The organism is Bacillus cereus group sp. MYBK101-2, from assembly GCF_051918845.1.
Taxonomy (GTDB): domain Bacteria; phylum Bacillota; class Bacilli; order Bacillales; family Bacillaceae_G; genus Bacillus_A; species Bacillus_A paranthracis.
On the sequence record NZ_JBQAIE010000002.1, the window covers coordinates 230,687 to 288,357 of the forward strand.

A 57,671-nucleotide genomic window follows, 5' to 3' on the forward strand; every position below is an offset into this window, starting at 1 on the left:
AAGTTTATAATTTTAACAGAACCGACTGGAAAGATGGACTTGCCAGCATGTGATGCTGAAGCGAATTGGGTAGCTTTCCAAATATCTTGCGCAAATGTATCATCGTTAGATAACCAAGCACGAGCGCTATATATTGTTGCATTAATGGAAAATTCTTGGTCAAGTGAGACGGCGGGTTTCGGTTCTTTTGGTTCTTGCGGTTCATCTGGAAGCTGGGCGAGAAGGCCGGCGCACATATATTTCACCTACTTTCAATAGTTACTGTTATAGCATATTAAACATGTTGTTTAGAAGGCACGACAGTTACCTATTTAGGCATAGGTTTGTGCACTAAATTTGAAGATGAAATTCTCTTTCTTTACAATAGAAGTAGGTGTTATTTCGATAAAATATGGAAAACGTAAAGAGTATGTAAAAAAGAAGGAGTGGTAAAGTGAACTATGTCATTATTGGCGGAGATGCAGCTGGTATGAGTGCAGCGATGCAAATTGTTAGAAACGATGAAAACGCAAATGTTGTGACGTTAGAAAAAGGTGAAATTTATTCGTACGCGCAGTGTGGGTTACCATATGTCATTAGTGGTGCTATCGCTTCAACGGAAAAGTTAATCGCGCGTAATGTAAAGACGTTTCGTGATAAATACGGAATTGATGCGAAAGTACGACATGAAGTAATGAAAGTAGATACGGAAAAGAAAATGGTATACGCAGAGCATACGAAGACGAAAGATGTCTTTGAATTTTCGTATGACCGTTTATTAATTGCGACCGGAGTACGTCCTGTTATGCCAGAATGGGAAGGGCGAGATTTACAAGGCGTTCATCTTTTAAAAACAATCCCAGATGCTGAGCGCATATTAAAAACGCTAGAAACGAATAAAGTTGAAGATGTAACCATTATTGGCGGCGGTGCAATTGGGCTTGAGATGGCAGAAACATTCGTTGAACTTGGTAAAAAAGTAAGAATGATTGAGCGAAATGATCATATCGGTACAATTTATGATGCGGATATGGCGGAGTATATACATAAAGAAGCAGATAAACATCATATTGAAATTTTAACGAATGAAAATGTAAAAGCGTTTAAAGGGAATGAACGAGTAGAAGCAGTTGAAACGGATAAAGGTACGTATAAAGCGGATCTTGTTCTAGTATCTGTCGGAGTGAAGCCGAATACTGATTTTCTTGAAGGAACGAATATACGTACAAATCATAAAGGGGCAATCGAGGTAAATGCATATATGCAAACGAATGTGCAAGACGTATATGCAGCTGGTGATTGTGCGACACATTATCACGTTATAAAAGAAATTCATGATCATATTCCAATTGGAACAACTGCAAATAAACAAGGGCGACTTGCTGGACTGAACATGCTGGATAAACGAAGAGCCTTTAAAGGTACGTTAGGTACAGGTATCATTAAATTTATGGATTTAACGCTTGCAAGAACAGGTTTAAATGAAAAAGAAGCGAAAGGATTAAACATCCCGTATAAAACAGTTAAAGTAGATTCTACAAATATGGCGGGCTATTATCCAAATGCGAAACCACTTTACTTGAAATTACTATACCGTTCTGACACGAAACAATTATTAGGCGGACAAGTAATTGGAGAAGAAGGTGTAGATAAACGGATTGATGTAATCGCAATGGCACTCTTCAATAAAATGAGCATTCACGATTTAGAAGATGTGGACTTAAGTTACGCACCACCATATAACAGCGTTTGGGATCCAATTCAGCAAGCGGCAAGGAGAGCAGAATAGCACTTTTTAAGTGCTATTTTTTTCGTTACAGGGGAAACATCATTTTTGTCGAATGAAGAGGATAGTTACGTACAAGGAAGGGGATCATTAAAAATGTTTATAACACTTCAAGAATCAGGAAAAGAGATATTGCGTAATTTGTACGCACTATATCTACATGACCTCTCTAAGTTCACTCCTAATATAAAGATTGGAGCAAATGGATTTTTTGAATACGAAGATTTACATATGTTCTGGGAAAATGATGGAATCACTCCGTATTTTATTAAAAGTGATAATGAGATTGTAGGATTTTTATTACTACTGGAACGTCCGTTTTTGAAGAAGGAAAACGATTTTGGTATAAATGACATTTTCATATTGAATCAGTACAAAGGAAAAGGAATCGGTAAACAAGTTATTGAGAGTTTGCTAAAAGAGAAACGAGGACAATATTTCGTTATCGAACTTGTGAAAAATGTACCAGCCGTTTCTTTTTGGAAGAAAGTATATAGGGAACTAAACATCGAATTTAATGAGAAAATACAGTTAATCGATGAGGAAGAATGTCTCGTTCAAACGTTTAAAATATAATGAAATGGATTCTACTTGTATATTACTTTGAAATTTAACTTTATTTTGAATATACCGTTCACCCTTGAAAACATAGTACGTATCGCTTATATTGTCATATAGTATTTATTTTTTAACAAAGCAATGAACGAACCAGGGGGCACAGTATGGCAATTAACATGAAAACAATCGAAGAATGGATTGCTGAATCAAACGCAAGACAGGAAGAAGACTTTGGAAACGTTGTTGAAGAGATGAAAGAAGTATGCATTGGACTTGATAATGCGACATTAATTTATACGAAAAACGTATTTTGTTTCGGTAAGAAAGTAGAAGTATTGTTCTTCTTCCAAGACCATGTCGTGATCGGACAAGAAAAAGACGAATATGTTGAGATTGAAAAATTAAAGTATGATGCCATTACACATAGTAACTTAAAAACAAACGATAAAAATACAACGCTAGAATTAAAGTTTGCTAACGGACAAACTATCAATTTAGATAGTTTAAATGATAACTACGGTACGAAAAACTGGTTATTTGCAAGACAAATTAAAAGTATCTTTAAATTAATCTAGTAAAAAAGCAGACCTCAAAGGGTCTGCTTTTATTTCATTCCTATTACACAAAGGCATCCTCTTTCTTCATAATATTTCACATTTGTAAATCCTGTCTTATAAAATAGGTTTATTAATTCTTCATTCGTTTTCCATTTCTCCATATGATAATGAATTTTAAAAGTTTCAGCCACTAATAAAAAAGATCCTTTCGGTTGTAAGACACGAAATACTTCTTTTATATCTTGTTCCACATCAGGCCAAAAGTAGTGTGTTTGAAAAGCGGTAATGAGATCGAAGAAGTTCGTATGATAGGGAATAGAAGAAACGCTTGCTTGTTGAACAATGACTTTTTGTTTTTGAACATCCTTTATATTCGTCTGTATCGAATTTTTTACAGCTTGATAGGAGTAATCAATCCCGTATATTTTTCCAAGTGGAGTTCGTTTTGAAAGAGTGTGTATCGTTTTACCGCCGCCACAACCGATATCTAATATAATTGCCTCTTTCTTTATATATACTTTTTGTAATGCCCAATTGGTTAGTCTCGTATGTGCACTGTTCATAATACAAAGTATGGAAGAACCAATTGTCCCCCGAGGATTTTTTGCTTGCTGGATTAATCGTTGTAAAATGCTCAAGTTAAACTCTCCTTTTATGTAAGAATATATACTCACTTCTCTTTTTATTAAGTAAGTCCTTTAAAAAAAGCACGCCGATGAGCGGCGTGCTTCTAATTACGCAAATCCCCTTTTAACCAATTCCGCGCCCGATAGGTCCCAACAGGAATTTGAATAAGTGACGTTTTATTTCCAGCATCTATCCCGTATAGCTGATCACATGAATTTGTATCAAAACTAAGTAAAGGATGCCCGCCCATCCCCATTGCGGTTGCTGCAAAAACGAGTTTGTGAACGAGTATACCTGCTTCCATTTGATGAATACGGTACCCTCTATAGCCTAATGCATTTGTATAGTAATCTTTCTTTCCGACTACATGTAAGCAAAGTGGTACTTGAAAAAGGTTTACGTTATCCATCGTCATACTAGATTGAAGGGGGTAACGAAGGTCACCATATCGAAGTGGTTGTATGGAATGCGTTTTACTATTATAAGCGTAAGCCCCGTTTTCTATATCTTTTACGTTATAGAAACATCCATATAATGAGACGCGCGCATTTTCATTTACATACTTACCATCAAGGTCGTTGTAATAAGGGAAGGAGAGGCTCGCTTCTTGTAGTAAAGCAGCGAGCTCGGCTACATCCCATTTTGTTAAAATAAAGTCAGCATCAGGGGAATACCGTTTTCGGCAAAGTTGTAAGAAATCATAAGATAAACGCTCTACTTTCGGCAGTTGTACAGCGTGCTCATGATGTTGATAGTGCTCTTCATGAGCTAGTGTTTGGAACTGTGCTGTCGATTCGATCATAGAAGCTTCATTTATTTTTGTTATCATCGGATACTCATTTACATGCTTTGAGCGAACGAAATGTTCATGTGCTAAAAGCGGAATTTGTTGTAACAACTTCTGAGAAGTAACTGTTTTAATTTCACGGTGATCATTGTGAAACCAATTCGTTTGCGGTTCTGTACTGAAAGGAACGACAGCATACACACTTTCTTCGCCTTCTGACAGTCCGAGTAAATGATTGATTGCACGGTCTAGAAACTGAAAATATACACCATTTGTGTAACCAAATTGTTTGGCACATTCAAGTAATTGGCCGATGAGAACACCACTATCTAATCCTTGAAGACGATATGAAAAATTATTGTATTTAAAGAAGTTTTTCCAAAACATGGTGGATACGAATGCAGCACCAAAACAAGATTGTATGTTACAACGATTGCCGAGTGCTTCTGTAAGGTAAGAATCGAAATTTCCTTCGCGAAGTAAGATAAGTCGGTGATGCGCGGCGTCGTAATGGTAAATGCCGTCTGGATAATCGTCAATCTTTAAATATATATACAATTCATTTGGATATAAAGCGCCGCCGGAAGGGATAGATCTTCGGAATAAAATTCTCTCGCTATTTAGCTGACATAACTGGGTTAAACCAAATGAGCACCAAAGGTAATGACCAATCTCTTTCAAAGTAGGTGTAGTAGAAGAGTTAGGTAAAGATAATGGGATTTCTAAAGAGAGAGGAATGATAGGTACATTTCGATATAGTTTATAAGGAAGCGGTGCATCTGCCCAGTCCACTTCATGATTTGGCATAATTTCGTCTATAGAAAAATGGAGATGATGTAAAAAAGAATCCAGCTGCATAGAATCCCTCCTTTACTATGGAAACGGATGCGGATGTGGATTTAATTGTTCATTCGTTAAAGGCTCAGCGGTATATCCAAGCGTCATCGGTACGGTATACACTCGATCTAGCCCTGTAAGTCGAGTGAGATGGTGACCGAACGTCATCGGTAGCATACCTGGAATAATGACTTTTACACAATGCAATCCGTTTTTTTCTATAAGAGGCACTGTTTGATCTACAACGATTACTTCAAGTCCGGTTTGGCCTAGACGGTTTAAAAGTTGATGAAGATCGGATGTTAAATCGAGATCAAATGATTGTAACCTGTTCATTTCTTGGAACGTTTGCATCGGGGCATCGTCACGTAAAAGAAAATGAAGACGTTCTTCTGCTTCTTTCAATCCATACAGCATACTATGGTCTTCCATTTTATTTACGAGATAAGCGTCTTGTAAGCAGTTTTCGTAGTACTCTCTTTTTTCCTCAAGTTCATCGTCTGTTATAAGTAACATGCCTGCTATTTCGTGAATGGCACTCTTTAAAGCGCGGACGGGGTCCAAATGAGAGCCTCCAGCGCAAACAACGTTCATTCCATTTTCACGCGTATTTTTCGCAATTACCCATAAGCTCGGGATACCGTGTTCCATCGTAGCATTAAAAGCATGCAATTCATAACCGGTAATCGTGTACAGCCGCTGGATCATTAATTGTAATTCCGTATCATTTGCTGAACTAAGATCAAGGCGGGGAAGAGGTAATGCAGCATACCAAGTGAGCAAAAAGGCGTCACGCTCTACAACTTCTAAAATACCGTGAAAAATTGCTTCTTCTAGACTACCACCAATGGCACAGCCATTTGATGTTTCATATACGTAAGCATCTCGATGACCGAGGCTATAATAAGCGATTGATTCAGGAACTAAAATTGGACGGTTTTGTGACAATGAATATCCCCATACCCAGTTTTGTTCATAGTCAGGGTCAAACGGTTTAAATGGAAAACCATCACGATTATAGTGTTCATTTGTATGTACACCGAGCGTAAGGGGATTTAGTGCATGATCCTCTAAATCATGAAAACTACCATGCACATTTGTCTTTTTCCCTCGAGGTGACATACCACAATATCGCTCTAAACCTTCTAAAATAGCAGTTGCTTCACTTACTGCAAATGAAAGAGTTCGGCCTGCAACCCCTTCATTTCCAAACATTAATGGCATGTTTATAATAACGTCAGCAAATGGTAATAAAGAATGCTGCATTTTTCCGTTCAACATACCGACTCGGTAATCTAAATAGTCCTTCGTTAAAAATGTGTTTAGTTCATGAATGGAACGACAGCGATATGTTGCATCACTTGTTTTTAAGCTCGGTTGTAATGAAATCGTTGCTGCATCTGCCGTGTCATCAGGCAAATTACTACATACAGGACAGAGCGGATCTGGAAGAAAAGAATGCCGCGTACATTGCAGTGTTTGTAAGTTTAGTAAAATGAGTTCATTTTCTAAAGAAGGATGATTATGAGTTAATATTTTCTCTGTTTCTGCGCAAATCAGATGGCACATTTGCAGAATGCCGTTTTGGGTGGCACGTACATCACGCCTCGTTACGTTTCCTTCTTTTACCGCATATTTTCGCTGTAACTCCCACATTTCTTTTTGATCAAATCCAGCGATAAAGCGTCGTCCATCGGCACAATGAGTACATCCCGCTGCAAGAGGATGAATATAAGGACCGATAACCCCTTCACCAAATGAAGTAAAACCACGTAGCCACGGAATATGATTTGACCGGAAAGTTAGCTCAGCGTCATGATGAATCGTAGAAGGAGAGCCGTCGTGTAATACGAGAGCGAGGTCGATATTTTCAGGGATTTCGTCTGCAATTGTGTGTTGGCGAATGATGGAATATTGTTTGCATAATTGATCATGTACATAGTCTGCAAGAAGGCCATCTCCTATAAGTAATATATTTTGAGTCATAGACTATCCTCCTTTGCAATTAATACCCCGTACACACCATCTAAGTTTTCTTTCAAAAATGATTCAATCGCTAAATCAAACACGAATGGATAAAAGTGATGTTCTTCTAAATGTTGCAAGGCAAGCTGTACAGATTGCGTACTTGGAATTTCTTCTGCTTGTATTTCTAACCTAAAAGAATCCGTGTCATATAAAATAATAGATGATTCAGGCAAAATATTAGTTCTGTAAGGAGTTTCTTCATTTTGAATATGAAGAAGCGATAGTTGTAGGGCGTTTCGTAACGCTAACGTCATATTAATATTAGATGCACCATACCATCGATCATGTATACCAACCCAAACGACTGGAAAGCTGAGAATCTCTTCACCCATTGCGATTTTAGGTGTTTCATGAATGGTAGCGAGGGCATCGTAATAAAATCTACAATGTTTATCATGAATGTCCGTTAAGTCGACCGTCGTAATTTCTTCTAGCATATGTGATTGTCGTTCATACAATTTATTATTTAAATGTTGTTGTAGTGCCCGGTATACACCCTCTGTCATCGTTTCTCCAGCGCCAATACCGATATCGTTATGTTCAGGGATAAGGCGGTGCATAATTTCTGCTACGTATGTTTCGATTCCTACTAAACCAGCTTCTCGGCGCGCTTCGTTATGAGTTAAACCACTGCAAGTTATAAGAGGCAGGAGAGAAGCTGGGCCATCTGATAGAGGTGTAGCTACTTGAATATGGCATTGTGATAACGGTAATTGATGTAAATCTTGTTCATCCCATACATGGAATATACCAGTTTCTTTAGAAGTTAATGAATCGAAAAAACGGAATAAATCAGTTGAGGTATGTTGGTTAGACCGATGCTCAAGTTTTTCAGAAAGGTTTTCTATCGTATCAATTGTAAAACTTTCATCAGTGGCGATAGGATGTTTTATAAAAGGATGCCATGTTCCTTCAAGTGTTTCATAATTTAATAAAAAGAATTGTGGATTCTTTTCTCGATGTGAATCATCAGCAACATGTTTAAATAATTCAAAAACGATTATATTTGCTAGCATTGCGGATGTAATAGGAGAGAAGGTGGCTGATGAATTTTCATTTTGTAAAGTCGTTTCATGTAGCCGATGCCATGCGGATTCCCAGCATTCTTCACGATTAGCCATTACGACAGGACCAGCTATACCAAGTGTTGATAAACAAACGGCTGGTATGAAGTTCTTTCCTATTTCCTTGCAAATCGCATGAACTGCTCTTAGTCCTTCGATATCTCCATTTTGCGAAACGTATAAAATCCAGTCGAAAGGCTCGAACACTTCATGCAGGGGACGATCAATTGTTGTATCTATTTCTTGAACAAGTACAGCATCATCTACTTCATGCGCAAGTTCTACTAGCTCGTGAATACGGTCGTAATTCGTTTCTTCATAATCTGTCACAAGGTAATGAAAGGTAGGTAATCCGGATTCTAATAAAGAAGAAACTAAGGAAGTAAGCATATCTCCAGAGCCGATTATAAGTACATTTGCATTGCGGTACGTTTCGAATTTTAAAGCGCCTGAATGAGAATCTGCTTCTAGAAATTCAATTTGCGAAGCATATCTATCAAGTAATGCACTGTTTAATTCATGAGGTGCATCTTGACTTACATCACGGACAAACCCATTTGTATATAAAATCTCCCCAATTTCAAATACACGATTTTGATAGGGGAGAGGGAGACCATCCGTTATTTCTGCTAAAGAATGATTACCGTTAAACATTGGCATTAATTTTTCAATCCAGTTATAAATTCCGTCACCGTCCATACGAAATGAACTGGCGTTATTTCGAAAATAGACACCCCCGTTTGAGTCGGGGAGGAAGAAAGTATCTTTATTTGCTTTTAGTTTTGCATGTGCTGGAAGGTTACTCATTTTAATCCTCCTTACTTTTTAGGCATACATTATTACCTTATGTCATGCGATTTGTCCCGTATGAATGCAATAAAAAAAGCTGTAGAATGATATATTCTACAGCCTGTAATAGATTATGAATCCATCAACCTTCTAATAATAATGATTTTGGATCTTCAAGCATATCTTTAACAGCAACAAGGAAGCTAACTGCTTCTTTACCATCAACAATACGGTGGTCGTAAGATAAAGCGATGTACATCATTGGGCGGTTTTCCATACGTTCGTTATCGATTGCAACTGGACGTACTTGGATTTTGTGCATTCCTAAAATACCAACTTGTGGGCTGTTTAGGATCGGTGTTGACATTAGAGAACCAAACACACCACCGTTTGTAATTGTAAATGTACCACCTTGTAGTTCTTTTAATGAAAGTTTGTTATCACGTGCTTTTTTACCTAATTCACGAATTTCGCTTTCGATTTCAGCGAAGTTTAATTGGTTCGCATCGCGTACAACTGGAACAACTAATCCATCTGGAGCTGCTACTGCAATACCGATATCATAGAATTTTTTAATGATAAGCTCGTCGCCTTGAATTTCAGCATTTAATAATGGGAATTGTTTTAATGCTGCAACAACTGCTTTTGTGAAGAATGACATGAAACCAAGACGTACATCATGTTTTTTCTCGAAAGCATCTTTACGCTCTTTACGTAATTCCATGATTGCAGTCATATCAACTTCGTTAAATGTTGTTAACATTGCAGATGTTTGTTGAACTTCTACAAGACGTTTTGCAATTGTTTGACGGCGGCGGGACATTTTCACGCGCTCAACTGGTTTTTCGAATTCAGTTTTTGCAACTGGAGCAGGAGCTGGACTTTTTGGAGCAGCTGGTGCTTCTTTTGGTGCTGCAGCATGAGCTTGTACATCGTGTGGTCTCACACGGCCAAGTGGATCTGTGCTACGTACGTCGTTTAAGTCGATTCCTAATTCACGAGCCATTTTTCTAGCAGCTGGTGATGCGATAGGACGGTTTGTATTTGGTAAACCTTGTAGAGTTGCAGTTTGTTCAGCACTTGGTGCCGCAGCTTTTGGTGCTTCAGCTGTTTCTTGTTTCGGTTGCTCAGCCAACGGTGCAGGTGTACTTACTGCAACTGGTGCTCCGTTTGCGTCTAAAATTGCGATAGTTGCGCCAACTTCAACTGTATCCCCAGGTTCGCCTAGTAACTTCGATACAATACCTGAATCTTCTGCAATGATTTCTACATTGACTTTATCAGTTTCAAGCTCAACAACGCTGCCACCTTTCTCAACTTTGTCGCCTACGTTGATAAGCCATTGTGAGATAGTTCCTTCAGTAATAGATTCTGCAAGCTCAGGTACTTTAATTTCGATCATTTTAAATGTCCTCCCCTTATTTGCCTAACGGTGTGTTTTTTCTTCTTTTGTCTTCGGTAATCTCCATTTGTTAGCCTGACCTTGGGCAGAATATCTGCCCAAGGAACAAGCTAGAAATCTTCATTGTTACTTTTTAGTTGCTGAAAACTTCAATTTCTAGTTTATCTTGACGGAAGTTATACTTTACATCTAAGGCGTGTGAAACAATTAGTTCTTGCTCAGCTTTGTGAGCGAATGGATCGCCGCCAGATGGGCTAGAGCGATCTGGACGTCCGATGTAACCTGTTTTCACTTTATCTCCAGCTAGTTCGAACAGAATTGGAGCCATGTAATGCCATGCGCCCATATTACGAGGCTCTTCTTGAACCCAAATAATTTCTTCTAAGTTTTTAAAGCGTTTAATAATAGATTGAACTTTCTCAGCAGGGAATGGGTACAACTGTTCAATACGAACGATATGAATTTCATCTAAGTTGTACTCGTGCTTACCAGACTCGATTTCTGCTGCTAAGTCAATCGCCATTTTACCTGTACTTAAAACAAGACGTTTTACTTTGTTTGGTTTCATGCCAAGGTTTTCTTGTTCTAAAGCAGGTTGGAAACGTCCTTCGCTTAACTGACTAGCAGTTGAAAGCGTAAGTGGGTGACGTAATAAACTTTTCGGCGTCATCAATACTAATGGTCGAACAGCTTCTGTTCCTAAGATAGATGCTTGACGACGCAGGATATGGAAGTATTGTGCCGCGCTCGTTAAGTTTGCAACTGTCCAGTTGTTCTCAGCAGCTAACTGTAAGAATCGCTCTGGACGTGCACTAGAGTGCTCTGGCCCTTGACCTTCATAACCGTGTGGTAATAGAAGAACTAAACCAGATTTTTGACCCCATTTTGCTCTTCCAGCTGAAACATATTGATCAAATAATGCTTGCGCAGTATTTGAGAAGTCACCATATTGCGCTTCCCACATAACAAGCGTTTCTGGAGCGAATACGTTATAACCATACTCGTAACCAACAACAGCAGCTTCTGATAACGGACTGTTATGAACAGAGAATGAAGCGTTAATGTTTGGTAAGCGATGTAATGGTGAATATGTTTCATTTGTATCCGTATCGTGTAATACGATGTGACGATGCGCGAATGTACCACGCTGTGAATCTTGACCAGTTAAACGAATTGGTGTACCTTCTTGTAAAATAGAAGCGAATGCTAATGATTCAGCAAGTGCCCATTCAATTTTACCGTTCTCTTCAAGAGCGTCTTTACGGCGCTCAAGAATTTTCTTCACTTTCGGATATACGTTAAAGCCTTCTGGCCAAGATAGCAGACCTTCATTAATTGCACGAAGTGAATCAAGCTCAACACCAGTATCAATTGACTGAATGCCCTTTGCAACAACATCTGGCACTTTAACGTGAATTGTTGCATCGCTCGTATCAGCTGGCGGTACTTGTGCATAGTCAGATTTTAATTGCTCTTGCGTAAACTGTGTAATTGTTTCAATTTCATCTGCATTTAGAACACCAGCAGCTTGTAATTGATCTGCATAAATTGCTCTTACAGTTGGGTGATTTTTAATCTTTTTGTACACTTGTGGTTGTGTAACTGCTGGATCATCCATTTCGTTATGACCGTAGCGACGGTAACCAATTAAATCGATTAAGAAATCTTTTTTGAACAACATGCGATATTGAATCGCAAGATTAGCAGCAGCAAGACAAGCTTCCGGATCATCAGCGTTCACGTGAACAATCGGAATATCGAAACCTTTTGCAAGGTCACTTGAATATTTCGTAGAACGAGAATCATAGCTATCAGTCGTAAAACCGACTGCATTGTTTGCGATAACATGAATTGTTCCGCCTGTTTGATATGCATTCAATCTGCTTAAGTTGAGTGTCTCAGATACAATACCTTGACCAGGGAATGCAGCATCACCGTGAACTAAAATTACGAATGATTTTGAAGTATCTTGTTCTGGAAGACCAGATTTTTTACGGTTTTCTTGAGCCGCACGTGCGAAACCTTCTACAACCGGATTCACGAACTCAAGGTGACTTGGGTTATTTGCTAATGTAACGCGAGTACTAACTTCTTCGTTACTAACGACTTGTTCTCTACCTAAATGGTATTTTACGTCGCCAGTCCAACCAGAGTTTGCTACTGCGCCTTCTATTTTTGCATGTTTGAACTCAGCAAACATGTGACTATATGGTTTTTCTAATACGTGTGCAAGTACGCTTAGGCGACCGCGGTGAGCCATACCAATCATGACATCTTCTACGCCGTTTTTAGCACCTTCTAGCACAATTTCATCTAGAACGGGTACAAGCATATCAACGCCCTCGATAGAGAAACGCTTTTGCCCAACGAATGTTTTATGCAAGAATTGCTCGAAACCTTCAACAGCTGTTAAACGTTTTAAAAGAGCAGTTCGTTTTTGATTTGATAGTGGTTGACGCAATGAATTTGATTCCACCATTTGATGCAACCACGCGCGTTCTTCACTATCTTGTATATGAGAAAATTCATAAGCTAAAGTTTGTGTATACACTTCTTTTAATCTATGAATTACATCAAGTGCAGTGTGAATACCTTCTGGTGCATCTTGCCATACTGTTTTTGCTGGAATCGCTTTCAAATCAGCATCGCTCAGTTCGTTCATTGCTTTCTCAAGAAGAGATTGTCCATTTGCAGCATCTTCCATCGGATTGATGTGAGCCAACGTATGCCCGAAAGAACGAATCTGTTCAACAAGTTGAACGACTTTAAGAATTTTTTCAATGTTACCTGTGTTTTGAGGAGAAAAATGTGTTGCTGTGTTGTCCCCTGTTACGACATCATCTTGAAACGAAGGAGCTCCAAAAATTTCAAAAAGCTCTTGTAATTCCGGATCAACAGAACCTGCTCCAGTTACGTAAAGATCATACTGTTCAATAACATAACCAAGGTTCGGACCGTGGAACTTGGCCCAAGGGTTTGTCGTTGTATTCTTCCTCGTCATTTGTTTAAACCTCCCAATGCATATAATCCTTTTTCCATACAAAAAGGTGCATTTTGCTCTTTTCAATAATTGATGAACCAATAATCAATGTAAATGTTTTTCTTTACTCTTATGTTATTACAATAATTTACATAATACCAAACACTATTACTTATCTGTTTTGTAAAAAAACATTCACAATAACTTATCACCCAAGTTAATCTTTCATGTTATAAAGTAATTTTACAGAAAAATAGGGTGGATATATTTGGTATACCTATACAAATAACTAAAATTGTTGCATGTAAATATAAGTATAATAGTTAGAATGTTTTGATAAAAATGAGTTCGAATTATGTATATTGAAATAATAAGCGCTTTCATTGATATTATACAACAATATAATGGAATATAGTATAAAAAATAAAAAATTATGAATTTATCGTAAACTTTATTTAGATAGTGTTAAATATCGAAAGGAAAGTGAAGGATTTCTACAAAAAAAGTTGCTAAACATAAAAAATGCTTCATAAACAGTTAGTTTCTATAAATATGCCGAAAAACACCGTAAAACCAATAACACATTTTGCGGAATAAAGGGATAAATGAAATATTTTAAAAGGATAAAACAAATATGGAGATATTAAATTTTAAAAAAAGAGAGGTGGAGATATAGTAACGGTTAGTTCCATTGTTCCATGTTTCGCTTTAAAATAGACGTGCCGAAATTGAAAAAGTTTCTTCTATATAAATAGAGTGAAACAAACTAAAATACATGTAAAGGAAACTTGACGTAAAGGTTGCTTTACATATATACTCAGTGTAAGGAAGGAGGGAGAAATTTCCTTGGAAAATAAAATGGTCGAATACCGAAAAAAATTTGGACTATCTCAAGAAAAATTGGCTGAGAAACTAGGCGTTTCCAGACAAACCATCATTTCAATTGAAAAGGGAAAATACGATCCGTCACTTCCGTTAGCATTTGAAATAGCAAAAACATTTCAGACAACGATAGAACATGTATTTATTTATGAAGGAAAAGAAGGGGAGGAGTAAAGATGAACTATTCACAAAAGTACTTCATTATCATGGGAATTATCTTTTTATTTATGAGTGGATTTATGATACTAACAGGTATAATGACGCATTCTGCACCGCCAGAAGCAACTTATCCATTGCTTGGGATGATGATTATGAGTTTCTGCCTAAGTTACTTACACCCGCAATTTAAAGAAAAAGACGAGCGAATGAAGCTCATTCGTTATAAAGGAATGTTCGTGACCTTTTTTGCATTAACAGCATATTATCTTCTTTTCTCTATCGGCTTAAACTTAAAAATACTTACACTATCTGCTACTGAACTATTGAACATACTAATGGCACTTACGATGAGTACAGTTTTCATCTCATTTGTTGTTTTATCGAAAAGATATTAAGATGGAAGAGAGAAAGGAAGATTAACATATGCAAATGATGTATGCTTTTGGCATTGGGCTTGTATTATTTTTAGCCGTATTCTTATTTATTCGGAAAGACGTGCAAGGTGGGACGTTAACGAAACGAGGCTTTTATAAAATGATCGGCTGTTTAGTTGTTATGTTTATAGCGATTATCGTCATGATCGTTTTAATAAATCGGTCACTATAGAATGTAAAAATGTAACCTTACTTGAGTAAGGTTTTTCTTTTAAGTTGAAAATCCGAAAATTCCCACTAAATCCTTTTACCACATATGATGGATATTATATAATTTAATAAAATGATGGATAGGGAGAATAGTATATGAATAAAAAAACTATCTTCTTTTTATTAACATGTCTACTACTTATAGCTAGTATTACTTATATAATATGTAACAAACGAGAACCAGTGCCACCTATGTTAGTATGGGAGGGGCAAGAATACTATGTAACGAATGAACCTGCTGAAGCTGAAAAAGTTGGACAAAGGCTCGGAGAAGTAACAAAGAAAATTGAAGCAAGTAAAAAAACTATTAAAAATAGTGAATCCAACATATTAAACGAAAAAACAGAAGTATTTACAATGATAGAAGAAGAAAAAAATCCTCACTCACCTTTAATCATAAAGGAGCCTCATAGTGACGAATATAGGGTAGTAAGACCGATGTTAAAGGTACTATAAAGTGAAAAGGAGATTCGTATGCAGACAGTAACTTCATATCCATGGTCGTTAAGAAAAATGTTTGTTTTTTTCCTTTGCTTCATCCTTCCGCCAATCGGTGCAATTTATATTTTGATGAATCGAGAAGCGCTACAAAAGAGAGACTTTATTTTATACGTATTATTTGCTGCTATTAATCTATCGCTTTGGGTGTCACTTATGATTTTTGATCGGAGTATATGGATGGTAGCGGGGCATTATGTGCTTGGAGCAATTGTGATTGTGTTTTCGAATATGAATAAGGGATAAGCCAGCCACCTTAAAGTTGCTGGTTTTTATTTTGCTATTTATCCCACTTTAATGGGCAGTAAGACCCCCACCTCAAAATGCAGCGAAAGCAAAGGAGTTAGGTGGGGGTCGGGCTGCCCATAAAAGTCCGATTGGTGAAGGCTAATAATCAGTGGGGGATAAAGAAAACCCCCACTGATTAAAGTTTCACTTTATAATGAAGAAACAAATTTTTAATAGAGAGTAGTGGGCGTTATGAGATGGAAAAAGGGAACGTTTGAAAAAATAGAAACGAATGAATCATCTATTGAGAAACTCATACATACATTCAAGGAACAAAATGTAAATGGCGGAGCGGTTATAAGCTGTTTTAAAGTACATAACGAAAATTTTTTCAAAGAAATACCATATTGGAAAGATGGACACGAGCACTTCTTTAGAAGAATCTGTAACTCTGTAGATATAATCAATAGCTTAGAAGAGTTAAAAATACATACGTCAGAAAAATATAAGTTTCATTTTAAAGAGCAATGGGCAGTCATGCTTGATGGTAGCATTGCCGCTCAAATTTTGTCGGGTGGAGCATATGAAACATTTAAGGAACGACCAGTTATCGCAAAACAATTAGCAGTCAATGTATGCCAATATATGTTCCAAGATCGATACGAAGATATTAAAGTGTTCGAAAGCTATCGTCCTTGGACGGATTGGTTTTATGATGTTGCATGGGATATTACTTGGATGGTGTTAGATAGTAAGGAGCAGAAAATGTGGTTCATCTGTGCTACGGATACGGATTGATGGAAGGGAGAAGTTTTTTGCCAATGCGGAGTCCTTGGGGAAGAGGTTTGGTGGGAAGTGATCTAGTTCTTGTAAAAGAATGATGTTCACAACATGTTAGAGTGCGAATTTGAACGTAGTAAAAAAGATGTCAGCATGTGCTGGCATCTTTTTTTATGCAATCTATAAAAATATGGTTTTAACGAGTGATTAAGTTTCACTTTATTTGCTTGTATATACTATGTTCCAAGAAGATTCAAGCTTTTCGATGTTTGTTTCAGCTTTTTTATAATCTTCTGTAGCTGATTTTAAGAGATATTCATAATCTAGTTCACTGTTCTCAGTATTTCCGTCAAATTGCTTCATCATCTTAAGTTGCTTCTCAAGAGACGATTTTAAATTATTGATAGATTCACCGATTAATTTAAATTCTTTATCAGAAAAGGAACTTGGATATTTACTAAAGTTTGTTTCTATTCTTTGTATAGTTGGATACGTGTATGTCTCAATGCTTTTAATGCCCTCTCGAGCTTTCTTAATAATCTCGGTTTCAGATGCTGATTTATTCGTAGAAATGAGTGCCGCCAAATCATTATTGGTATGGTTTAAGTTTGTTTTATGTAGAATGTTGTGAAAATCATCCATTAATACAGCTTGATAAATAACGTTTCCGTTTGTTAGATTTTTATTCGCTACGGTTGCTTCTTCATTCGAAAAGGAAGAAACCTTCTTTTTTACATCCATAATTTTATTTCGTAAAGTTTCATTATCATTTACCAGTTTTTCATGTTCCGTTGCTCCTTATGTGTAGTTCTATGCTGTGATTATAATGGAAAGTTTTGAAATTTTATCCATTAAAATATAATAACATTACTTATTTATATTAACTATAGAATGTTAGTGGCCGGAACACAAAAAATTTGTATATAGGGAGGTGTGCTTGCAATATAGATAGTAGTAAGAGTGGTCATAAAATCCATTCGAGACGGGAGAGCAATTAGGGGAATATCATATTGAAAATCTTACATTTTTTAAGTTATAAACGTTTTGGAAATATGATATATTAATATAATAAATTTAATTGGAGGAATAAATTATGAAAATTGTAAAGTCAAAAAAGTTATGGATTACTTTAGCAGTAATCGTTGGATTAGTAATTTCATATTCAATTGGTGCTAGTGGAGCCAAGGTTGCTATTGAGAAAGAAAAGGTTACATATGAAGAGGCGAAAGCAAAAGCAGAAGAAAAAGAGAATGAATTAAGTTATACGAAGAGCAAAGTCAAAGAAGGTATTGATGCAGAGCAAAAGAAGCTTGCTGACAAAAAAGTTGAAGTAGAAGAGACTTTGGCTCTAGTAGCTAATAAGAATCAACTAACATCAGAAGTTGATAAACTAGGTAAAGATGTAGAGGCTAAAAAGGGAGAAGTAGGAAAGTTGGACGGGGACATCCAAACTAAGACAAGCGAACTACAGAAGCTTACAGATGGCGTTAAGGCTAAGCAAGAAGAACCTAGAATGCTAGGTGCAGGTGAATATATCGTAGGTAAAGATGTCCCAGCTGGTCGTTATAAGGCTACGGCAGTAGGTCGTGGTAGTAACTTTGTTGTATACGATAGCAAGAGTGGTTCAGCAGCAGTAAATACCATTCTGGGCAATAGTTCGGTAGGTCGTGGCGATTATACGTTCTTTACCGGCACTGGTGATATTATCAAGACAGCAGAGCAAGTTAAACTTATTCCAGTTGAATAAATATGGGATGAGTTCAATCATGGAATAAATAATAAAATAGGATAGTAGGAGTAAATACAATCATGAAAAAATGGATATTTTGGGCGGTAATTTTTTACGTACATTCAGCCGTACTGCTATATAAGGGAATTGATAAAATTGAAGGGTACTATATGGCTAGTGAATATAGTGAGTTAAATAAACACGTTTATGTAGGCGGAGATGCGTACAATTACATTATTAACTCGAATCTACTTACAGCGTTCTTTGTACTTAGCGCAGCATTCTTTATCGCGGGAACTCTTTTAATTGCTACCGGATCGATTATTAAGGCTATTAAGGAAAAACAAGTAACTACTAATAATATATAAAATTGATAGTACCCCTTTTAAGTGGGAAGTGTAAAAGAATTACACGATTACTTGGAGGGGATTTTTCATGTCTAATAAAAGTCTGAGATTTAATACATAATTAGAAGAATTAAAGTTATTTAACTGAAGAAAACCGTAGCAATACTGAGGTTATTATAACTAACTGCCAATTCTGTCAGTTAAATCATTGTACAAAAATAGCGTTCTATCAGTTGATAGAACGCTATTTTTCCGATATGACCCCGGAGAGGCTCGAACTCACGACCTCCACCCTGTCAAGGCAATTTTCTTAACAGATGAAAGAAAGGGAGTCAATAAAACTTATATGTATTAAGGCTCTCAAGTTATTATCCTCATTGAGAACTACTTCAATTAGAGTTTCTTACGGAAAATACTAAAGGAGTTATATTCATTGGTCAAGTCCTTTTTGCAACAACCTCCACAGAAATACTTTTGAGGTGGCGTTCTCATGCTATCTTTAAGAATAACAATTCAAGGGAAATATTGTTTGATATTGTAAATGAGCTAGTTTAAGCTAATTATTGAGATATTTAAATGAGAGGTGAAAAGGTTGAGAAGTTATATAACATGGAAAGAGCTATTAGTATCTCTAGGTGCTTTTTTAATGGTTCCTATTGTAATACATTTCTTGAGTATCCCTTTTGGGAAGTTTCTAACAAGTGGTGAAGTTAAAGATTGGCTGGGCTTCTTTGGGAATTACTCTGGAGGTTTCCTGGGTGCTGTCATAGCTTTTGTGATTGCTAAACAGCAAGGAAAAGAACAAGATGAAAGCCTTAGGAAGCAATTAGAGAATCAGAGAAAGCTTGAACTAGAAAAGGAGTATAGACAAAGGAAGCTTGCTCAGTTACCAGCTTTAATTGCAATACAATATGAATTGCAAGCAATCCTAGATACGCTTAAGTTACTTCAAGGAATTAGAGAAAAAGAATATAGGGAAATACTTAATGGAGGAAACTTTCAGACTTTAGATATGGTGGTACATGATTGTAAGCCATATAAAATTAGAGAGTTAAACAAAGATATTTTCTCATACTTACAATTAATTGATGATGTTCAGTTACACGGTAAGTTATATCTCCAGTTTTCTCAATACAACGACATGGCTCAAGCTTTAGAACAAGAGGTTGATATGGAAATAATTGAATCTTTAGCAATGACTGTGCGAGAACTTGGTTGGGATATAAGACATTTAATGATGAAAGATAGAGCTGGCTCTGTGGAATATTTAAAAGCGAAATTTTGGTTATGGAATGAGAATAATAGATGTGTTGATGAGTTTGAAAGCTTGCTTGTTAAGATTTCTGATGAGATTGAAGCTACTAAAGATTTAAGAAAATAAAAGTAGTATCTTTTAAGTAGGGAAGTGAGAGGGGTGTGCATGTGAGGGCGCTACAATGTTACTTATTGTTTAACACTCCCCTCCATAGACTCATTTTTGAGTAAGGTACAAACAGAGCTATGTCTATGTAGCCTCCTGCCTCAACAAACAAAAAAAAGAGGAGTAGCTGATTATTTAGCTTGCTCCTCACGTTCTTTAATTGCTCGGTACAATGTAGCTCTGCTTATTTGTGTAACCTCAGCAATCTTATTCATAGTCATTTTGTTAGTATCTCTATTGTCGTACAGTTCAAGAGCGTGTACTAAGCTAGCATTCTTTGAAGTATACTTCTTAGCTCTACCTTTATAAGCTCCACGTTTCTTAGCTTCCTCGATTCCTGCTCGTTGTCTTTCTAGTAGCATTTCCCTTTCCCAGTCAGCTACACTCAGTAGAATGTTTGTAATTAGCTTACTTGTAGGTGAGCCATCAAATACACCCATATTGAGAACATGCAGTTTGATTCCTTTCTCATTGAGTTGACTAATAAGGTCTATGCCTTCTCGTACATTCCTAGCTATTCTATCCATCTTAGTAACAATGAGTGTATCTCCCTCGGTGAGCTGGCTCATTAGGTCATTTAAACCGTCCCTGTTTAGACTCTTACCGCTAGCCTTATCTTTGTATATCTCCTCAGCTCCTGCCTTTTTGAGTTCAGTGAGCTGGCTCTCTAAGTTCTGCCCTTGAGTTGATACCCTTGCATATCCGTATATCATAGTAATTCCTCCTTAGTACTTATGAGACGTTTATATGAGACGTTGTTAAGCCAATAGTATCAACAACTCATTTTTGTGTCAATAGACTTTAGTCAAATGAGACGATATTGAGTGAGCTGTTAGTCTGTCTCGTGATTTTAGAACTGAAAAATTACAAGGATAGGGGTATCTCAAAATACCGATAGTAGCCATTTGTAGAAACTATGAGAATGGAAAAAATTTTTTTACCAAAAAGTTTGACTAAAAAGCTCCTTCCCTAGTAGTCCACCAATGAGTCGATACCTCAACGCTTTTGACGGTTAGTAGGGCTTTATAGTCCCAGCTCAAAGGGAATTGTAGTTATTGACTTTTAAGTTCTTTGCTTCCTCAGTGAATGAATTAGGTTTACTGTTAGTTAATCTATTTAGCTAATTAATTAGTCCTATCTCATAGGGATTTTAAGGTTTTAAGTATTTAAAAACAAAAGAACTAATTGAGTTAGTACTAAGAGTTAATACTTCTTTGTCCATCTCAAGAGTTATTTGTATTAATTATTTCTTGAGGGATAACTAATAGGTAAAGCTCTTTAGTTGTTCTTTATAGGTTTTAAGGTATTGAAATATTTTAAAGACCTATATGAGTAGGACTAATTAGTTAAGCTATTAGTTATAGCTCTTTAGTCTTTAAGATTTTAATTATTTAAAGACCTATATTGAGATAGCCAAATTAGTTAAACAAAGTAGTTATAACTCTTTAGTCTTTTAAGTCGTTTACGAGATAGCATAACTCTTTGGTTCGTCTTTTAGTTAAACTCTTAGCTTTTAGCTCTTTAGTCAATACTCTGAGTGATGAGTTGGTTTGATGCCCTCACTACTAGCTTAAAGCTAGGTATACCAAGGGTTGAAGCTAAAAATCGACACTTTCCAAAATCCCAGAGTGTCAAAATATGAGGTTTTTGAATGTAAGTAAAAACTAACAATATGGTAACTATAAGTTAATAATGTTCGTATTTATAAATGTGTGGTTAAGCGAGCCAGCCAAACTAAAAAACTTTAAATGTTTTTTTCTTGCAGTTTCTTACAAAGTAGCTCAAGCCCTTGGTATGACTGTATATTCAACTTTCTGAATAATAAACACTAACTTGTTATATATAGTATAGGAACAAAAAAGATAAACACTTGGTTCATATGTATAGTGTAAGGACTTTTAGAATGTTGCTAGCTCGGTCAACTAAGTTGAAAGAAGCAATGGAGCTTTTCTCAAAAGTTCAAGTTCTCTCTGAGTCTCACGCTTAGGGAGAGCACCTCGTAATTGTCTTAATGAGACAGCCATCTCGTAAGATAATAACCAAACTATTAGCCAATTGGCATTGGTTTTTAGTCTCCAACTAGTTTTAACTTTTAGCCCTTTCCTCTTCGGGCTTTTTCTTTTTGGTTGAATGTTAACACTAATGTTAAGTGAAGGAGGTATAAAGATGACAAAGTTTTATGTTGATGTTGGAGCTATTTGTGATAACTACAAAATAAGTCAAAGAGAGTTAGCTGAGCGAGCTGGAATAAAACAGCCTTCGCTATCTCGTATTAAAAGGACTAAGACAATTAGCTTGGTTGTATTAAACAAGTTAGCGGTAGCGCTAAACGAGAAAGATGTTTCAAAGCTTATATCAGTTAGCCCTGAGCAAGCTGGCTCATAGAATCAAACAAATCAATTGAGGAGGTAAAGCTATGAATGATAAAACTTGGAGTGACTATCTGGCTTGGAGAAACGAGCAAGGCTTAACAGGGCTTTCAACTGAGGAAGAATACGATGAGTTCATGAACAGCCACACTGAGGAAGAAACTGAAAAGTTAACTAAGCAAGAAGCAAACGAGCTAGAAATTATCTTCAAAGACGTTCTAGCGACTCCAAAAGAACAAGCTACATTTGATGTTATGAAAGATAAGTTAACAGGTGGCTTTGAGGTTACTTATACAGAACTAGCCGAGCTTGCTGGTGTTTCTGAGAGAACAGCTAAGAGACATATTGAGGCGCTGGCTCAAAAAGGTTACTTGACAGTTACACGCACTCAGAAGGCTAACCGTTATAACTGGGGAGTAGATATGAAGACGAAAGAACAAGTTGTTATCTACCCAGTAGCTTTTACTGCTTGGGATGATTTCTTTGAGGAAGTAAAAGAGCGCTTAGGTCTTATTGAGATAGATACACGCTCAATAGCTATTCACACAAAGTACGACTATGTAGAAGCTGATGAACAGCTAAGACTACAAGTAAACAAGTCTATTAAAAACTTTTGGTTCACTGGCAATGAGTTAAGTGAGACAGCCTACAAAGAGTTTGACCCTTACAATTATGAATTAATGTTAACGATTTACAGTAACTTTGAGGAAATGACTCACAAGGCTATAGAGATAGAAAGTTTTAAATGACAATTGGAGGCGAGGCTAATGAGAAAGCACAAAGTAAAAGAAAATAGAGGCGGTACTTTAAGTTTAATTGATGCGTTAACAAATGTAGAATTACAACGTGAGTGTTCAGCTTGTAGGAGCTTGAAGCTTGCAGAGGATTTTCAAAAGTTCACTAGTGGTCACCTTAGAGCGCAATGTAGAGGATGCTACACAAAGATACAACGAGAGGTTAACCAAAAATACCGACTCAATAGAAAGATTAAAAACTTCAATGACAGAGCAATTGAGAAAGAGCTTGAAGGGAATTTTACTATTGAGGACTACAATGAGTTAATAAGTTTTGCTAATGGAAAATGTATGTTAAGCGGTGATGTGCTAACTCCAGAGACAATGCAGTTAGACCATGTAGTTGCTTTGAGTAAGCTTGTTGTTGGTTCTACAGCTAGTAACGTCTCGTTAGTGCACAAGAGAGTTAATGAAAAGAAATGGATTCACAGTTTAATAGATTATTTAACAAGTGAGCATGGAGCTAGTGTAGTTGATAAAAAGAGGTTAACTCAAAGTATTAATTATCTCGCTGGCAAAGCAGGAGTTACATTTGAGGAGTATATTGACCTGTTAGTAGAATCTGAAAAGATAGCACTAGTTGGTAAGACTTTTTTTAATAAATGATATGTCAACTCACAGAGTTATCCAAAATAACATTAACATGTTAAGTCTGTAAAGTAAATATCTCTTTTGAGCTAGCTCTCAAGGCTCTCAAAAGCTTTTGGCTACAAGGTAGTACTTAGAGTGCTGAAACTCGCAAGGGTGGAGCTGAGAGTAATCTGAGGGCTTTCAGAGCTAACTCAAGAGGGGAAGCTAAAAAACTAAAACTAAAATGGAGAGTGAATTGATTATGAAAAACTTATTCGGTGGATTCTTTAAGAAGGCTAATGAGACTAAATTGGAAAAATTACAAAGCGAGCAAGCAAAAATAAACGAGACAGTTTCTAAGTTGAACGCAAAGCAAGTGAGAGTGCAAAACGCTTTACAACTTGCAGAAGTTGACCATGAGCTTGAGAACTCTACAGCTACAAAGAAACGAGTAGATAAATACGTTAAAGCTATTGAGGAAATGGCTAGCGAGATAACGCAACTAAATGAGCAATTTAACGAGCTGGCTAGTCAAATAGCAAGTGTTAACGCTGAAGAAGAACAACTCAGAATTGAGAGTTTGGCTCAACAGGACGCTGAGGGTTATGAGTTTAACCAGAGAGGAGCTAGAGCTAAGGAGTTAATGAGACGTGTTGACGCTGAGATTAACAGACTAACTAATAACATTGGAGCTGGCAACCCAGACAGATTAATTAGAGATGTTCACTATGAGAATAGAGACGGATTGAAGTACGCTCCAAGTAACTTTCAACCTTCTCACTACCAAGAAAACCCTGCTCACGTGGAAGCTTGGGAGAAGGTAACCAAAGAAGTGGACGCAAAGCTTGACGCTGATTATGCTGAGTTACTACAAGCGGTTGAGAAGTATTTTGGTAAGAAATTAATCTAATAAGTAACAAAAGGGCTAGCTGACTCCTTTGAGTTGGCTGGCTCGAACAAGTTCACAGTTTACAACTAAATAATAAAAACGAGGTGCTCACTATGAGTAGAAAGGAGACGAGAGAGCAATTATTCAAAGAGAAGCTTGCAAGAATGAAGCTTGAGGGAGAAATAAGAGCTCTACAATTCAGTATTAAGTACAAAGAGTTGACTCAGAAGATGGAACAAGTTGAGTGTTCAATTAATTTAGCTCGAACAAAAATAGATAACTAAGGAGGTGCTTGCTGGTGAGCTACACTGAAAAGACGTACTTCACAATGCTGGCGGTTTATCGCAAAGTCTCTCAAAGTGGAACTCCAAAGCAACTGTCTAAAGTGTTACTTGCTTTAGAGGACTTTGAGAGACGATACTACAATACGCATGGCTTTAGCGCTCTTATGAGCTTAATGTTTGAAGCTGAGGAGCGAGGCTTTCTAGTTCACTAATTAGGATTAAACAAAAAGGAGGGAGGGAATGGAATATGTCTCTATTCAGATTGTGCTAATGGAAGATGAAGGCTACACAGTCGAGGTTTATAAGGTATTTGACTATGGAAGGGAACTAAAGGAAACCAGTGAGCACACCACTGAGGAAGAAGCTATAAAGGCTTACCAACTCAAGCACGCTTATTACTGGGGTGAGGATAGTCCTTATTGGATAAAGCCTCTCAATATTCCAATCAATTTAAATTTATAAAACTAAAGGAGGTCGATACTTATGGCAAGACCATTCAAGCAAAGTAATGAATTTAAGAGATTAGCTGATGAGGTGGCAACTGCTAAGGCTAACAACGATGAGGATGCACTCAAGGAGTTAAAGAAGGTACTCAGAAAAGAGCCCTCCATCTGTGGAGCTGTACAGGGTAACGGAAAGATTTGCATGAGGAAGCCATACGCACGAGAAGATGGAACTACTTTAGGTCGCTGTCATATACACGGAGGCAAGTCTATTGGTCAAAAAACTGAGGAAGGGAGGAGAAGGAGCTTGGCAAATTTAAACCCAAAAGCTAACACGATTCATGGTATTTATTCTAAGGAGTTCAAAGATATGCTGACCCAAGAGGAGACGGAACTTTATAACTTGCTAATGGATTACTACTTAGACAACTACGAGAGCGACCCTTTTAATATGGCACTCGTGGACAGATACGCTTTGAATTTGATTAAGGTTGCACGTTTAGACTCTAAGCAGTTCTTGAAGGACTCACAAAGTTATAACGACCCAGAAACTAAGTTGATTCGATATATTGAGACATTAGGGCTCAATAATAAATTTAAAATGAGCAAAGAGAACAAGAATAACAAAGGTGAAGACGTTAACCTTAACGTCCTTTTTGACATGGGAGACGGAAACCAAGAGGTTAACTAGTAAGCCTTCTCATTGCTTTAAAACTAATAAGGGAGTGGTCTTATATGAGGAAGACAAAGCACAAAGTAGTAGAGACTTTTGAGGTAACGAATATGTTCTTGCTTAATGGAAGAGACGGAGTTATCTTTTTAGAAATACCTGTAGGTGAACACACTGGCTCGCAAGCTACTTTTGAGTACGTCAACACTCTGGAGCTTGAAGACCTACTTTATAGCAAGACACTAACAATTGTGAACTCTCATAATAAGAAAGACAAAGACTACATTTTTAAATACAAGCATAACGAGAAGGCATACAATGAGTTACACGGAAAGCCAGAGCCTCAAATGAATGTTAGCTAAAGAGTTACTGACTTTATAGTTGGTGACTCTTTTTTTATGCATAAAAACAAGGAGGTTCTCAGAGCCCCTCTAAGCGTTTGTAGCTTGCTAGAATGTAAATGTACTTAGAAGGAAGTTAAGAGTTCACACAAGTTATTTTGAGAAGTCGAAATTTAAGTTGGCAACTAAAAGAGCATACCTTATAGTAAACTTTTCGGAATACCAGATACAAGCTATATAGTCAATTGGATTGAGTGAGCCAGATTAACCGCCAGATTACTTACCACCCTAGTAGCACGAGTGAGCACATAACAAATAGCACTACCTCAAAGGTTCAAAAGCTAATAAGTCAATGCTAGATGTATACAACTATAACTTTCAGTTATATAACAATGTGTGGTGCTACAAAGTTAAACTTCTAGCCAATTCCACAAGTTCCCCTTGTTGTATCTTCTCTGTTCAACTGAAAACATATTGCTGAGAACACCAAACAAATAGCCTTTGAAGTCTTTTCTAATACGTCTCATCTTCTTAGCGAACACAGATTGTTTAAATGCTTGTATAGATATCTCAGTGTATTCTAATAAGTCTGGAGCGTACTTTCTGTGAGCTAGTACCACTTTACCCCACAGAGAATAAACTTCTTTAGCAGAACTAATAAAAGGTTTAACTGCATTGATAAAATCAGTCGGAATATGTGAGTTTGCCAAATAAGATACATCGAGCGTATTACGTTTATCTAATTCTTGGAGATTAGCTTTAGGAATAATTGTTTCGTTCTCCTTAGTTTGCTTCTCAGCGCTGTCCTCACATGGGCTCTCAGCTTTCCTGCAAGATGACAAATTGAGGTGACACTCAAAGGGATTAATTACACAAATGAACGCTCCATAGCCTCCAGATTTAGTCCTCTTTTGTTCAATACGAGTAATGATACCAAACTCGCTTAAACGCTTTAGAGCACGCTGTACAGTACGTTTAGAGTAGCCTGCTGAGTCCGCTAACGTTTGGTTTTTCATGTAGCTTACACCTACAAATTTACAGCTATATTGAGACAGCTTAATAAGGATAGCTCGCTCGCTATCTTTGAGTTTGTACTCCTTGAGTGTTTTATCAATTGTGTTGTCCATCTCAGCGACAGACTTAAAGCTTTCGTATTTTCTGAGTTCCTTCATTATATAGTCCTCCATCTTTATAGAAGGAACACCCCTTGAGCTAGTACCAATGAGCGTGATACAATAGCAAACAAGGAAGCTCCTTCGACTCTTTGAGTCCTTTGAGTTTTTCTTCGAGAGAGAGCCCTGTCTGGTCGCCAAACTAAGAGCAGGGCTCTCTTTTTATTTGTTTTAAATTTCAAGTGAATTAAGTGGATTAAACTTATCGTTTTGCTCTCTCAAGGCAGTTCCCCAAAGAGCAAGATACCTTTCAGTCATTCTCAAATTGCTATGTCTCAGCATTCTTTGGAGAGTGAAAACGTCCATTCCAGCCATTAAGCAACGATGAGCAAAAGTGTGACGGAAAGTATGAGCTGATAAGCGAACATCTTTAAAGTTCATTACTGCCTTGAGTCGCTTAAACATGAGTTTGATGCTATTAGGACTCATCTGTTTCCCTTCTCGTGTGGTAAATACGTACTCTGGGAGTTTTCCAATCTCACGTTCAATGAACACTTTGTACTCACAAAGCTCTTTTACAAGCTTGTCTGTGAGAGGGACAGTCTGCTGTTTTCGAGCTTTACCGAATAGGGTTGCTGTTTGGTTTACTAAGTCCAATTCACTCCAGCGTATATTGATAAGCTCTCCTAACCTTGAGCCAGTTCCTAAAAGGAAAACAATAATAGTGTGGTCTCTGTAGGCGTATAAGCTTTTATCTCTTGTTTTAAGCCTTCTGTAGTAACTCAGCATTTGCTTGATATGGTAATCTTGAAAGACCTCAATTTTTATATCCTCTTTAGCCAGCTTCATTTTACGAATAGGGTTTTCTTTCTCAGTGATAATGTCCTCATGTTGCAAATAGTTAAAGAAAATCTTTAGGTGATGGAGCTTGGTGTTTCTTGTTACTACGTTATTTTTTCTTGTCTTTTGGCAATACATGAGATAGCTCTTAACAGTTGCTTCTCTAATGTCTCGTGTATCTACGAGTTCACGCTCGGAGCAGAATACTTGGAACTCATGCAGAGTAGCCATATAAGCTTGGATAGTACGAGGGGAGAGATTACAAAACTCCTTTTCCTCCTTGAAATCCTTCATAGCAAACTTAAGTAGCATTTTCTTCTCAGTCCTTTCTCGGTTTTATAGAAACAAAAAAGAGGACTACCCCTGAGCCAGCTGATTTGCTGACTAGAAGTAGTCCTCTGTTAACTTGTGGTGTCTGATGGAGACCTCCACAGTTTTAGCTTGTGAGAATGTCCTCTCAAGCCTTGATACTATTGAGTTTTATGACCCCGGAGAGGCTCGAACTCACGACCTCCACCCTGTCAAGGTGGCGCTCTCCCTGCTGAGCTACGGGATCTTCAAAATGCGCATGTAACAGCATCTTTAAGTTAAAGTAATTATATATAAATGATTGGAAATTTTCAATATTTTTATATTAAATTTTTGATAGAAAAGTAGTTGTAATCGCGTTAATAGTGTATTAAGGAATTTATAAATAGAGAATTTAATGGAAAGTGTCGAATAAAGCGGTTGTATTATTTTTTTCAATACATGCACAAAATTTCGTCTTAGGGGTGTTATAAAATTCTTAAGTTGATGGATATGTGGTGAGCCCCCTATTACTATATAAAAAACTCTAAAATTAACTATCTATAAATGTAACAAAATACACAGAAGATAACATTTTCAAGATTAGTAGCTAATAAGCTGTTTTTTATTGGGAAAAATGCTAGTGTTCATTCTAAAAATACAATTCTATTATTTCGTCTTAAGTAACTCCTTCTATCTTTAAATGTTCCTACCAAAAAAGTGAAATATATTTTAATAGTCTAAGCATTCTTTCATTTTTTTCATATTCTATTATTGAAAAAACAAAGAAAGGGTGGTCAAATGCCTCCAAAACCAAATGATAAAGGGGTTCAAGTGAATAACCCCGCTAGCGATGTAGATAATTTCCCTAGAATAACACAAAGTGAAACAAGTTTAGCTCGTTTTAAAGATTTTATTCTTTATGGATTTAATGATTCGAACAATCTAACTGGTTTTTCAGGGTTTGCTTTTTCCTCTGATTTAGGTAAACACTGGACAGATGGTGGTAGTATTCCTACAATTCCAGGACAAAGCAATGGGGGGGATCCTACTATTACTGTAGATAAAAAAGGTATATTTTATTATGGTCAAATTCATGACGGTCAAACAGGTATCACAGTTTCAACTGGAATAATTAATCCGAATAAAACTATTACAATGAATCAACCCCAATTCGTCGGTACTGTCGATGCCGATGGACTTCTTACAGATAAACCATGGATTACAGTAGGGTCTGATAAGAATAATCCAGGTAAGGAAGCTTTGTATGTCGTGTGGATTGATTTAATTGGAGATCCTGCTCGTCTTGGACAAAGGATTAAATTTTCAAAGTGGAACACGGGTGTGACAGTGACTCCTATTATTCAAAATGAGACTATACCTGCTGGTACCAATGAATTTTTTGGAGCTTTTCCAGTTGTAGATCCTCATGGGAATATATATGTCTTTTATGAGGATTTTTTACCAAACAGCTTTACAGTACCAAGAACTCCGAATCGTTCAATCCGGATGGTGAAGTCCACAGATGGTGGAGTATCGTTTCAAGCTCCTGTACAGGTTTCTAATGGTCTTTTTGCTGCAGCAGGTAACGCAAATTCCACAGCGTGTGGTAGCCGTAATGTAATTTCTGTAACACCAGAAAGAGTCATCAGAATGTTTGAAATTCCGCAAGCGACAATTGGACCAGATGGAACGATTTATGTTGTTTGGAATGCAGGTATAGTTATAAATAATAAGGTTTTCATCAATGTCTTTCTGGCACACAGCAAAGATGAAGGGAAAACTTGGACACAAGTGAATGTTACGCAGGACCATTCATCTTTTGCATTTTTTCCATCGGTAGCGGCAAACTCTAAAGGAGCACATATTCAATATAACCGTTTTAATGATCCCAAGGGAGATGGAGAAATTGGTGACGGAACATTCGGCGTATTTATGAAATCATTTTCTGTTTCTAAAGGTTTAAGTCAAGAATCAGTGGTTAGTAATCCCTCTTCCCCGGTTCCAATTACTGCACCAAGTCCAGATGCTGTTAGAAATTGCTATATGGGGGACTATAACCAAGTAATCACTGGTCCTGGAGATTCCCTGCTTCATGCCTGGAGTGATAACCGGAATACGTTGAACGGGCGAAATAATCCGGATGTATTCTTTAGAAAAACCGATTCAAAGAAGAAGCCGTAATCTAGTAATTCCTCTAATAAATCTCTTTTCGTTCGCTTCTATTATTTAGCATCATGGATCTAGACCAGTCCAACATTAGCCCCTTAATATTATCAAATCCAAATTATTAATTAAAACTAATAATTCTACATTTTGTTTTACTTTTGGATTACGAATCTCTTAATAAGAAAGTATCAAAATCAGTTCTTATATAAGGGATTACCGTACAAGCCCATCAACTTAAGAAATTAGTAGTCCCTCAAACCGAACAAAATTTTCGTTTTGAGGATACTTCAAAATATTAGCTTGATGGGTATGAGGTCTATTTAGTAATTTATGATCATTTACATATCGTTTGCTATTTTTTGCATGATAATAGATTTTCAGTTTCAATATGCAAACTGGCCAATATATCCTTTTTACAATTTACTTAAAATCATGTATAACAGAGATACAAGATTATTTTATAAATATTCAAAAGCAAAGGGAGAATTATCGTAATGGTAAGGAAGACGTTCAAGATGCGCGTATCTAAAAATAGAACGATTTCAATTAATGGCTCAATTCTTGATGTGGATGTTACACATGATGAGTTTTTGCAAGAGTTTGTTGAGTGGGTTGATTCTAAAGGTTGGTCGTTTATGGGGATGACAGATGAGATTACACCTGAGGAAGCTAGTCAAAAATTAATAGATTCATTAATTGATGAGAAGGATAAGAAAGAATAATTCTTTCTTATTTTTTATTGTATATTTATGTTCTTTATCGTAAAAGTATGATATAGTAAAAAATAGTGAATATTCTTCCAATTTAATACAAATTACATATAGATTGGTAGATTCAATTTTTAAACTGTGAGAGTATAGTGAAAAGGGAGAGTCATATGGTAAATTTAAAGAAAATTTTGGCTTTTATTACCGTTATTTGTTTATTTTTTTTGACACCTATGACGTTACGTGCTGAGACGAATATTGGAGTGAATCCAGAACAAGTGGCACCACCACCTAAGGAAGGGCCAAATGTTTTTAGTCAGTTTGCAACTACGATTGATGCGAAAACTGGAGATGTTTTGTACGATAAAAACGCACATCATCGTGCGTTTCCAGCTAGTATGACGAAAGTGTTAACGGCGATTTTACTTATGGAGCATACGAAGCCAGAGGATCAATTTACGTTTTCACAATTAGCATTAGATCAAGAGAAGAGTAATTATCAAATTGAGTTTCAACCTGGTGAGACGATTAATAGAAATACTGCACTTATGATTTTAATGGTGCTAAGTGCGAATGATGTGTCGTATGCGATTGCGGAGCGTATTGGCGGAAGTGTTGAGAATTTCGCTAATATGATGAATGAGAGAGCGAAGCAATTAGGCGCTACCGACAGTCATTTTGTAACACCAAATGGATTGCATGATCCGAACCATTATACTACGCCATATGATATGGCTATGATTACGAGAGGTGTGCAAAAGTACCCTGAGATTTTGCAAGCGATGAATACGAAAAGGACGACAGTTACGACATCTAGGCAGACGGTGTCTATTTTTAATAAATCTACTTATTTTGAAAATCCATTTAGTATTGGCGGTAAGACAGGTTTTACAAATGAAGCGCGCAATACGCTCGTTCTATTAAATGAGAAGGATGGAAATCGTATTATAAATGTAGTAATGGCTTCTCAAAGACCTGAAATTTATGAAGATTTAAAGCAGATGGCGGACTATTCTTTTGGTCAATTTGTGAAGCAAACGGTACTAGATAAACATAGTTGGCATCAAAAGACAACGTATTTAAATAAAGACATTGATAGCGAACTTGAGCAAAGTGCAGAACTTATGCTTAAGAAAGATGAAGGAAAAAACGTAAGGACAATTTTCCGTGCGGCTTCATTAGATAAAGATTCTTTATATCATAAAGGAATTCATCGTGGTGAGGTAGTTGGGGCAGTTGATATCACAAAGAATAATCAAACAATTGCGACGGTTAATGTTCTTTCTAAAGAAGATGTTACTTTTGCGATGCCTAAAAAAGATACGATTGAGCCTGAAGTAAAGGAATCAAATGTGAAAATAATAAGCATTGGGATAGGTGCCGCTGTATTATTTGGAGCCATTTTATTTGCAGTGCTACGCCGAAATACAAAAGAAATGAAAGCAGAAGAAAAATAAATTACTAGTTAAAAGGCTGTGAAGAGACTTTGTCACAGTCTTTTTTATATATCGAAAATAACTAATAATTGTAAATTTTCTTATTGCATTTCCGGTTTGTTCGTTATATTATTTAGTTGTGTTCTTGTTAAAGAACGGAAGTGAATATTGCATACTTCAAATAATATAAAACAACGGAGAGGGAGAGATACGATGAAATTAATTTGGAAGGTGATTAGCAACGTTATCTCATTTGTTTTATTTGCATTGATGATTTGCTTAGCTTTTGTAGTTATTTCTTCAAAAGCGAGCGGCGGAGATCCAACAGTGATGGGATATCAATTTAAATCAGTGTTATCAGGATCGATGGAACCGACATTTTTAACAGGATCAATCATTGCGATAGAGCCGACGAAAGATGGTTCTAAATATAAAAAAGGTGATGTTATTACCTTTAAAGAGAAAGATGAAAAAATTATCACTCACCGTATTATCGGTGTAAAAGATACAAATGGAAAAGTAATGTATGAAACAAAAGGGGATAACAACAACGGTGCTGATTTAGAACCAGTACTTGCGGAGAATGTTATTGGGAAATATGCAGATATTACAGTTCCTTATGCAGGGTATGCATTAAATTATGCGAATTCAAAAGCGGGAGCAGCTTTGCTTCTTATTATTCCAGGAGTCTTTTTACTAGGTTATTCCGCTATTACTATTTTTAGTGCGATTCGTAGCATTGATGGAGAAAAGAAAGAGAAAAAAGTAGAACAATCCGTCTAGTTTGTTTGGTTATACTTTCCGATTAGGAAGTTGACAAATATATAGATTAAGGGGATATGGACATGACTTTAAAGAAAAAATTAGGAATGGGTATCGCATCAGCAGTATTAGGGGCTGCATTAGTTGGCGGAGGAACGTTTGCATTTTTCAGTGATAAAGAAGTGTCAAACAATACATTTGCGACTGGTACGCTTGATTTAGCATTAAATCCATCAACAGTTGTTAATGTATCGAATTTAAAGCCTGGTGATACAGTTGAAAAAGAATTTAAATTAGAAAATAAAGGGACATTAGATATTAAAAAAGTACTACTAAAAACAGATTACAATGTAGAAGATGTGAAGAAAGATAATAAAGATGATTTTGGTAAACATATTAAAGTAACATTCTTAAAAAATGTAGACAAGCATGAAACAATCGTAAAAGAAACAACGCTAGATAAATTGAAGGGTGACACACTTACTGCGGTAAATAATGATTTAGCTGCTTGGTTCTGGGATGAAAAAGGTATTTCAGCAGGTAAATCTGATAAATTCAAAGTGAAATTTGAATTCGTTGATAATAAAAAAGATCAAAATGAATTCCAAGGCGATAAGTTACAATTAACTTGGACGTTTGATGCACAGCAAGGCGATGGTGAAACAAAATAATAAGGACAACAAAAAGAGACTATCGAAAGTGATAGTCTCTTTTTCTGCTAAAAGTGAGATGTAAAAAGAAACATAATTTTTATATCATTTTGTAATTCATTTTATTATAATAAAGATATAGTTCTTGATAAAGAACACGTTGTTCGATAGGAGAGATTAAAATGCTGAAGTCACCGCGTAAATTCAAAAAGATGCTTATATTGCCATGTTTGTGTTCTATTACTTTTTATTTAGGCTCTCAAATGATGACTTATACAGAAGCAGCTTTCGTTCATGAAACGAAAGTAGCGGCTACTATTTCTACAGCAAGTATTTTTCCAAAAACAGTTGATCAATTAATAGAACAAGCTAAGCAGCATAAGGAAGTTATTTTGCATGAGTATAAAGAGATGAAATCAAAATTAAATGTTAGATCCACTCAGGAGATAGAACAGGCGCTTGTTATATGGAAGCAAGGTCGCGAGAAGATAGCTGCTGAGAGAGAATCGTTACAAAAAGTATATAAATCAATAGAAGAACCGTATAATCAAGTACAAGAAGAGTTAAAAGGACATACAACTGAATCGAATAAGCAAGTATTCTCGTATGTGAATGCTGGCTTCCATATAGTAAAAGAAAACTGTGAGTATATTGATAAAGAAGTTAATTTACAAGTGATTGATAAACAAATTCAAGATTTTGAGAAGTTACTAGTAGATGAAACAGCAAAACTAGAAGAGAGTAAGAAACAAGAAGAAGCGAAAAAACTAGAAGAGAGTAAGAAACAAGAGGAAGCGAAAAGACTAGAAGAGAAGAAACAAGAAGAAGCGAAAAAACTAGAAGAGAGTAAGAAACAAGAGGAAGCGAAAAAACTAGAAGAGAAGAAACAAGAGGAAGCGAGAAAGCTAGAAGAGAAGAAACAAGAGGAAGCGAGAAAGCTAGAAGAGAAGAAACAAGAGGAGGCGAAAAAGCTAGAAGAGAAGAAGAAACAAGAAGAACAGAAATAAAGATAGCAAGTAAAATACAGCGACATTTCAGAGCGAATAGAGGTTCTGAAGCCGAGTAGGTGAGAGCGTATTGCGACTCACCTATTCGGCGTGTCATCTTTATTTTAACAATGCATGTTAAAATAAAGATACGAGAAAATTAATTGGCGGTATGATGGTGAAGGATAATAATTAGTATATATAAGGAAATTAATTAACGTTCTTTATTCCGCTTTATTTTTTTAGAAATTTCGGAATAATATTGAGAAATAAAAACAACTGAAAATATTAATAAATATTTGTTGTATTTATATAGGCATGTTCGTTATAATGAACATAAGGTTTTTAAAAAAGAACAAATATTAGCTAAGCTAATATAGCTTTAGTTATATCTCTTATTGTAAATAAGAGATAGCAATAAAAAATATAAAAAACAGCTAGGGGGAATTGATTGTGAGTCTGAAAAAGAAATTAGGTATGGGAGTTGCATCAGCAGCATTGGGGTTATCTTTAATTGGTGGAGGAACATTCGCATACTTTAGCGATAAAGAAGTATCGAACAATACATTTGCAGCTGGGACGTTAGATCTTACATTAGACCCTAAAACGCTTGTAGATATTAAAGATTTAAAACCAGGGGATTCTGTTAAGAAAGAATTCTTATTAAAGAACAGTGGTACGATAGCAATTAAAGATGTTCAATTAGCAACAAAGTATACTGTGACAGATGCAAAAGGTGACAATGCTGGTGTAGACTTTGGTGAGCATATTAAGGTGAAATTCATTTGGAATTGGGATAAACAAAGTGAGCCTGTATATGAAACAACATTAGCTAAGTTACAAAACGAAAAGCCAGATGTTTTAGCTAAAGCAATCTTTGCTCCTGAGTGGGGAGAAAACGGTGGCTTAGATGCTGGTACAGAGGACTATTTATGGGTACAATTTGAATTCACAGATAATCAAGAAGATCAAAATAAATTCCAAGGTGATTCATTAAACTTAGAATGGACATTCAACGCTCATCAAGCAGATGGCGAAGAAAGATAATAAATAAAAAAAGCGGGTATCCCCCGCTTTTTTTTTATAAAGAAAAAAGAAGTGCCGATTGTAAGCACTTCTTTCTATTTATTATTTTTGATCTTGCTTCCATTTTGTAAATTCAAGAAATTCACGAAATTGTTCTTTGGAGACACCTGAGCTCATTGCATCTTTAACGAGTTGTGTCCATTCGGAGTCTAAGTGATTTTCCTTTGTTGTTTCATCATGAAGTAAAGTATCAACTGGAATTTGTAGAACTGCTGCGATCTTTTCAAGAAATTGAATGGAAGGGTTTTTTTGTAAATTTCGTTCTATAGAACTAATGTAAGATTTAGCAACGCCAGCTTTTTCGGCAAGTTCAGTTAATGAAATACCTTTTTGTAAACGCAGGCGTTTTATACGTTCTCCAATCATATTTGCGCACCTTTCTATCAATATGTCGTCGTCTTATGATGTCATTATTATAACATAAACTTCGCTAAAAAGAACAAACCTATTGAGCCTGAGTGGCCGGCTTCATACGTTGGAAAAAATGTTCGATATCTTGTAGTGCAATACCAGCGTCTAGAGCTTCAAGTATTAAATCAATCCATTCTTGATCCAATGCGTCAGTCTTATCTTTGTACAAATGTAATTCCTCCCTAATTATCGGTCATAACTGCTGCTACAGAATACGTGATAATACAATCAGATTTTGTATTTTTATGTAGTGAATTATCAAATATTTTGTAGATAAAACAAAGATAAAATCCCCATTAAATTCCCTCTATGGCGATTATAAAGTTTCTGACAAATATTTTCAATATTTTCAGAAAACATTGTTGAATTGTGATATATTCGTATGCTAACTATGGAATTTTTACAAATATATTAAAAACATTACATAATATGACTAAATATTGAAAAAATATTGAATTTTTAATAAAATTCAATTTGTAATACATATTATTTATTAGGGGAGGAAATAAGGGATGAACAAGAAACCGTTCAAAGTTTTATCATCAATCGCTTTGACAGCTGTATTAGGTCTTTCATTCGGAGCGGGTGGCCAGTCTGCATATGCTGAAACGCCTGTTAATAAGACAGCTACGAGCCCAGTTGATGATCATTTAATTCCGGAAGAACGTTTAGCAGATGCGCTAAAAAAACGTGGGGTAATTGATTCGAAGGCTTCAGAGACAGAAACAAAGAAAGCTGTCGAAAAATACGTAGAGAACAAAAAGGGTGAAAACCCTGGGAAAGAAGTATCAAATGGGGACCCACTTACGAAAGAAGCATCTGACTTTTTAAAGAAAGTGAAAGATGCAAAAGCAGATACGAAAGAAAAGTTAGATAAACCTGCGACAGGAACACCTGCAGCGACAGGGCCAGTTAAAGGTGGTCTAAATGGTAAAGTACCAACATCTCCAGCAAAGCAAAAAGTGTACAACGGTGATGTTCGTAAAGATAAAGTACTCGTTCTACTTGTAGAGTACGCTGACTTTAAACATAACAATATCGATAAAGAACCTGGTTATATGTATTCGGAAGACTTTAACAAAGAACATTATGAAAAAATGTTATTCGGTAATGAGCCATTCACATTAGATGATGGAAGTAAAATTGAAACATTTAAACAATATTATGAAGAGCAATCTGGCGGTAGTTATACAGTAGACGGAACGGTTACAAAATGGTTAACAGTTCCTGGTAAAGCTGCTGATTACGGTGCGGATGCTGCAAGCGGCGGTCATGATAATAAAGGACCAAAAGGACCACGTGATTTAGTAAAAGATGCATTAAAAGCAGCTGTAGATAGCGGTATTGATTTATCAGAGTTCGACCAATTCGATCAATACGATGTAAATGGCGATGGAAATCAAAATCAACCGGACGGTTTAATCGATCACTTAATGATTATTCATGCAGGTGTTGGACAAGAAGCAGGCGGTGGTAAATTAGGTGACGATGCAATTTGGTCACATCGCTGGACTGTTGGACCGAAACCATTCCCAATCGAAGGCACACAAGCGAAAGTTCCGTATTGGGGAGGAAAGATGGCAGCATTTGACTACACAATTGAGCCAGAAGATGGCGCAGTTGGTGTATTCGCACATGAATATGGTCATGATTTAGGTCTTCCAGATGAGTATGATACACAATATAGCGGTCAAGGTGAGCCGATTGAATCTTGGTCTATTATGAGTGGCGGTAGCTGGGCTGGTAAAATTGCAGGAACAACGCCAACAAGTTTCTCACCGCAAAATAAAGAGTTTTTCCAAAAAACAATCGGTGGTAACTGGGCAAATATCGTAGAAGTAGATTACGAGAAATTAAATAAAGGTATCGGTTTAGCAACATATTTAGACCAAAGTGTTACGAAATCTAACCGTCCAGGTATGATTCGTGTAAACTTACCTGATAAAGATGTAAAAACAATTGCCCCAGCATTTGGTAAACAGTATTACTACAGCACAAAAGGTGACGATCTTCATACGAAGATGGAAACACCACTGTTCGATTTAACGAATGCAACGAATGCAAAATTTGATTTCAAATCATTATATGAAATTGAAGCAGAGTATGACTTCCTTGAAGTACATGCTGTAACAGAAGATGGTAAACAAACGTTAATTGAAAGACTTGGTGAGAAAGCTAATAGTGGAAATGCAGATTCGACAAATGGAAAATGGATTGACAAATCATATGACTTAAGCCAATTCAAAGGTAAGAAAGTAAAATTAACATTTGATTACATTACTGATGGTGGTTTAGCATTAAATGGATTTGCTCTTGATAATGCTTCATTAACAGTAGATGGTAAAGTAGTATTCTCTGATGATGCAGAAGGGACACCACAATTAAAATTAGACGGCTTCGTTGTATCTAACGGAACTGAGAAGAAAAAACATAACTATTATGTAGAGTGGAGAAACTATGCTGGTGCAGATAACGCATTGAAATTTGCACGCGGTCCAGTATTTAACACTGGTATGGTTGTATGGTATGCGGATTCAGCTTACACAGATAACTGGGTTGGCGTACACCCAGGACACGGTTTCCTTGGCGTAGTGGATTCTCATCCAGAAGCAATTGTAGGAACTTTAAATGGTAAACCGACAGTTAAGAGTAGTACACGATTCCAAATTGCTGATGCGGCGTTCTCATTCGACAAAACACCAGCTTGGAAAGTTGTATCTCCAACGCGTGGAACATTTACGTATGATGGCTTAGCGGGTGTACCGAAGTTTGATGATTCAAAAACGTATATTAATCAACAGATTCCAGATGCAGGGCGTATTTTACCGAATCTTGGCCTGAAGTTTGAAGTAGTAGGACAAGCTGATGATAATTCTGCAGGTGCTGTTCGTTTATATCGTTAATACAGTAAAACTACCGAGAGATTTGCTTTCGGTAGTTTTTTTTGTGAGCAATGAATTTTATATAAAAGAAGAAATTATATATAATGTAACTTTATGAATAGAAATTTATTATATATGAAGTCTATATAAATAATGAAAGAATTGGATAAAAATAGTGGGAGAAGGTGAATGAATGAATGTTTCTTCTATTGTAAATAAACAAAAAGCATATTTTTATAATGGCCATACGAGAAGTATAGAAGTGAGAAAGAATAATTTGAAGAAGCTTTATGAAGGCATTCAGCGTTTTGAAGAAGAAATATTTCAGGCGTTGAAATTAGATTTAAATAAGTCAGTTCATGAGTCGTTTACAACGGAAGTGGGATATGTATTAAAAGAAATTTCCTTTCAATTGAAGCATATTTCATCGTGGAGTAAACCGAAGCGTGTTCGAACAGCGCTGACTCATTTTGGATCAAAGGGGAAAGTAGTACCTGAACCGTACGGTGTGACACTTATTATTGCACCGTGGAACTATCCGTTTCAATTAGCAATTGCGCCACTTGTAGGAGCTCTAGCAGCTGGAAATACAATCGTTTTAAAACCGTCGGAGTTAACGCCAAACGTTTCCAAAGTGATTACAAGGATTTTAGAGGATTTATTCCAAGAAGAGCTTGTAGCGGTAGTAGAAGGCGGCGTTGAAGAGAGTACAGCTTTGCTGAAGGAACCATTTGATTATATTTTCTTCACAGGTAGTGTGGGCGTGGGGAAAGTTGTCATGGAAGCAGCAGCAAAACAGTTGACGCCGCTTACGTTAGAACTTGGCGGGAAAAGTCCATGTATTGTACATAAAGATGCGAAAATAGATGTAACGGCAAGAAGGATTGTGTGGGGAAAGTTTTTAAATTCAGGGCAAACGTGTGTAGCACCTGATTATATGTATGTGCATGCTTCCGTGAAAGAACAGTTAATTGAAGCGTTGCGACATGAAATTGCGGAGCAGTATGGGAAAGAGCCACTGCACAATGATAATTATGTACGAATTGTGAGTGAGCGTCATTTTGAACGTTTATGTACGTTTTTGAAAGATGGGAAAACTGTAATTGGTGGGAACTATAAAAAAGAGACTTTACATATAGAACCAACAGTGTTAACTAATGTTACATGGAAAAGTTCCGTTATGGAAGATGAAATTTTTGGTCCGATTTTACCAATCATAGAGTATGACAATATAGAAGATGTAATTGGCACAATCCAGCAACATCCGAAGCCGTTAGCGTTATATGTATTTTCTGAAGATAAAGAGGTACAAAAGAAAGTAACGAGTAATATTTCGTATGGCGGAGGCTGTATTAATGATGTCGTCTATCATCTTGCAACACCATATTTACCTTTTGGTGGCGTCGGAAGTAGTGGATTAGGGAGTTATCATGGGGAAGAAAGTTTTCGGACTTTTTCACATTATAAAAGCATTTTAGCCCAATCTACGGCATTCGATATGAAAATTCGCTACTCTTCTACAAAAAGTGCTTTAAAATTCATACGAAAGTTGTTAAAATGATGATGGTGTTTATCAGTAGGCGTAGCCGTATGATAAAAGCCCCTTCGCAATGGAAGGGGTTTTTCTGTTCGACATTATGTATCAGGCGAAAATGAATCAAACATACTACATAAAGAATAGAAGTGAACGCTTGCTAAATAACCATTTTTGTTTGGATCGAAACAAAAAATAGTCTATAGAACATAAATATTTATTCATGAATATAAAAATTTAAATTTGAGGTAGATAGGACGGGAAAATGAAAAAGATTATTAAAGTTGAAGCAGTAGAAAAACATTTTGGAAATCAAGTGATTATCCCACCGCTTTCTTTAGATATTAAAGAAGGGGAATTTTTAACTATTTTAGGACCGAGTGGTTGCGGGAAAACGACGTTACTTCGTATGATCGCAGGGTTTGAAACTCCAACTAAAGGGAATCTTTTATTAGATGATGAAAAGATTAACGATTTGCCACCATATAAGCGTCATATGAACCTAGTGTTCCAACATTATGCGCTATTCCCACATATGAATGTGGAGAAAAATATTTGTTTCGGTATGAAAATGCAGAAAGTACCGGCAGCAGAGCAGAAAGAGCGTGCTGAAGAGGCAATGCGTTTAACGCAGTTACTTGAGTTCCGTAATCGTAAACCTGCAAAGCTTTCTGGTGGACAGCAGCAGCGTGTAGCAATTGCGAGAGCGATTGTAAATAACCCGCGTGTATTATTACTAGACGAGCCACTTGGAGCATTAGACTTTAAGTTAAGAAAAGACTTGCAACGTGAATTGAAAAACTTACAACGTAATTTAGGAATTACGTTCATATACGTAACGCACGACCAAGAAGAAGCGATGAGCATGAGTGATCGTATCGTTGTTATGAATAAAGGCCATATTGAACAAATCGGAACGCCGAAAGAAATTTATAATAAGCCGAAAACGTTGTTCGTTGCGACATTTATCGGTGAAAATAATATTGTGAAAAACGGGGAAGGCTATGTAGCAATTCGCCCTGAAAATGTAAAAGTGCGTTCGGTTGAAGAGCAGATTTTAAAAGAATACCACCTTGGACATATTGAAGACATTGAGTTTGTTGGAAATATGGAAAAGCTTTATGTACGTGATGAGAAAACATCAGAATTACTAATGGCATATCAAACTGCTGAAGAAGCAGCGCAGTGGAGCATTGGAGATAATGTATACGTAGGCTGGGAGCAAGAGGACGAGGTGACCTTAAATTGAAAAAAGGGAAATTACTCGCACTACCTACAGTCGCGTGGCTGTTAAGCTTCTTCCTAATTCCCCTTCTGTTTGTATTGGCATTTGCCTTCATGCAGCGCGGAGCATATGGGACAGTGGAAATGCAATTTACATTAGAGAACATAGCACGTGTATTTGACCCATTATATATGGGGACGTTATGGGAAACAGTGAAAATTGCGGTTATTACGACAGTAATATGTTTACTAATTGGTTATCCATTTGCGTATACAATTACAATTGTTGATCGTAAATATCGTTCGATTCTTTTATTATTGGCAACGATCCCGTTTTGGATTAACTTCCTTGTTCGTTCATACGCATGGATTGTTATTTTACGTTCACAAGGTCTTGTAAACACATTGTTATTGAAGCTAGGCGTTATTAGTGAACCGTTAAATTTACTATACAATACACCTTCTGTAATACTTGGGATGGTATATTCTTTATTACCATTTATGATTTTACCGGTGTATGCAGCGATTGAGCAGCTTGATAAGCGTAAGCTAGAAGCAGCTTATGATTTAGGGGCAACACCAGTAAAGGCATTTTGGAATGTTACAGTACCAATGACGATGTCAGGGATTGCTACCGGTTCTATTTTAGTGTTTGTTTCTTCTATCGGAATGTTTGTTGTATCAGACGTTATGGGTGGATCGAAAGTAGCATTAATCGGAAACGTAATTCAAAATCAATTCTTAGGAGCGCGTGATTGGCCGTTTGGATCTGCGTTATCTATGATTGTTGTTCTATTCTCTGTTCTGTTAATTTACTTATATTATCGTGCAACGAAAGTATATAAATATGATGGGAACGGAGGGGAATAGGCAAAAATGAAGAAGTTTTTAGTTTCTTATTCTTGGTTAATTTTATTGTTCTTGTATTTTCCAATGATGGTTTTAATGGTATATTCCTTCAATGATTCTCGCATTAATGCGGAATGGGAAGGGTTCACATTCCATTGGTATACAGATTTATTTCAAAAACAAGATGTTATTGATGCATTTGTAAATAGTATGACGATTGCGATTGTAACGACGATTGTAACGACTGTTCTTGGTGTGATTTTCGCAATTGCATTACATCGTTATAAATATCGTTATGAAGGGGCCATTAACGGTCTTGTGTATTTACCAATTTTAATTCCTGATATTTTAATGGGATTATCTTTACTTATTTTATTTAGTCAATTAGGTATGGAGCTTGGTAAAACAACAATTATTATTGCACACATTACTTTTAGCATTTCATTTGTTGTCGTTATTTTAGCAGCACGTCTTTCTGGTATGGGACGTGATTTAGAAGAGGCTGCGAATGATTTAGGAGCAACGCCGTGGCAAACATTTCGTTTTGTAACGTTCCCAGCGATTGCACCTGGAGTTATTTCGGCTGCATTATTAACATTCACATTATCAATTGATGATTTTGTAATTAGTTTCTTCGTATCAGGACCAGGATCAACAACATTGCCATTATACATTTACAGTATGGTTAAGCGCGGAGTATCACCAGAAATTAATGCACTTTCTACAATTTTAATTGTGGCTATCGTAGGATTAATGGTTCTATCTGAAATCTTCCGTAACAAAGGTGCAGATGGTGAAGAAAACTCTGGAGGACACCTTCCTTTATAATACGAACGATATAGAAAGTACGAGGAGGTAATAAAACCGATGAAATTAATGAAAAGATTAGCCGGCGCAGTAATTAGCTTTAGCCTTGTTGCTGGTGTACTTGCTGGTTGTGGTGAAAAAAAAGAAGAGTTAAACATTTATAGCTGGGCTGACAATTTTGATGAGCAAGTGCTAAGAGATTTTGAAAAGAAATATAACGTGAAAATTAACTATGATAAGTATGCAAGTAATGAAGAAATGTTTGCGAAATTACAAGCAGGTGGCGCGAAGTATGATTTAATTCAGCCGTCGGATTATATGGTTAAAACGATGGCGAAAATGGATTTATTAGCGCCGTTAGATAAAAAGAATATCCCAAATATCGAAAACATGATTTCTAATTTTAAAACACCTGCGTTTGATCCAGAGAATAAATATTCTTTAGTATATACTTGGGGCGTAACAGGTATTGCATACAATAAAAAGTATGTGAAGGAAGCACCTACAAGCTGGGCTGACTTATGGAATGAGAAATATAAAGGGCATGTAACTTTATTAAATGATTCTCGTGAAGTGTTAGGAATGGGTCTTAAGAAGCATGGATTCTCAAACAGCACGAAAGACGATGCACAGTTAAAGACAGCAGCAACTGATTTACAGAAGCTACTTCCAAACTTATTAGCATTTGATACAGATAATATTAAACAAAAATTCATTACAGAAGATGCTTGGATCGGAACAGTTTGGTCTGGGGATGCAGCATTTATCGCAAAAGATAATAAAGATGTAGAGTACGTTGTACCAAAAGAAGGCGGCACAATTTGGGCTGATACGTTAGCAATTCCAAAAGGTGCGAAAAACAAAGAGCTTGCAGAGAAGTTTATGAACTACTTATTAGATGAAAAAGTAAGTGTGAAAAACTACGAATCAATTGGATACAGTAATCCAAATGAAAAAGCTCATCCTCTTCATAGTAAAGAATATCGTGAAAACCACATGATCTTCTTAACGAAAGAAGAATTAGATCGTACAGAATGGCTTGTTGATGTAGACGATAAGCTAAAAGACTACGACCGTTACTGGACAGAGTTAAAAACAAAAGGTAAATAAGTGAGAAAATGCGGTTTCTAAAGTAGAAATCGCATTTTTTCATAGTAGGAGGAAATCGTTTGAAGAAGAAGTTGCATCAATATGAGGTAATGTGTATCGGTTTATTATTTGCTGTATTTGGCATTGTTGCTTGGAGAGTACATGCTGGTGGCGTTACAGTGATGGATACATATGTCCGAGGATTAGTAAAAGGAGTACAAACAGAAGAGTCGTTTGCATTTTTCTCACATTATACAAAATTAGGGTCTGCCATTGGAATCGTAACTACGCTCATTATAAGTTTACTTGTTTTTTGGAGAAAACGTTATTTTGCTGCGATGATTGTATATCCTATGGGCATTTTAGTAACACATCTTGTGAATAAAGGAATAAAAGAAATTGTGAAAAGAGATCGTCCTTCGTTAAACGAAGCGTTGGATGCACTTGGGTATAGCTTCCCTAGTGGGCATGCGATGTTATCTATTATGACATTCGGGTTTCTTGCTTATATCATTGCAGCAAATTTGAAGAGTGTGACCGGAAAATATGTGATAACGCTTTTCATGGGAATAGTAATCGTATCGATTGGATTAAGTAGAGTCATTTTAAATGTACATTATCCAACTGATATTTTAGCAGGCTACTGCGTAGGTGGTATTTTATTAATTATGGCGATTTATTACCATCGTTTACTTACTGAGAGGTTTGCTCTTAATAAAGAGAGATAGAAAAACGTCTAGAAAAACTATTATTATAGTTTTTCTAGACGTTTTTTGTTTGTATGAAGATGTGATACATTATAAGTAACAATTGAATGATGTAAAGTAGGTGAAAATGTGTGAAAACAAATGTACATAAAGTAGATAAGTGGGGGAAGTTAGGCGCTTTTTTATATCAGTTTCGTTATACAGTAATTGTAGCATTATTATTGCTTGCGATGGCACTCGGTATTTTCGCTCCAAAGTTACCGGGAGTATTAGGTGGTGACGGTTTCCAAACAGAAGGAGACTATCAAAAAACGAAAGAAATTTTAGATAAAGATTTTAAGAGGTCTCAAGATACGCTCCTACTCGTTTTTGAAAAAAATAAAGGTGTTTCACATGAGGAATTTAAAAAGCAGTTAGAGGAAATTGTAAAGAATGTTCAAGAGAAAGAGACATATGAATCTTTCCATCATCCAGTGCAAAATAAAGAAATGTTACAAGATGATATCGGCTATGCGACAATTTTATTTTCCGGGAAAACAAATAAAGAACGAATGGAAAAGACATTACAATTTGCTGATAAAATTGAAAAGGAAAGTAATACTGCATTAAAAGTAACACCTACAGGGTTTCCGAAAATTAATAAAGAGATTAATGAAAGAACGCAAAATGATTTAAAAGTGGCAGAAATGATTGGGTTACCAATTGCATTTCTCGTATTACTATTTTCATTCGGTAGCCTTTTGGCATCTATTTTACCAATTGTAAATGGGGCACTTAGTGTTATTAGTACGATGGGCATATTATATTTTATAGGTAGCGATAAGGAACTATCTATCTTTGTGCTAAATGTTGCACCGATGATCGGACTTGCGTTATCTATTGATTTTGCGCTATTATTTGTAAATCGTTTTCGAGAGGAAGTTGCAAAGCGAACGGTAAAAGAAGCAATAGCAATTACATATCAGACAGCAGGGCGGGCAATCGTATTTTCAGGATTATGTGTATTCGTTGGCCTATCCGGTTTGTTTTTCTTTAAAATCGATTATATTCAGTCTGTCGCAATTAGTGGAATGATTGTTGTGATTATGAGTATTGTATTCTCGCTCACACTCCTTCCAGCGCTATTATCCTTAATTGGTAAACGAATATTAAAAAAGAATCAAGTAGCACATACGCCGGCAAAGGCGTGGCGTACATTTGCACAATTTGTAATGAAACATCCAATTGCGATGATTATTGTTGTTACAACATTTATTGTGATTTGTTTATTACCATTACGTACAGCTAATTTACAGTTCCCTGACGTAGAAGCTTTACCTAAACAAAGTGATACAAGAATTGCATATGAGAAGTACGAAGAGGCATTTAATAAAACTGCAAAAACACATGCTGATGCTACGTTAGTGGTAGAGACGAAAAAAGATATGAGAGAAAAAGAAAGTTTACAAAAGGTAGAAGAAGTCATTCAAAAGTTAAAAGATGATAAGAAAGTATATGAAGTAAGAAGTTTATACGACAGTTTAAATGGAATGAAATCAGATCAAGTTGCTGGGATGTTACAGTCGCCAGAAGCTGCTAAAATAGCTCCGGTATTTGAAGCGTATACGAAAGGAAATAAGACAACAATCGAAGTCTTTTTACATACAAAACCACGTACAGAAATTGGGAAACAGTGGGTGCGTGATTTTAAACAAAATTATAAAGAAACGAACGTTACGTATTATCTAGGGGGAATGACGACGTTCCAACAAGAGTTAGAAGATGAAATTAAAGATAAAGTTGCAATTGGTATGTCTGTTATATTTGGATCGACTTTTGTTATATTATTATTTGCATTTCGATCTATACTCATTCCAATTAAGGCGATTATTATGAATATACTTAGTTTAAGCGCAACAATTGGAATTGTTGTTTGGTTATTCGAAGGTGGTCATTTTGGTTTAGAAGCAAGTCCAGTTCTATTTGTTTTACCAATCTTCATTTTCGGCCTTGTCTTTGGGCTTAGCATGGATTATGAAGTCTTTCTTATTTCACGTATCCATGAATTATATGAAGAAACAGGAGATAACGATCAGGCGACGTTAGAAGGACTTGTTTCAACAAGTAGAATTATTACATCAGCTGCATTAATTATGATCGTTGTAACGGGCGCATTCGCCTTTACTGATATTTTACCAGTAAGACAAATGGGGCTTGGTGTTGCATTAGCAATATTCCTTGATGCAACAATTATTCGTCTTATGCTTGTACCAAGTTTAATGAAATTGTTTGGAGACTGGAATTGGTGGTTACCATTTCGAAAGAAAAGAGAAAAATCATTATAAAAAATACTCATCTATAAGATGAGTATTTTTTTATGAATAGCAAGACCTACATTTTGCAAATAGTATGTGATAAGAACATTACATATAAGTAGGTGAAGGCAATGTTTCGTTATTTTAAGTTTAAGCTAAATGATACAGTACAGTTTGCAGAAAATGATGGGCATTTGTATCGCATTGTCGGTTATCGGTTAGAAAAAGGGTTTTATCCAAAAGATGAATGGACTCATATCATTTATGAATTGCTTAGAGATTTTGATGGGTATACGATGGATGCGGAAGAAGAGGAACTTGTAAAGGTCATTCAAGTAGAGGATGAGTATTACAAAATACAAGAAGTATCGGGCTATCGTTATCCGGTAAAAATGAAGCAAAAACAACAAGTGATGAAAACAGAAAAGATGGATGACTTATTAGATACGTATAACGATTATAAGAGATTGGCGGATTTCTTTAAAGATTTATCGTATGAACAAAAAGCGGAAGAAGTGTTGCAGGAAATGAGAAGGCGTAGAGCGTGAAGGGCAGTCTATTATAAGACTGTCCTCTATTTTTGACGGTGCATCAAAGTGTATTTTCCGTTACAATGAGAGAATCAATAGAAATAAGGTGATACAGTATGGAAACGAAGAAGAAGGGCGAATGGTGCGAAATTACTGTGCCAGCGAAATGGAATGGTATAAGCATCGAGTCGCTATTAAAAATAGAATGGGAAATACCGAAAAAGTTGTTACATCAGCTTCGTATGGAAAAAGGTGTTACTGTTAACGGAGAACAGAGAAGATGGAATGAGCTTTTAAAAGAAGGCGATAAGTTACAAGTTCATATGTTTATGGAGGAAGAATACGGTGTAGAGCCTGAATATGGTGAATTACATGTAGTATATGAAGACGATCATGTACTCATTGTCAATAAGCCTGAGAAGATGGATACGCACCCTGCTGAAAAAGGTGGGATGGGAACTCTTGCAAATCTTGTTGCCTTTCATTTTCAAATGCAAGGTTTAGAGACGAAGGTTCGTCATATTCATCGGTTAGATAAAGATACGACAGGTGGTGTCGTGTTTGCCAAACATAGAATTGCTGGTGCAATTATGGATCGTTTATTAATGGAACGAAAAATTAAAAGAACATATGCAGCTCTTGTAGAAGGCAAAGTGAAAAAGAAGCAAGGAACGATTGACGCGGCTATCGGAAGAGATCGCCATCATGCGACGAGACGACGTGTTTCTCCAAAGGGAGATCAAGCAATCACATATTATAAAGTAGAGAAGTACTTTAGAAAACAAAATGTTACGCTTGTAACGTTACAATTAGAAACTGGTAGAACCCATCAAATTCGTGTTCATATGAGCTATAATGGTAATCCGTTAGTTGGGGATGTTTTATATGGTGGAGGAACGAAATATATGTCTAGGCAAGCGTTACATGCGATGAAGATAAACTTTTTACATCCAATTACGAAAGAAGAGATTGAAGTGGATGTACCATTTCCTACAAAATTAAATGACAAAATGAAAGAATTTCAAAGAGTAAATGCGTAAAGTGTAAGTTTAAATTTGAGAAAAGTAGATTTTTGCAGGAATTTCTCTAAAAGAAGCGAAGCCGTTAAGAGAAAAGAGAGGTGAGAATCACTTGATCAAATATAAATATATACTAGGAATATTTTTCGCTTGTCTTTTAGTTACTCTATGTCTCTATCCATATTTACCAGAGCATTTGGCGGTACATTGGGATGGAAATGGTCGGCCAAACGAATTTATGAGTAAAAAAGTTGTTATAGCACTTATTCCTTGTCTTATTATTTTCTTACATGGATTGATGTATATTATTTCACATAATATATACAAGTTTAATGAAGACGAGCATGTCATTATAAGTGGATTTCTAAAGACGATTACTTTATTTATGTTGTTTATCCATATGCTCATTCTTTTTATTAATTTTGGAAGCATGATATCCTTTCAAACAGGACTAACAATTGGGATTAGTATGTTTCTCTTTATGCTTAGTAAGGCGTTTAAAAAAGTTCAGAGTACGGAAAAAGACTCAATCAAATTAAAAAAAATCCGTTTAGTGAGTAGACGGATTTTTCAAGTGATGGCATGTAGTATATTGTTTTCATTGTTTTTGAACTTGAAATGGGGATTTTATGTGTTACTTAGCGTAATAAGTGGTGGTTCTATTTTGTTTATGTTCTACGCTTTATACTCATACATAATAGAAAGTTATGAAACGTAAAAAAGAGTCTTCTCATTATGAGAAGACTCTTTTAATCTATTTACTTCGTAATAAATTGTTGTGTCCAGTAGTTGCCGCTCTCTACATAGCCAACACCGATGTGAGTGAAGCCATTATTTAAGATGTTTGCACGGTGTCCAGCACTGTTCATCCAAGCTTGTACTACTTCTTCAGGTGTACGTTGGCCTTGGGCGATGTTTTCACCTGCAGATGTATAAGAAATACCAAATTTCTTCATCATGTCAAACGGAGACCCGTATGTAGGGCTGTTATGATCAAAGTAGTTATTTTTTTGCATATCTTCAGATTTAATGCGTGCTACTTTGCTTAATTCAGTGTCGATTTTTAAAGCTGGTAAACCTTGTTTTGCACGCTCAGCGTTTGTTAATTCAACAACACGTTGTTCGAACTCGCTTAAAGATTTTGCTTCTTCAGCAGGCTTTTGCTCAGCTGGTTTTTGTTCAGCCGGTTTTTGCGTATTATTGTTTTCAGCAGGCTTTTGAGCTTCTGGTTTTTGAACTTCTTCAGCAGGCTTTTGCTCAGCAGGCTTTTGAGTTTCTGGCTTAGCTGTCGGTTGCTCAGTTACAACATTTTCAGTAGGTTGTTGACCAGGAATAATGCAATTTGGTTGGAAGTTTCCTTGTTGCCATTGTGCTAATGACTCAACGCCCATAGATTGTAAGAATGCTTGTAATTCTTGTTGGCTCATTTGCTTCATCATCACTTTTGAATGCTGAATATTTTGAACCTTTATGTTAGATGGTTGTACTGTTGCAGCTTGTGCATCTAGAGAAGATACTCCTAAAGTAAGAGCCGTTGCAGCAGCTACAGATAATAAAACACGCTTTTTCATGATGTGTGTCCCCCTATATAAAGTTTTAATTTGTTTTCACACGATTTGTTTTTGACAGCCTGTCTGACTGACAAATTCATCGTAGCATAGATTTTGTGAGAAAAAAGATGGAAAAAAATTCATAGACTTAAAATTTACCTAATTTATCCTAAGAGGGGAAAAGGGGAAAAATAAGAGAAACATAGAGTATAAAAGGAATTTTCAGCATTTTTATACTTGGTTATAAGACGCGGTTTTTGGATAAATGTACCTATATTGAAAATGAAGAATCCTATTGTATCAATGGTTTGAGCGTTTTTTTGAGGAATATACTGGATTGATTTTTACAAAACTGTAATGTTTCTGTTGTTCTTTTTTATAATAAAGTAACATATTTTTAATGTTGTAGCGGACAAAAAAGCGGCTATCTCTTTACATAGACGAAGGAGATAGCCGTTTTCCTATTATTACGTATGTTACGAGTTATTACGAGTTGGTTTCAATTGCTTCTAATAATAAATCAACGATGTGAATTCCTCTCATTTTATGAGAAAGACCTTCTCGTTCAATGCCTAATTTCATTTGTAATAAACAACCTGGATTTGCAGTAACAATGGTTGCTGCTTCTGTTTCATGCACACGGTCCATTTTGTAATCTAGAAATTCCATAGATAGTTCTGAATGAACAATGTTATAAATACCAGCAGAACCACAGCAGCGATCCGCATCTTTCATTTCACGGTATGTTGCGCCTTGAATTGCTTCTAGTAACATACGAGGTTCTGAAGATGTTCGCATAACATTGCGTAAGTGACAAGAGTCTTGATACGTAATAACTTGCGGCGTGACTCGTAAGTCATTACGTTTATGGAAATCTAGTTCTACTAGAATAGCAGTAATATCTTTAATTTTAGAAACGAACTGCTTTGCACGTTCAGCCCACTGTGGATCATCTTTTAAAAGATAATCATAGTCCACGAGGTAAGCTCCGCAACCACCAGCATTCGTAATAATATAGTCGATGTTTAAATCTTCGAATGCTTTTATATTGCGTTTTGCTAATTCTTTTGCTCCATTTTTCTCACCAGCATGTCCATGTAATGCCCCGCAGCAACTTTGTGTTTTTGGAATAACGATATCACAACCAGCTAACTGAAGTAGTTTCATCGTTGCGTTATTTGTTTCTAAAAACATCGTATCCATTAAACAACCTGTGAAGAATGCAACTTGTTTCTTTTTTGTAATTTCAGCAGGTAAAAATTCAGGGCGATCTTTCATTGCTTTCATTTTTGGGACTTTTGGTAAAACGAGATCCATTGTTGCAAGTGTTTCAGGGAATAACTTCATAATTCCTGTTTTGTGTGTTAGCGTTTGTAAACCGGAACGTTGGTAAAATCCGATTAATCCTGTTAATGTTCTCATTCGATTTTGATGCGGGAAAAGTCCTTCAAAAACGACTTTACGAACAGCTCTCACTGGCATTGAAAACTTTTTGTTTTGATTTATAATATCACGAGCTTCTTCTAATAAATGTCCATAATTCACACCAGATGGACAAACAGGTTCACAAGCACGGCAGCCGAGGCAAACATTTAATGTGTTTTCAACATCTTCATCTGGCTCAATTAAGCCGTCGACGACCGCTTTCATTAATGCGATACGTCCACGCGGGGAATGTGATTCTTTATATCCAGATTGAATGTAAGTAGGGCAAGTTGGTAAGCAGAAACCGCATCGCATACAGTTTAGTAGTTCATCTTCACTTAATCGTTCTTTAAATTCCTTTTGAATGTTTTCTTTATTTAATGTTGTCATCGCTCAACCACCACTCTTTTGCGAGTGTCCTTCGCGAACATCTTTCCTGGATTCATAATGTTATTTGGATCGAAGGCTTGTTTAATTCCTTGCATAGCAGCAATACCTTCTTTACCTAACTTCATTTCTAAATACGGAGCCTTCATCGCACCAACACCATGTTCACCAGTAATCGTGCCACCAAGTTCAATTGCTTTCGCAAATATTTCAGCAAAAGCTTGTTCAGCTCGGTGCATTTCTTCTTCGTTGCGAGCATCTGTCATACAAGTTGGGTGTAGGTTGCCATCGCCAGCATGGCCAAACGTACAAATAGGAATATTATATTTTTTGGCAATGGCATTAATAGCTTCAACCATCGGAGCAATCTGTGAGCGTGGTACCGTTGCATCTTCTAATATTGTAGTAGGTTTTAATCTTGCCAGTGCTGACAGTGCACTACGGCGAGCTGTCCGAAGCGCATCTGCTTCCGCTTCATCTTTTGCGACGCGAACATCAACTGCATTCATGGAACGACAAACGTTAGCCATTTTTTCAATATCTCGATTAACAACTTCAGGCGGACCGTCTTGTTCAATTAATAAAATTGCTTTTACGTCAGTTGGTAAACCGATTTGAGCAAACTCTTCTACTACTTCAATTGTCGGCTGGTCTAAAAACTCAAGTGTCGCTGGAATGATTTTATTTGCAATAATAGAAGAAACAGCACGTGCAGCTTCATTAATATCTTCATAGAGTGCAAGCATCGTTTTCTTCGTTTCAGGCATAGGAACAAGTTTTAATATTGCTTCTGTTACGACGCCAAGTGTTCCTTCAGAACCGATAAATAAACGAGTTAAATCGTAACCAGCTACATCTTTTGCTAATTTACCACCAGTGCGAATCATATCACCATTTGGTAAGACAAGTTCAAGCCCCATCACATAATCACGTGTTACGCCATATTTTAATCCACGTAATCCACCCGAGTTTTCATTAATGTTACCACCAATTGTAGAAATTTTCATTGAGCTTGGATCTGGTGGATAAAATAAACCTTTTTCTTCTACTGCTTTAATAATATCAAGCGTAATAACACCAGCTTGTACAGTAATTGTTAAATTTTCTTCATCAATTTCTAAAATGTTATTCATATGGCGGAAGATAAGGACGATACCGCCTTCAAGTGGACATGTCCCTGCGCAAAGATTTGTTCCAGACCCACGAACATATACAGGGATTTTGTGAGTGTTACATACTTTTAATACTTCAGCTACTTCATTTGTATTACGAGGAGCAATGACTGCATCAGGCATTGCTTGGAAGTTTGGAGTGGCATCATAACTATACGTTAAACGCCCCATATTGGATGTATCTACATTATCTTCGCCAACAATGGATACGAATGAATCAATAATTTGTTTTTCTAACATTGGAAATCCCCCTCAAACTGTTAACGTAATGAGTCATAATAAAAAACGTTGTCACAGTGCTTTCATTATAATGATAAAAAAGTCGGGGGATTCTTTCTATGTATAATCATCTAAAGATTAATCATTTTTATCGTTCTTTTTTGTTTGATTATCTAATAAGAGGAGCGAGAAATATAAAATATTTAAGTCTTTGAATTGTTTCGGATCAAGTCCTGTATACTCCTCAATCTTTTTAAGTCTGTAATGCAATGTGTTAATGTGTATATGTAATTGCTGCGCTGTTTGTTTATAGGATTGGTTATAATCGATAAATAAACGTAAAGTGTGCATAAGCTCAGGTGATGATAGTAAGTTTTCGATGGTGCGCTTTAGAAACTGTTCCCGCGTTTCCGCAGAAATATCTTGTAAGCACATTTCTAAACGTAAATCCTCATTAAATACAATTTTTTTTGTTTCAAGTGATACGGAAAGAGCTTGTAATGCTTGTTCGTATGATAAGCTCATATTGCTTGGCGTAACGGATTTTCCAATCCCGATATATAAAGGAATAGAAAACAAAGTTTCACAGTCTTGTTTTAATCGTTTTAAAAATTGATATGTTTGCTCTTTGGAGTTCGTGGCTGTAAATAAAATGAATCGATCATTTCCCCAGCGAATAAATAGATGCTCCTTTGTTAATAGATTGCGTACATGTTGCCAAATCTTACGCTGAAGCATCGTGTCATTTCGATCGATAGAGAACAAAATAAGTTGTTTTTTCTTATATAAATCAATACCAAGTGTTTTGGCACGATCGAGAAAGTTTGGAGACCAGTCTGTATTTTGAAGCCAATCAAAGACAAATGCCTCATAAGAACGGTGTTCAAGTTCTAGTTGCTCTAAAAAGTAGTTTTCATGGATGAGTAGTTCGGTCATTTTACGTAATATTTCTCCGTATTGTGAAATATTTTCAGGTTCGCCTGTAATTCCAATGACACCAATTACTTCGTCATGGAATAGTAAAGGGAGATTCATACCTGCCTTTACGCCTTGCAAACGTCGTTCATCCTCTTTTGTAATAATGACAGTTTTCTTTTGTTTTGCGCAGCGGAGTGCGCCTTCATGAAATTGGCCGATTCTTTCTATATCTGTACTTGCAATAATAACGCCTTGTATATTAATGATAATAATATTTTCTTTAATTAGCCTGCGTACTTCTCGTACAATTTTATTCGCTAAATCAGGAAAAAGCATAATTGGCACACCTCAAATTCTATTTGTTGTACATTATATATGTAAATGAAGTAAGAAAGGGAAATTTCACACTTTCCACACATTTATTTGTTATTTTACAATTATAACGAAATCATCCGAAGATGGAGGGGATCTTTTGAGAAAGTATGTTTTTCTTCTCTGTTTTTTATTTCTATTAGTAGGGTGTCAAGGAAGTTCCTATACATCGATTGCTAAAGATAAAAGCGTTATTATAACAACGAATATAAAAGAAGGTAGCCTTAGTTTTATTGATAAACATACTAAAAAGTTAATTACGACATGGGAACTTAACGAACCAATGGCAGGGATTGCACTACTTCCAAATGGTGAGGACATACTTATATATGGTAAGCAGTTAGAGTACATGTATGTATATTCACTAGCAGAAGGAAGGCAAGTGGAAAAATATAAAACAGGAAAAGGCATTGTAAATGTAGTCGTATCAGAAGATAAAAAGCAATTATTTGCTGCCGATCAAAATGCCCAAAAGATAAGGTTCTTTACGATAAAAGGTAAAGAGACAGGAAGTGTGTCAACTGGAAAAGGGCCAATAACGATGGTAGAGTACCATAACCAGTTATCTGTATTAAACTTTTATGATACGAAGCTAACGACAATTGATTCAAAGAAAAAAGAAGTGATACAAACCTTTATGATTCCCCCAGCGTCAACGGGAGCGACAATTAGTCCGGATGGGAAAGAAATATGGATTGGTGGACATGGTGATGGAAATCAAGTCAATGAGAAAGTATTAGTGTATTCTTTGCAGAGCGGAGAAATGGTACGTTCTTTACACGCTCCTTTTATGCCTGTGAATATAACGAAGGATAATAAGTATGTATATGCATTAAGTCACGGTTCAAATACGCTTAGAAAGTTTGATGTTAGCACGTATAAAGAGGTAGATTCTGTAGAAGTAGGATCGAACCCATTTGCATTTTTGAAGAGCGGAGCAGAAGGGTACGTAGCAAGTTATGATAGTGATGAAGTTTGCGTCATGGATATGAAGAACTTGAAAATAAAACAAACAATTAAAGTCGGAAAAGGGCCGTTTCAACTCATAGAGAGGGAAGGAGAGGACAATGAATAAATATAGGGTATTAGTTGTAGATGATGAAAGTGATATGAGGCAACTTGTTGGAATGTACTTAGATAATTTCGGATACGAGTGGGGAGAAGCTGAAAATGGAAAAGAAGCTCTAAAAAAATTAGAGACAAATCATTATGATTTCGTTGTACTAGATATTATGATGCCAGAGATGGATGGACTTTCAGTTTGTAAAGAAATTAGAAAAACGTCAGATGTACCAATAATATTTTTAACAGCAAAAGGTGAAGAGTGGAATAGGGTGAACGGCTTACGTATGGGAGCAGATGATTATATTGTAAAGCCATTTAGTCCTGGTGAATTAATTGCTCGTATGGAAGCTGTATTAAGGCGTTATACAAAGCAAGAGCAACAAGAGGAATTTCAGTTTGGGCCGATCCTTATTAATGAAAAAAGTAGGAAAATTGAGGTGGATGGTGAGCCAATTTCTCTTACAGTAAAAGAGTTTGATTTACTCTATTTTCTTTGCCAACATACGGGACAAGTATTTAGCCGAGAACAATTGCTGGAAAAGGTATGGGGATATGATTATGCCGGAAGTACAAGAACCGTAGATACGCACGTGAAAACGATGCGTTTGAAGCTTGGAGAAAGTGGAAACTACATTCAAACTGTTTGGGGTGTAGGCTATAAATTTGAGGTGTAACGTATGTTTACGATGGTACAGAAGCTTTGGCTGACAGTAGTATGTGCAGTATTTGTAACAGTTTCC

At 36.3% G+C, this 57,671-nt stretch carries 59 protein-coding genes and 1 tRNA gene (2 of these 60 running past the window's edge); 42 read left to right on the forward strand and 18 right to left on the reverse strand.

The annotated features are described in order from the left end of the window. A protein-coding gene (locus ACTFSI_RS06455; RefSeq protein ID WP_000332405.1) for a hypothetical protein crosses the window boundary here: on the reverse strand, positions 1-236 show its 5' portion. The gene continues 196 nt to the left of window position 1, outside the view; only the first 236 of its 432 coding nucleotides appear in the window; it begins with the start codon at positions 234-236; the stop codon falls past the left edge of the window. 197 nt (positions 237-433) lie between these two features. Here ACTFSI_RS06455 and ACTFSI_RS06460 point away from each other — a divergent pair, with 197 nt between their 5' ends. The 3 genes from ACTFSI_RS06460 to ACTFSI_RS06470 all read left to right on the forward strand — a co-directional run bounded on the left by ACTFSI_RS06460 (position 434) and on the right by ACTFSI_RS06470 (position 2,898). Further along, positions 434-1,768 (forward strand): CoA-disulfide reductase, encoded by a 1,335-nt coding sequence (locus ACTFSI_RS06460; RefSeq protein WP_138322304.1) that lies wholly within the window; start codon positions 434-436, stop codon positions 1,766-1,768. Between the two features lie 93 nt (positions 1,769-1,861). Then, a complete protein-coding gene (locus ACTFSI_RS06465) occupies positions 1,862-2,341 on the forward strand; it encodes a GNAT family N-acetyltransferase (protein WP_440045348.1) in 480 nt (159 codons plus the stop codon). 146 nt (positions 2,342-2,487) lie between these two features. After that, positions 2,488-2,898, forward strand: coding sequence for a DUF3908 family protein (locus ACTFSI_RS06470; protein WP_000996798.1), 411 nt, complete (start codon positions 2,488-2,490; stop codon positions 2,896-2,898). 29 nt (positions 2,899-2,927) lie between these two features. On the opposite strand, the gene ACTFSI_RS06475 is transcribed toward ACTFSI_RS06470, so the two are convergent. The 6 genes from ACTFSI_RS06475 to odhA all read right to left on the reverse strand — a co-directional run bounded on the left by ACTFSI_RS06475 (position 2,928) and on the right by odhA (position 13,415). Continuing rightward, the gene (locus ACTFSI_RS06475; protein WP_000025735.1) at positions 2,928-3,518 is read right to left on the reverse strand and encodes a class I SAM-dependent methyltransferase; all 591 of its coding nucleotides are present in this window, start codon (positions 3,516-3,518) and stop codon (positions 2,928-2,930) included. 92 nt (positions 3,519-3,610) lie between these two features. Further along, the gene (locus ACTFSI_RS06480) at positions 3,611-5,152 is read right to left on the reverse strand and encodes a SagB family peptide dehydrogenase (RefSeq protein WP_440045297.1); all 1,542 of its coding nucleotides are present in this window, start codon (positions 5,150-5,152) and stop codon (positions 3,611-3,613) included. Positions 5,153-5,167: 15 nt separating this feature from the next. Further along, a complete protein-coding gene (locus ACTFSI_RS06485) occupies positions 5,168-7,117 on the reverse strand; it encodes a TOMM precursor leader peptide-binding protein (protein ID WP_044792768.1) in 1,950 nt (649 codons plus the stop codon). Continuing rightward, positions 7,114-9,030 carry a putative thiazole-containing bacteriocin maturation protein gene (locus tag ACTFSI_RS06490; RefSeq protein ID WP_440045298.1) on the reverse strand — a complete coding sequence of 639 codons (1,917 nt, stop codon included), beginning with the start codon at positions 9,028-9,030 and terminating at the stop codon, positions 7,114-7,116. Before ACTFSI_RS06490 ends, ACTFSI_RS06485 begins: the two co-directional genes overlap by 4 nt. A gap of 124 nt (positions 9,031-9,154) precedes the next feature. Continuing rightward, complete coding sequence (gene odhB / locus ACTFSI_RS06495; protein ID WP_000569915.1) at positions 9,155-10,414, reverse strand: 2-oxoglutarate dehydrogenase complex dihydrolipoyllysine-residue succinyltransferase; 1,260 nt, start codon at positions 10,412-10,414, stop codon at positions 9,155-9,157. A 133-nt stretch (positions 10,415-10,547) separates the two neighbouring features. Next, positions 10,548-13,415: a 2-oxoglutarate dehydrogenase E1 component gene (odhA, locus tag ACTFSI_RS06500; protein WP_000197153.1), complete on the reverse strand. Its 2,868-nt coding sequence runs from the start codon at positions 13,413-13,415 to the stop codon at positions 10,548-10,550. A gap of 825 nt (positions 13,416-14,240) precedes the next feature. Between odhA and ACTFSI_RS06505 the strand changes: the two genes are divergently transcribed. From ACTFSI_RS06505 to ACTFSI_RS06530, 6 genes are all read left to right on the forward strand, one after another. Beyond that, positions 14,241-14,450 carry a helix-turn-helix transcriptional regulator gene (locus ACTFSI_RS06505; protein WP_000428510.1) on the forward strand — a complete coding sequence of 70 codons (210 nt, stop codon included), beginning with the start codon at positions 14,241-14,243 and terminating at the stop codon, positions 14,448-14,450. Positions 14,451-14,452: 2 nt separating this feature from the next. After that, on the forward strand, positions 14,453-14,830 hold the full coding sequence (locus ACTFSI_RS06510; RefSeq protein WP_001109888.1) for a hypothetical protein: 378 nt from the start codon (positions 14,453-14,455) through the stop codon (positions 14,828-14,830). A 28-nt stretch (positions 14,831-14,858) separates the two neighbouring features. Then, entirely contained in the window at positions 14,859-15,041 is a 183-nt protein-coding gene (locus ACTFSI_RS06515; protein WP_001178301.1) for a DUF3976 domain-containing protein, read from the forward strand. A 134-nt stretch (positions 15,042-15,175) separates the two neighbouring features. After that, positions 15,176-15,535 (forward strand): hypothetical protein, encoded by a 360-nt coding sequence (locus tag ACTFSI_RS06520; RefSeq protein ID WP_440045299.1) that lies wholly within the window; start codon positions 15,176-15,178, stop codon positions 15,533-15,535. Positions 15,536-15,553: 18 nt separating this feature from the next. Then, complete coding sequence (locus tag ACTFSI_RS06525; protein WP_243499679.1) at positions 15,554-15,823, forward strand: hypothetical protein; 270 nt, start codon at positions 15,554-15,556, stop codon at positions 15,821-15,823. 234 nt (positions 15,824-16,057) lie between these two features. After that, complete coding sequence (locus ACTFSI_RS06530; RefSeq protein WP_440045300.1) at positions 16,058-16,603, forward strand: hypothetical protein; 546 nt, start codon at positions 16,058-16,060, stop codon at positions 16,601-16,603. 201 nt (positions 16,604-16,804) lie between these two features. Here the strand turns inward: ACTFSI_RS06530 and ACTFSI_RS06535 are convergent, their stop codons facing one another. After that, complete coding sequence (locus tag ACTFSI_RS06535) at positions 16,805-17,326, reverse strand: hypothetical protein (protein WP_241747730.1); 522 nt, start codon at positions 17,324-17,326, stop codon at positions 16,805-16,807. 352 nt (positions 17,327-17,678) lie between these two features. Between ACTFSI_RS06535 and ACTFSI_RS06540 the strand changes: the two genes are divergently transcribed. The 3 genes from ACTFSI_RS06540 to ACTFSI_RS06550 all read left to right on the forward strand — a co-directional run bounded on the left by ACTFSI_RS06540 (position 17,679) and on the right by ACTFSI_RS06550 (position 20,042). Further along, positions 17,679-18,332, forward strand: a complete 654-nt coding sequence (locus ACTFSI_RS06540; protein WP_138322296.1) for a hypothetical protein — start codon at positions 17,679-17,681, stop codon at positions 18,330-18,332. Positions 18,333-18,394: 62 nt separating this feature from the next. After that, a complete protein-coding gene (locus tag ACTFSI_RS06545) occupies positions 18,395-18,682 on the forward strand; it encodes a hypothetical protein (RefSeq protein WP_138322295.1) in 288 nt (95 codons plus the stop codon). Between the two features lie 571 nt (positions 18,683-19,253). Continuing rightward, a complete protein-coding gene (locus tag ACTFSI_RS06550) occupies positions 19,254-20,042 on the forward strand; it encodes a hypothetical protein (protein ID WP_274171591.1) in 789 nt (262 codons plus the stop codon). Positions 20,043-20,212: 170 nt separating this feature from the next. Here ACTFSI_RS06550 and ACTFSI_RS06555 read toward each other — a convergent pair whose 3' ends face one another. Then, positions 20,213-20,794: a recombinase family protein gene (locus ACTFSI_RS06555; protein ID WP_061183647.1), complete on the reverse strand. Its 582-nt coding sequence runs from the start codon at positions 20,792-20,794 to the stop codon at positions 20,213-20,215. A gap of 1,453 nt (positions 20,795-22,247) precedes the next feature. Here ACTFSI_RS06555 and ACTFSI_RS06560 point away from each other — a divergent pair. The 9 genes from ACTFSI_RS06560 to ACTFSI_RS06600 all read left to right on the forward strand — a co-directional run bounded on the left by ACTFSI_RS06560 (position 22,248) and on the right by ACTFSI_RS06600 (position 26,462). Beyond that, entirely contained in the window at positions 22,248-22,466 is a 219-nt protein-coding gene (locus tag ACTFSI_RS06560; protein ID WP_061183646.1) for a helix-turn-helix domain-containing protein, read from the forward strand. Between the two features lie 31 nt (positions 22,467-22,497). Further along, positions 22,498-23,199: a winged helix-turn-helix transcriptional regulator gene (locus tag ACTFSI_RS06565; RefSeq protein ID WP_061183645.1), complete on the forward strand. Its 702-nt coding sequence runs from the start codon at positions 22,498-22,500 to the stop codon at positions 23,197-23,199. Between the two features lie 18 nt (positions 23,200-23,217). Beyond that, the gene (locus ACTFSI_RS06570; protein ID WP_440045301.1) at positions 23,218-23,850 is read left to right on the forward strand and encodes a hypothetical protein; all 633 of its coding nucleotides are present in this window, start codon (positions 23,218-23,220) and stop codon (positions 23,848-23,850) included. Between the two features lie 226 nt (positions 23,851-24,076). Beyond that, the gene (locus ACTFSI_RS06575; protein WP_151909208.1) at positions 24,077-24,724 is read left to right on the forward strand and encodes a hypothetical protein; all 648 of its coding nucleotides are present in this window, start codon (positions 24,077-24,079) and stop codon (positions 24,722-24,724) included. Between the two features lie 92 nt (positions 24,725-24,816). Beyond that, positions 24,817-24,987 (forward strand): hypothetical protein, encoded by a 171-nt coding sequence (locus ACTFSI_RS06580; protein WP_161492299.1) that lies wholly within the window; start codon positions 24,817-24,819, stop codon positions 24,985-24,987. Between the two features lie 14 nt (positions 24,988-25,001). Further along, the gene (locus ACTFSI_RS06585) at positions 25,002-25,199 is read left to right on the forward strand and encodes a hypothetical protein (RefSeq protein WP_061183642.1); all 198 of its coding nucleotides are present in this window, start codon (positions 25,002-25,004) and stop codon (positions 25,197-25,199) included. Positions 25,200-25,227: 28 nt separating this feature from the next. Next, positions 25,228-25,449 (forward strand): hypothetical protein, encoded by a 222-nt coding sequence (locus ACTFSI_RS06590; protein WP_061183641.1) that lies wholly within the window; start codon positions 25,228-25,230, stop codon positions 25,447-25,449. A 21-nt stretch (positions 25,450-25,470) separates the two neighbouring features. Next, the gene (locus tag ACTFSI_RS06595) at positions 25,471-26,121 is read left to right on the forward strand and encodes an HGGxSTG domain-containing protein (protein ID WP_061183640.1); all 651 of its coding nucleotides are present in this window, start codon (positions 25,471-25,473) and stop codon (positions 26,119-26,121) included. 44 nt (positions 26,122-26,165) lie between these two features. After that, the gene (locus ACTFSI_RS06600) at positions 26,166-26,462 is read left to right on the forward strand and encodes a hypothetical protein (protein WP_061183639.1); all 297 of its coding nucleotides are present in this window, start codon (positions 26,166-26,168) and stop codon (positions 26,460-26,462) included. 389 nt (positions 26,463-26,851) lie between these two features. Here the strand turns inward: ACTFSI_RS06600 and ACTFSI_RS06605 are convergent, their stop codons facing one another. The 3 genes from ACTFSI_RS06605 to ACTFSI_RS06615 all read right to left on the reverse strand — a co-directional run bounded on the left by ACTFSI_RS06605 (position 26,852) and on the right by ACTFSI_RS06615 (position 28,949). Beyond that, positions 26,852-27,613, reverse strand: coding sequence for a helix-turn-helix domain-containing protein (locus ACTFSI_RS06605; protein WP_061183638.1), 762 nt, complete (start codon positions 27,611-27,613; stop codon positions 26,852-26,854). Between the two features lie 171 nt (positions 27,614-27,784). Then, positions 27,785-28,705, reverse strand: coding sequence for a tyrosine-type recombinase/integrase (locus ACTFSI_RS06610; RefSeq protein WP_274171609.1), 921 nt, complete (start codon positions 28,703-28,705; stop codon positions 27,785-27,787). 171 nt (positions 28,706-28,876) lie between these two features. Beyond that, a tRNA-Val gene (locus ACTFSI_RS06615) sits at positions 28,877-28,949 on the reverse strand. A gap of 533 nt (positions 28,950-29,482) precedes the next feature. Between ACTFSI_RS06615 and ACTFSI_RS06620 the strand changes: the two genes are divergently transcribed. The 7 genes from ACTFSI_RS06620 (at position 29,483) to calY (ending at position 36,438) form a co-directional block, all read left to right on the forward strand. Further along, entirely contained in the window at positions 29,483-30,865 is a 1,383-nt protein-coding gene (locus tag ACTFSI_RS06620) for an exo-alpha-sialidase (protein ID WP_138322290.1), read from the forward strand. Between the two features lie 479 nt (positions 30,866-31,344). After that, on the forward strand, positions 31,345-31,572 hold the full coding sequence (locus tag ACTFSI_RS06625) for a hypothetical protein (RefSeq protein ID WP_064470011.1): 228 nt from the start codon (positions 31,345-31,347) through the stop codon (positions 31,570-31,572). Between the two features lie 155 nt (positions 31,573-31,727). Then, positions 31,728-33,014, forward strand: a complete 1,287-nt coding sequence (locus ACTFSI_RS06630) for a D-alanyl-D-alanine carboxypeptidase family protein (RefSeq protein ID WP_000247649.1) — start codon at positions 31,728-31,730, stop codon at positions 33,012-33,014. Between the two features lie 192 nt (positions 33,015-33,206). Then, the gene (gene sipW / locus ACTFSI_RS06635) at positions 33,207-33,776 is read left to right on the forward strand and encodes a signal peptidase I SipW (RefSeq protein ID WP_000767806.1); all 570 of its coding nucleotides are present in this window, start codon (positions 33,207-33,209) and stop codon (positions 33,774-33,776) included. Between the two features lie 62 nt (positions 33,777-33,838). Next, positions 33,839-34,426 carry a CalY family protein gene (locus tag ACTFSI_RS06640; RefSeq protein WP_000172840.1) on the forward strand — a complete coding sequence of 196 codons (588 nt, stop codon included), beginning with the start codon at positions 33,839-33,841 and terminating at the stop codon, positions 34,424-34,426. A gap of 161 nt (positions 34,427-34,587) precedes the next feature. Further along, positions 34,588-35,412 (forward strand): DUF4047 domain-containing protein, encoded by an 825-nt coding sequence (locus ACTFSI_RS06645; RefSeq protein WP_138322289.1) that lies wholly within the window; start codon positions 34,588-34,590, stop codon positions 35,410-35,412. Positions 35,413-35,844: 432 nt separating this feature from the next. Further along, a complete protein-coding gene (gene calY, locus ACTFSI_RS06650; protein ID WP_000053733.1) occupies positions 35,845-36,438 on the forward strand; it encodes a biofilm matrix protein CalY in 594 nt (197 codons plus the stop codon). 81 nt (positions 36,439-36,519) lie between these two features. Here calY and ACTFSI_RS06655 read toward each other — a convergent pair whose 3' ends face one another. Continuing rightward, on the reverse strand, positions 36,520-36,843 hold the full coding sequence (locus ACTFSI_RS06655; RefSeq protein WP_000578882.1) for a helix-turn-helix domain-containing protein: 324 nt from the start codon (positions 36,841-36,843) through the stop codon (positions 36,520-36,522). Positions 36,844-36,922: 79 nt separating this feature from the next. Next, the gene (locus ACTFSI_RS06660) at positions 36,923-37,057 is read right to left on the reverse strand and encodes an anti-repressor SinI family protein (protein ID WP_000276215.1); all 135 of its coding nucleotides are present in this window, start codon (positions 37,055-37,057) and stop codon (positions 36,923-36,925) included. Positions 37,058-37,400: 343 nt separating this feature from the next. Here ACTFSI_RS06660 and inhA1 point away from each other — a divergent pair, with 343 nt between their 5' ends. The 11 genes from inhA1 (at position 37,401) to ACTFSI_RS06715 (ending at position 50,541) form a co-directional block, all read left to right on the forward strand. After that, positions 37,401-39,791 carry a M6 family metalloprotease immune inhibitor InhA1 gene (inhA1, locus tag ACTFSI_RS06665; RefSeq protein ID WP_001035921.1) on the forward strand — a complete coding sequence of 797 codons (2,391 nt, stop codon included), beginning with the start codon at positions 37,401-37,403 and terminating at the stop codon, positions 39,789-39,791. Between the two features lie 172 nt (positions 39,792-39,963). Beyond that, on the forward strand, positions 39,964-41,331 hold the full coding sequence (locus ACTFSI_RS06670) for an aldehyde dehydrogenase (RefSeq protein ID WP_138322288.1): 1,368 nt from the start codon (positions 39,964-39,966) through the stop codon (positions 41,329-41,331). Between the two features lie 238 nt (positions 41,332-41,569). Further along, positions 41,570-42,553 carry a spermidine/putrescine ABC transporter ATP-binding protein PotA gene (gene potA / locus ACTFSI_RS06675; RefSeq protein ID WP_000720320.1) on the forward strand — a complete coding sequence of 328 codons (984 nt, stop codon included), beginning with the start codon at positions 41,570-41,572 and terminating at the stop codon, positions 42,551-42,553. Then, a complete protein-coding gene (potB, locus tag ACTFSI_RS06680) occupies positions 42,550-43,398 on the forward strand; it encodes a spermidine/putrescine ABC transporter permease PotB (protein ID WP_000715504.1) in 849 nt (282 codons plus the stop codon). Before potA ends, potB begins: the two co-directional genes overlap by 4 nt. Before the next feature lie 6 nt (positions 43,399-43,404). Further along, the gene (potC, locus tag ACTFSI_RS06685) at positions 43,405-44,205 is read left to right on the forward strand and encodes a spermidine/putrescine ABC transporter permease PotC (protein WP_000714198.1); all 801 of its coding nucleotides are present in this window, start codon (positions 43,405-43,407) and stop codon (positions 44,203-44,205) included. Between the two features lie 39 nt (positions 44,206-44,244). Further along, a complete protein-coding gene (gene potD / locus ACTFSI_RS06690; protein ID WP_000772507.1) occupies positions 44,245-45,294 on the forward strand; it encodes a spermidine/putrescine ABC transporter substrate-binding protein PotD in 1,050 nt (349 codons plus the stop codon). A gap of 59 nt (positions 45,295-45,353) precedes the next feature. Next, entirely contained in the window at positions 45,354-46,001 is a 648-nt protein-coding gene (locus ACTFSI_RS06695) for a phosphatase PAP2 family protein (RefSeq protein WP_000727789.1), read from the forward strand. 110 nt (positions 46,002-46,111) lie between these two features. After that, a complete protein-coding gene (locus ACTFSI_RS06700; protein WP_138322287.1) occupies positions 46,112-48,304 on the forward strand; it encodes an MMPL family transporter in 2,193 nt (730 codons plus the stop codon). 101 nt (positions 48,305-48,405) lie between these two features. Then, a complete protein-coding gene (locus tag ACTFSI_RS06705) occupies positions 48,406-48,822 on the forward strand; it encodes a hypothetical protein (protein ID WP_000490288.1) in 417 nt (138 codons plus the stop codon). Positions 48,823-48,920: 98 nt separating this feature from the next. Next, positions 48,921-49,844 carry an RluA family pseudouridine synthase gene (locus tag ACTFSI_RS06710; RefSeq protein WP_000448338.1) on the forward strand — a complete coding sequence of 308 codons (924 nt, stop codon included), beginning with the start codon at positions 48,921-48,923 and terminating at the stop codon, positions 49,842-49,844. A 91-nt stretch (positions 49,845-49,935) separates the two neighbouring features. After that, positions 49,936-50,541: a DUF1648 domain-containing protein gene (locus ACTFSI_RS06715; protein WP_000598988.1), complete on the forward strand. Its 606-nt coding sequence runs from the start codon at positions 49,936-49,938 to the stop codon at positions 50,539-50,541. A gap of 40 nt (positions 50,542-50,581) precedes the next feature. Here ACTFSI_RS06715 and ACTFSI_RS06720 read toward each other — a convergent pair whose 3' ends face one another. From ACTFSI_RS06720 to ACTFSI_RS06735, 4 genes are all read right to left on the reverse strand, one after another. Beyond that, positions 50,582-51,394, reverse strand: coding sequence for a CAP domain-containing protein (locus ACTFSI_RS06720; RefSeq protein WP_138322286.1), 813 nt, complete (start codon positions 51,392-51,394; stop codon positions 50,582-50,584). A 465-nt stretch (positions 51,395-51,859) separates the two neighbouring features. After that, positions 51,860-53,188: a (Fe-S)-binding protein gene (locus ACTFSI_RS06725; RefSeq protein WP_000209637.1), complete on the reverse strand. Its 1,329-nt coding sequence runs from the start codon at positions 53,186-53,188 to the stop codon at positions 51,860-51,862. Further along, on the reverse strand, positions 53,185-54,597 hold the full coding sequence (glcD, locus tag ACTFSI_RS06730; protein WP_000890742.1) for a glycolate oxidase subunit GlcD: 1,413 nt from the start codon (positions 54,595-54,597) through the stop codon (positions 53,185-53,187). The genes ACTFSI_RS06725 and glcD overlap by 4 nt, the downstream gene beginning before the upstream one ends. A 117-nt stretch (positions 54,598-54,714) precedes the next feature. Further along, positions 54,715-55,830, reverse strand: a complete 1,116-nt coding sequence (locus tag ACTFSI_RS06735; protein ID WP_000898627.1) for a CdaR family transcriptional regulator — start codon at positions 55,828-55,830, stop codon at positions 54,715-54,717. A 136-nt stretch (positions 55,831-55,966) separates the two neighbouring features. Between ACTFSI_RS06735 and ACTFSI_RS06740 the strand changes: the two genes are divergently transcribed. The 3 genes in view from ACTFSI_RS06740 to ACTFSI_RS06750 are tightly spaced (at most 3 nt apart) and all read left to right on the forward strand, a layout consistent with a single transcriptional unit that may run on beyond the window. Further along, positions 55,967-56,941, forward strand: a complete 975-nt coding sequence (locus ACTFSI_RS06740) for a YncE family protein (protein WP_001234171.1) — start codon at positions 55,967-55,969, stop codon at positions 56,939-56,941. Continuing rightward, complete coding sequence (locus ACTFSI_RS06745) at positions 56,934-57,605, forward strand: response regulator transcription factor (protein ID WP_001046403.1); 672 nt, start codon at positions 56,934-56,936, stop codon at positions 57,603-57,605. The genes ACTFSI_RS06740 and ACTFSI_RS06745 overlap by 8 nt, the downstream gene beginning before the upstream one ends. A gap of 3 nt (positions 57,606-57,608) precedes the next feature. Then, on the forward strand, positions 57,609-57,671 hold the beginning of the coding sequence (locus ACTFSI_RS06750) for a sensor histidine kinase (protein WP_000494834.1). 1,338 nt of this gene lie beyond the right edge of the window; 63 of the gene's 1,401 nt are visible here — the first part of the coding sequence; it begins with the start codon at positions 57,609-57,611; the stop codon falls past the right edge of the window.

Bases quoted from the DNA above. Each gene is read 5' to 3' on its own strand.
- ACTFSI_RS06465 (WP_440045348.1), top strand. From the start codon at position 1,862: ATGTTTATAACACTTCAAGAATCAGGAAAAGAGATATTGCGTAATTTG.
- ACTFSI_RS06470 (WP_000996798.1), top strand. From the start codon at position 2,488: ATGGCAATTAACATGAAAACAATCGAAGAATGGATTGCTGAATCAAAC.
- ACTFSI_RS06480 (WP_440045297.1), bottom strand. From the start codon at position 5,152: ATGCAGCTGGATTCTTTTTTACATCATCTCCATTTTTCTATAGACGAA.
- ACTFSI_RS06485 (WP_044792768.1), bottom strand. From the start codon at position 7,117: ATGACTCAAAATATATTACTTATAGGAGATGGCCTTCTTGCAGACTAT.
- ACTFSI_RS06490 (WP_440045298.1), bottom strand. From the start codon at position 9,030: ATGAGTAACCTTCCAGCACATGCAAAACTAAAAGCAAATAAAGATACT.
- odhB (WP_000569915.1), bottom strand. From the start codon at position 10,414: ATGATCGAAATTAAAGTACCTGAGCTTGCAGAATCTATTACTGAAGGA.
- odhA (WP_000197153.1), bottom strand. From the start codon at position 13,415: ATGACGAGGAAGAATACAACGACAAACCCTTGGGCCAAGTTCCACGGT.
- ACTFSI_RS06510 (WP_001109888.1), top strand. From the start codon at position 14,453: ATGAACTATTCACAAAAGTACTTCATTATCATGGGAATTATCTTTTTA.
- ACTFSI_RS06515 (WP_001178301.1), top strand. From the start codon at position 14,859: ATGCAAATGATGTATGCTTTTGGCATTGGGCTTGTATTATTTTTAGCC.
- ACTFSI_RS06520 (WP_440045299.1), top strand. From the start codon at position 15,176: ATGAATAAAAAAACTATCTTCTTTTTATTAACATGTCTACTACTTATA.
- ACTFSI_RS06525 (WP_243499679.1), top strand. From the start codon at position 15,554: ATGCAGACAGTAACTTCATATCCATGGTCGTTAAGAAAAATGTTTGTT.
- ACTFSI_RS06530 (WP_440045300.1), top strand. From the start codon at position 16,058: ATGAGATGGAAAAAGGGAACGTTTGAAAAAATAGAAACGAATGAATCA.
- ACTFSI_RS06535 (WP_241747730.1), bottom strand. From the start codon at position 17,326: ATGGATGTAAAAAAGAAGGTTTCTTCCTTTTCGAATGAAGAAGCAACC.
- ACTFSI_RS06540 (WP_138322296.1), top strand. From the start codon at position 17,679: ATGAAAATTGTAAAGTCAAAAAAGTTATGGATTACTTTAGCAGTAATC.
- ACTFSI_RS06545 (WP_138322295.1), top strand. From the start codon at position 18,395: ATGAAAAAATGGATATTTTGGGCGGTAATTTTTTACGTACATTCAGCC.
- ACTFSI_RS06555 (WP_061183647.1), bottom strand. From the start codon at position 20,794: ATGATATACGGATATGCAAGGGTATCAACTCAAGGGCAGAACTTAGAG.
- ACTFSI_RS06560 (WP_061183646.1), top strand. From the start codon at position 22,248: ATGACAAAGTTTTATGTTGATGTTGGAGCTATTTGTGATAACTACAAA.
- ACTFSI_RS06565 (WP_061183645.1), top strand. From the start codon at position 22,498: ATGAATGATAAAACTTGGAGTGACTATCTGGCTTGGAGAAACGAGCAA.
- ACTFSI_RS06570 (WP_440045301.1), top strand. From the start codon at position 23,218: ATGAGAAAGCACAAAGTAAAAGAAAATAGAGGCGGTACTTTAAGTTTA.
- ACTFSI_RS06575 (WP_151909208.1), top strand. From the start codon at position 24,077: ATGAAAAACTTATTCGGTGGATTCTTTAAGAAGGCTAATGAGACTAAA.
- ACTFSI_RS06580 (WP_161492299.1), top strand. From the start codon at position 24,817: ATGAGTAGAAAGGAGACGAGAGAGCAATTATTCAAAGAGAAGCTTGCA.
- ACTFSI_RS06590 (WP_061183641.1), top strand. From the start codon at position 25,228: ATGGAATATGTCTCTATTCAGATTGTGCTAATGGAAGATGAAGGCTAC.
- ACTFSI_RS06595 (WP_061183640.1), top strand. From the start codon at position 25,471: ATGGCAAGACCATTCAAGCAAAGTAATGAATTTAAGAGATTAGCTGAT.
- ACTFSI_RS06600 (WP_061183639.1), top strand. From the start codon at position 26,166: ATGAGGAAGACAAAGCACAAAGTAGTAGAGACTTTTGAGGTAACGAAT.
- ACTFSI_RS06605 (WP_061183638.1), bottom strand. From the start codon at position 27,613: ATGAAGGAACTCAGAAAATACGAAAGCTTTAAGTCTGTCGCTGAGATG.
- ACTFSI_RS06610 (WP_274171609.1), bottom strand. From the start codon at position 28,705: ATGCTACTTAAGTTTGCTATGAAGGATTTCAAGGAGGAAAAGGAGTTT.
- ACTFSI_RS06620 (WP_138322290.1), top strand. From the start codon at position 29,483: ATGCCTCCAAAACCAAATGATAAAGGGGTTCAAGTGAATAACCCCGCT.
- ACTFSI_RS06625 (WP_064470011.1), top strand. From the start codon at position 31,345: ATGGTAAGGAAGACGTTCAAGATGCGCGTATCTAAAAATAGAACGATT.
- ACTFSI_RS06630 (WP_000247649.1), top strand. From the start codon at position 31,728: ATGGTAAATTTAAAGAAAATTTTGGCTTTTATTACCGTTATTTGTTTA.
- sipW (WP_000767806.1), top strand. From the start codon at position 33,207: ATGAAATTAATTTGGAAGGTGATTAGCAACGTTATCTCATTTGTTTTA.
- ACTFSI_RS06640 (WP_000172840.1), top strand. From the start codon at position 33,839: ATGACTTTAAAGAAAAAATTAGGAATGGGTATCGCATCAGCAGTATTA.
- ACTFSI_RS06645 (WP_138322289.1), top strand. From the start codon at position 34,588: ATGCTGAAGTCACCGCGTAAATTCAAAAAGATGCTTATATTGCCATGT.
- ACTFSI_RS06655 (WP_000578882.1), bottom strand. From the start codon at position 36,843: ATGATTGGAGAACGTATAAAACGCCTGCGTTTACAAAAAGGTATTTCA.
- inhA1 (WP_001035921.1), top strand. From the start codon at position 37,401: ATGAACAAGAAACCGTTCAAAGTTTTATCATCAATCGCTTTGACAGCT.
- ACTFSI_RS06670 (WP_138322288.1), top strand. From the start codon at position 39,964: ATGAATGTTTCTTCTATTGTAAATAAACAAAAAGCATATTTTTATAAT.
- potA (WP_000720320.1), top strand. From the start codon at position 41,570: ATGAAAAAGATTATTAAAGTTGAAGCAGTAGAAAAACATTTTGGAAAT.
- potC (WP_000714198.1), top strand. From the start codon at position 43,405: ATGAAGAAGTTTTTAGTTTCTTATTCTTGGTTAATTTTATTGTTCTTG.
- potD (WP_000772507.1), top strand. From the start codon at position 44,245: ATGAAATTAATGAAAAGATTAGCCGGCGCAGTAATTAGCTTTAGCCTT.
- ACTFSI_RS06705 (WP_000490288.1), top strand. From the start codon at position 48,406: ATGTTTCGTTATTTTAAGTTTAAGCTAAATGATACAGTACAGTTTGCA.
- ACTFSI_RS06710 (WP_000448338.1), top strand. From the start codon at position 48,921: ATGGAAACGAAGAAGAAGGGCGAATGGTGCGAAATTACTGTGCCAGCG.
- ACTFSI_RS06720 (WP_138322286.1), bottom strand. From the start codon at position 51,394: ATGAAAAAGCGTGTTTTATTATCTGTAGCTGCTGCAACGGCTCTTACT.
- ACTFSI_RS06725 (WP_000209637.1), bottom strand. From the start codon at position 53,188: ATGACAACATTAAATAAAGAAAACATTCAAAAGGAATTTAAAGAACGA.
- glcD (WP_000890742.1), bottom strand. From the start codon at position 54,597: ATGTTAGAAAAACAAATTATTGATTCATTCGTATCCATTGTTGGCGAA.
- ACTFSI_RS06735 (WP_000898627.1), bottom strand. From the start codon at position 55,830: ATGCTTTTTCCTGATTTAGCGAATAAAATTGTACGAGAAGTACGCAGG.
- ACTFSI_RS06745 (WP_001046403.1), top strand. From the start codon at position 56,934: ATGAATAAATATAGGGTATTAGTTGTAGATGATGAAAGTGATATGAGG.